This is a genomic window from Streptomyces mashuensis (genome assembly GCF_014654785.1).
GTDB classification, from domain to species: Bacteria; Actinomycetota; Actinomycetes; order Streptomycetales; family Streptomycetaceae; genus Streptomyces; species Streptomyces mashuensis.
The window spans coordinates 273684-331354 of record NZ_BNBD01000005.1 but is presented as its reverse complement, the minus strand read 5'-3'; the positions used below and the strand labels follow the sequence as shown (position 1 = coordinate 331354).

General features: G+C 72.2%; 47 protein-coding genes (2 of these 47 cut by a window edge). 12 read left to right on the top strand and 35 right to left on the bottom strand.

What is annotated here, in order from left to right; genetic code table 11:
* The 3 genes from IE305_RS15740 to IE305_RS15730 all read right to left on the bottom strand — a co-directional run.
* On the bottom strand, window positions 1-589 hold the 5' portion of the coding sequence (locus IE305_RS15740) for a helix-turn-helix domain-containing protein (protein ID WP_190130184.1). 206 nt of this gene lie to the left of the window's left edge; only the first 589 of its 795 coding nucleotides appear in the window; it begins with the start codon at window positions 587-589; the stop codon falls past the left edge of the window.
* Window positions 590-972: 383 nt separating this feature from the next.
* Window positions 973-1395 (bottom strand): DUF3017 domain-containing protein, encoded by a 423-nt coding sequence (locus IE305_RS15735; protein ID WP_229891015.1) that lies wholly within the window; start codon window positions 1393-1395, stop codon window positions 973-975.
* Between the two features lie 52 nt (window positions 1396-1447).
* Window positions 1448-2317 carry a bifunctional methylenetetrahydrofolate dehydrogenase/methenyltetrahydrofolate cyclohydrolase gene (locus IE305_RS15730; protein ID WP_190130182.1) on the bottom strand — a complete coding sequence of 290 codons (870 nt, stop codon included), beginning with the start codon at window positions 2315-2317 and terminating at the stop codon, window positions 1448-1450.
* 225 nt (window positions 2318-2542) lie between these two features.
* Here IE305_RS15730 and IE305_RS15725 point away from each other — a divergent pair, with 225 nt between their 5' ends.
* On the top strand, window positions 2543-3124 hold the full coding sequence (locus IE305_RS15725; RefSeq protein ID WP_190130181.1) for a hypothetical protein: 582 nt from the start codon (window positions 2543-2545) through the stop codon (window positions 3122-3124).
* Window positions 3125-3212: 88 nt separating this feature from the next.
* Here the strand turns inward: IE305_RS15725 and purH are convergent, their stop codons facing one another.
* Together purH and purN are read right to left on the bottom strand one after the other, a co-directional pair.
* Window positions 3213-4799: a bifunctional phosphoribosylaminoimidazolecarboxamide formyltransferase/IMP cyclohydrolase gene (gene purH, locus IE305_RS15720; RefSeq protein WP_190130180.1), complete on the bottom strand. Its 1587-nt coding sequence runs from the start codon at window positions 4797-4799 to the stop codon at window positions 3213-3215.
* Window positions 4796-5425, bottom strand: a complete 630-nt coding sequence (gene purN, locus IE305_RS15715) for a phosphoribosylglycinamide formyltransferase (protein ID WP_190130179.1) — start codon at window positions 5423-5425, stop codon at window positions 4796-4798. Before purN ends, purH begins: the two co-directional genes overlap by 4 nt.
* A gap of 347 nt (window positions 5426-5772) precedes the next feature.
* Between purN and IE305_RS15710 the strand changes: the two genes are divergently transcribed.
* A complete protein-coding gene (locus IE305_RS15710) occupies window positions 5773-6477 on the top strand; it encodes a hypothetical protein (RefSeq protein WP_190130178.1) in 705 nt (234 codons plus the stop codon).
* A 55-nt stretch (window positions 6478-6532) separates the two neighbouring features.
* Here IE305_RS15710 and IE305_RS15705 read toward each other — a convergent pair whose 3' ends face one another.
* The 10 genes from IE305_RS15705 to IE305_RS33030 form a co-directional block, all read right to left on the bottom strand.
* Window positions 6533-8029: a glycosyltransferase family 4 protein gene (locus IE305_RS15705; protein ID WP_190130177.1), complete on the bottom strand. Its 1497-nt coding sequence runs from the start codon at window positions 8027-8029 to the stop codon at window positions 6533-6535.
* A 14-nt stretch (window positions 8030-8043) separates the two neighbouring features.
* On the bottom strand, window positions 8044-9198 hold the full coding sequence (locus tag IE305_RS15700) for a hypothetical protein (protein WP_190130176.1): 1155 nt from the start codon (window positions 9196-9198) through the stop codon (window positions 8044-8046).
* Window positions 9199-9268: 70 nt separating this feature from the next.
* Complete coding sequence (locus IE305_RS15695) at window positions 9269-9661, bottom strand: DUF4913 domain-containing protein (protein ID WP_190130175.1); 393 nt, start codon at window positions 9659-9661, stop codon at window positions 9269-9271.
* Complete coding sequence (locus IE305_RS15690; protein WP_444546163.1) at window positions 9658-11346, bottom strand: type IV secretory system conjugative DNA transfer family protein; 1689 nt, start codon at window positions 11344-11346, stop codon at window positions 9658-9660. The genes IE305_RS15695 and IE305_RS15690 overlap by 4 nt, the downstream gene beginning before the upstream one ends.
* A 68-nt stretch (window positions 11347-11414) precedes the next feature.
* Window positions 11415-12962: a putative type IV secretion/conjugal transfer ATPase gene (locus IE305_RS15685; protein ID WP_190130174.1), complete on the bottom strand. Its 1548-nt coding sequence runs from the start codon at window positions 12960-12962 to the stop codon at window positions 11415-11417.
* Window positions 12962-14482, bottom strand: a complete 1521-nt coding sequence (locus IE305_RS15680) for an SCO6880 family protein (RefSeq protein WP_190130173.1) — start codon at window positions 14480-14482, stop codon at window positions 12962-12964. Before IE305_RS15680 ends, IE305_RS15685 begins: the two co-directional genes overlap by 1 nt.
* 3 nt (window positions 14483-14485) lie before the next feature.
* On the bottom strand, window positions 14486-16378 hold the full coding sequence (locus IE305_RS15675; RefSeq protein ID WP_190130172.1) for a hypothetical protein: 1893 nt from the start codon (window positions 16376-16378) through the stop codon (window positions 14486-14488).
* A 37-nt stretch (window positions 16379-16415) separates the two neighbouring features.
* The gene (locus IE305_RS33035; RefSeq protein ID WP_229891011.1) at window positions 16416-17171 is read right to left on the bottom strand and encodes a hypothetical protein; all 756 of its coding nucleotides are present in this window, start codon (window positions 17169-17171) and stop codon (window positions 16416-16418) included.
* Window positions 17172-17176: 5 nt separating this feature from the next.
* A complete protein-coding gene (locus IE305_RS15665) occupies window positions 17177-17491 on the bottom strand; it encodes a hypothetical protein (protein WP_190130171.1) in 315 nt (104 codons plus the stop codon).
* Between the two features lie 31 nt (window positions 17492-17522).
* Window positions 17523-17804: a hypothetical protein gene (locus tag IE305_RS33030; RefSeq protein ID WP_229891009.1), complete on the bottom strand. Its 282-nt coding sequence runs from the start codon at window positions 17802-17804 to the stop codon at window positions 17523-17525.
* Window positions 17805-18803: 999 nt separating this feature from the next.
* On the opposite strand from IE305_RS33030, the gene IE305_RS33025 reads away from it, so the two are divergent.
* A complete protein-coding gene (locus IE305_RS33025; RefSeq protein WP_373311642.1) occupies window positions 18804-19796 on the top strand; it encodes a transglycosylase SLT domain-containing protein in 993 nt (330 codons plus the stop codon).
* A gap of 27 nt (window positions 19797-19823) precedes the next feature.
* Window positions 19824-20483, top strand: coding sequence for a hypothetical protein (locus tag IE305_RS15650; protein ID WP_190130170.1), 660 nt, complete (start codon window positions 19824-19826; stop codon window positions 20481-20483).
* A gap of 12 nt (window positions 20484-20495) precedes the next feature.
* Here IE305_RS15650 and IE305_RS15645 read toward each other — a convergent pair whose 3' ends face one another.
* The 6 genes from IE305_RS15645 to IE305_RS15620 all read right to left on the bottom strand — a co-directional run bounded on the left by IE305_RS15645 (window position 20496) and on the right by IE305_RS15620 (window position 29527).
* Window positions 20496-22388 (bottom strand): cell division protein PerM, encoded by a 1893-nt coding sequence (locus IE305_RS15645; protein ID WP_190130169.1) that lies wholly within the window; start codon window positions 22386-22388, stop codon window positions 20496-20498.
* Window positions 22389-22562: 174 nt separating this feature from the next.
* Entirely contained in the window at window positions 22563-23447 is an 885-nt protein-coding gene (gene sucD / locus IE305_RS15640; protein WP_190130168.1) for a succinate--CoA ligase subunit alpha, read from the bottom strand.
* 20 nt (window positions 23448-23467) lie between these two features.
* Window positions 23468-24643 carry an ADP-forming succinate--CoA ligase subunit beta gene (gene sucC, locus IE305_RS15635; RefSeq protein ID WP_190130167.1) on the bottom strand — a complete coding sequence of 392 codons (1176 nt, stop codon included), beginning with the start codon at window positions 24641-24643 and terminating at the stop codon, window positions 23468-23470.
* 260 nt (window positions 24644-24903) lie between these two features.
* On the bottom strand, window positions 24904-26079 hold the full coding sequence (locus IE305_RS15630; protein ID WP_190130166.1) for a VWA domain-containing protein: 1176 nt from the start codon (window positions 26077-26079) through the stop codon (window positions 24904-24906).
* Window positions 26076-28424: a DUF5682 family protein gene (locus IE305_RS15625; protein ID WP_229891007.1), complete on the bottom strand. Its 2349-nt coding sequence runs from the start codon at window positions 28422-28424 to the stop codon at window positions 26076-26078. The genes IE305_RS15630 and IE305_RS15625 overlap by 4 nt, the downstream gene beginning before the upstream one ends.
* The gene (locus IE305_RS15620) at window positions 28421-29527 is read right to left on the bottom strand and encodes an ATP-binding protein (protein ID WP_229891006.1); all 1107 of its coding nucleotides are present in this window, start codon (window positions 29525-29527) and stop codon (window positions 28421-28423) included. The genes IE305_RS15625 and IE305_RS15620 overlap by 4 nt, the downstream gene beginning before the upstream one ends.
* A gap of 145 nt (window positions 29528-29672) precedes the next feature.
* Between IE305_RS15620 and IE305_RS15615 the strand changes: the two genes are divergently transcribed.
* Together IE305_RS15615 and IE305_RS15610 are read left to right on the top strand one after the other, a co-directional pair.
* Window positions 29673-31097, top strand: coding sequence for an SWIM zinc finger family protein (locus tag IE305_RS15615; protein WP_190130165.1), 1425 nt, complete (start codon window positions 29673-29675; stop codon window positions 31095-31097).
* A gap of 70 nt (window positions 31098-31167) precedes the next feature.
* Entirely contained in the window at window positions 31168-32880 is a 1713-nt protein-coding gene (locus IE305_RS15610; RefSeq protein WP_373311641.1) for a DUF5691 domain-containing protein, read from the top strand.
* Here IE305_RS15610 and icmB read toward each other — a convergent pair.
* The gene (icmB, locus tag IE305_RS15605) at window positions 32846-33259 is read right to left on the bottom strand and encodes a coenzyme B12-dependent isobutyryl CoA mutase small subunit (protein ID WP_190130164.1); all 414 of its coding nucleotides are present in this window, start codon (window positions 33257-33259) and stop codon (window positions 32846-32848) included. The two genes, IE305_RS15610 and icmB, sit on opposite strands and share 35 nt — an antisense overlap.
* A 372-nt stretch (window positions 33260-33631) precedes the next feature.
* Between icmB and IE305_RS15600 the strand changes: the two genes are divergently transcribed.
* Together IE305_RS15600 and IE305_RS15595 are read left to right on the top strand one after the other, a co-directional pair.
* Window positions 33632-34546: an esterase/lipase family protein gene (locus IE305_RS15600; RefSeq protein WP_190130163.1), complete on the top strand. Its 915-nt coding sequence runs from the start codon at window positions 33632-33634 to the stop codon at window positions 34544-34546.
* A 226-nt stretch (window positions 34547-34772) separates the two neighbouring features.
* Entirely contained in the window at window positions 34773-36536 is a 1764-nt protein-coding gene (locus IE305_RS15595) for a M23 family metallopeptidase (RefSeq protein WP_190130162.1), read from the top strand.
* Window positions 36537-36589: 53 nt separating this feature from the next.
* On the opposite strand, the gene pcrA is transcribed toward IE305_RS15595, so the two are convergent.
* Both pcrA and IE305_RS15585 read right to left on the bottom strand, forming a co-directional pair.
* A complete protein-coding gene (pcrA, locus tag IE305_RS15590) occupies window positions 36590-39088 on the bottom strand; it encodes a DNA helicase PcrA (RefSeq protein WP_190130161.1) in 2499 nt (832 codons plus the stop codon).
* Between the two features lie 104 nt (window positions 39089-39192).
* Window positions 39193-39546, bottom strand: coding sequence for a hypothetical protein (locus tag IE305_RS15585; RefSeq protein ID WP_190130160.1), 354 nt, complete (start codon window positions 39544-39546; stop codon window positions 39193-39195).
* A gap of 312 nt (window positions 39547-39858) precedes the next feature.
* Between IE305_RS15585 and IE305_RS15580 the strand changes: the two genes are divergently transcribed.
* A complete protein-coding gene (locus tag IE305_RS15580) occupies window positions 39859-40962 on the top strand; it encodes a C40 family peptidase (protein ID WP_190130159.1) in 1104 nt (367 codons plus the stop codon).
* Between the two features lie 28 nt (window positions 40963-40990).
* On the opposite strand, the gene IE305_RS15575 is transcribed toward IE305_RS15580, so the two are convergent.
* The 4 genes from IE305_RS15575 to IE305_RS15560 form a co-directional block, all read right to left on the bottom strand.
* Window positions 40991-42112 carry an alpha/beta hydrolase gene (locus tag IE305_RS15575; protein WP_190130158.1) on the bottom strand — a complete coding sequence of 374 codons (1122 nt, stop codon included), beginning with the start codon at window positions 42110-42112 and terminating at the stop codon, window positions 40991-40993.
* Window positions 42113-42214: 102 nt separating this feature from the next.
* On the bottom strand, window positions 42215-42904 hold the full coding sequence (locus IE305_RS15570) for a LuxR C-terminal-related transcriptional regulator (RefSeq protein ID WP_190130337.1): 690 nt from the start codon (window positions 42902-42904) through the stop codon (window positions 42215-42217).
* 11 nt (window positions 42905-42915) lie between these two features.
* Window positions 42916-44181 carry an ATP-binding protein gene (locus tag IE305_RS15565; RefSeq protein ID WP_190130157.1) on the bottom strand — a complete coding sequence of 422 codons (1266 nt, stop codon included), beginning with the start codon at window positions 44179-44181 and terminating at the stop codon, window positions 42916-42918.
* A 134-nt stretch (window positions 44182-44315) separates the two neighbouring features.
* The gene (locus IE305_RS15560; protein WP_190130156.1) at window positions 44316-46010 is read right to left on the bottom strand and encodes a serine/threonine-protein kinase; all 1695 of its coding nucleotides are present in this window, start codon (window positions 46008-46010) and stop codon (window positions 44316-44318) included.
* A 146-nt stretch (window positions 46011-46156) separates the two neighbouring features.
* On the opposite strand from IE305_RS15560, the gene IE305_RS15555 reads away from it, so the two are divergent.
* Together IE305_RS15555 and IE305_RS15550 are read left to right on the top strand one after the other, a co-directional pair.
* Window positions 46157-47512 (top strand): PspC domain-containing protein, encoded by a 1356-nt coding sequence (locus IE305_RS15555; protein ID WP_190130155.1) that lies wholly within the window; start codon window positions 46157-46159, stop codon window positions 47510-47512.
* Window positions 47499-47738, top strand: coding sequence for a hypothetical protein (locus IE305_RS15550; protein WP_190130154.1), 240 nt, complete (start codon window positions 47499-47501; stop codon window positions 47736-47738). The genes IE305_RS15555 and IE305_RS15550 overlap by 14 nt, the downstream gene beginning before the upstream one ends.
* Here the strand turns inward: IE305_RS15550 and IE305_RS15545 are convergent.
* From IE305_RS15545 to guaA, 4 genes are all read right to left on the bottom strand, one after another.
* A complete protein-coding gene (locus tag IE305_RS15545; RefSeq protein ID WP_190130153.1) occupies window positions 47731-48756 on the bottom strand; it encodes a L,D-transpeptidase in 1026 nt (341 codons plus the stop codon). The two genes, IE305_RS15550 and IE305_RS15545, sit on opposite strands and share 8 nt — an antisense overlap.
* A 199-nt stretch (window positions 48757-48955) precedes the next feature.
* Entirely contained in the window at window positions 48956-49735 is a 780-nt protein-coding gene (locus tag IE305_RS15540) for a class II aldolase/adducin family protein (RefSeq protein WP_190130152.1), read from the bottom strand.
* Between the two features lie 98 nt (window positions 49736-49833).
* A complete protein-coding gene (locus IE305_RS15535) occupies window positions 49834-50418 on the bottom strand; it encodes a Uma2 family endonuclease (RefSeq protein WP_190130151.1) in 585 nt (194 codons plus the stop codon).
* Window positions 50419-50548: 130 nt separating this feature from the next.
* A complete protein-coding gene (guaA, locus tag IE305_RS15530) occupies window positions 50549-52153 on the bottom strand; it encodes a glutamine-hydrolyzing GMP synthase (RefSeq protein WP_190130150.1) in 1605 nt (534 codons plus the stop codon).
* A 317-nt stretch (window positions 52154-52470) separates the two neighbouring features.
* Here guaA and IE305_RS15525 point away from each other — a divergent pair, with 317 nt between their 5' ends.
* Entirely contained in the window at window positions 52471-52791 is a 321-nt protein-coding gene (locus IE305_RS15525) for a chorismate mutase (RefSeq protein ID WP_190130149.1), read from the top strand.
* A 632-nt stretch (window positions 52792-53423) separates the two neighbouring features.
* On the opposite strand, the gene IE305_RS15520 is transcribed toward IE305_RS15525, so the two are convergent.
* The 3 genes from IE305_RS15520 to IE305_RS15510 form a co-directional block, all read right to left on the bottom strand.
* Window positions 53424-55244, bottom strand: a complete 1821-nt coding sequence (locus tag IE305_RS15520; RefSeq protein WP_373311640.1) for a GMC oxidoreductase — start codon at window positions 55242-55244, stop codon at window positions 53424-53426.
* Between the two features lie 12 nt (window positions 55245-55256).
* The gene (locus IE305_RS15515) at window positions 55257-56876 is read right to left on the bottom strand and encodes a succinic semialdehyde dehydrogenase (RefSeq protein ID WP_190130147.1); all 1620 of its coding nucleotides are present in this window, start codon (window positions 56874-56876) and stop codon (window positions 55257-55259) included.
* Between the two features lie 69 nt (window positions 56877-56945).
* Window positions 56946-57671, bottom strand: the 3' portion of a protein-coding gene (locus tag IE305_RS15510) for a GntR family transcriptional regulator (RefSeq protein ID WP_190130146.1). Its footprint extends 72 nt past the window's final position; 726 of the gene's 798 nt are visible here — the last part of the coding sequence; its start codon lies off the right edge, out of view — the gene reads right to left on this strand; its stop codon occupies window positions 56946-56948.

Genomic DNA, 57671 nt, shown 5'->3' with positions numbered 1-57671 from the left:
GGGTCGGGCTGTACCCGGCGCGCAGTTCGCCGTTCTCCCGCCGTACGTCGCACGGCCGGGACCGGCCCTGGACGAACACGAACAGCGACGGCGAGGCACTCGCGCCCGCCCCCGCCTCCGCGCCGTCCGCCTTCGGCCCGTCGTCCCGCCACGGTCGCGCGATCAGCAGCCCCACCGCCAGGGCCACGACGAGCACCGCGGCCGCCACGCCGGCGAGCAGGCCGGTACGACGCCGCGGCGGGGCCGGGGATGGGCCTGCCGGGGGCGGGCCGGCCGGACCCGGCAGGCCCGCCAACCCCGCCGTTCCCGCTTCCGTACGGCTCGACGACCATGCCTCCTCGGCCAGTTCGTGCAGCACCAGCAGGCGCGTGGCGTCCGTCCCGCACACCCGTGCGATCTCCTCGACCGCGTCGCGCGACGGCAGTTGCCGGCCGTTGAGATAGCGCTCCCAGGAGGAGGCGCTGTAGGAGGTCTTCGCCGCGAGCGAGGCCAGGCTCAGCCCGCTGCGATCCTTCAGCCTGCGTAACTGGACGACGAGTTGAGCGACCCGCGGATCGAGCGTCGCGGGCAGTTCCTTCCAACGCGGCATGTTCCACCCCATACGCGTCACAGAGTCCCCCGAGGCGAGAAGCCTCCTCTGCCGCACATCATGGCGAGGCACGCGGTACGGGTTCCCACCCCCGCAACCGGTTCCGGCGACTTCCGGCCAGCCCGCACGCCGTCCCACCGTCCCACGACGGCGTCTCCGGGCCCGGCGTCCACGCAGGTCGGACCGTGGGACGTCCCACGACGGCCGCATTCCGCCCGATCCTCTGGAAGCCGAGGATGTGGCGCATCAGAGTCATTACCGCAGGACGGGGCGGCGCGGTCCACCCCGCACCGCCCCGTCCCACCGGCGGTCCGCCCTCTTTCGGGGGAGAGGACGGACCGCCGGACCCGGCCCGTCCCGGGCACCTCCCCTACGGGCCCGCCCTAGCGGACCGTGAAGTGCAGCACCTCGTCGAGGAAGGGAATCTTCAGCCACGGGTGCGGCTGGGCCATCAGCGCCAGCAGCACGATGGCCAGGCCGAGGCCGCCGTACGTGAAGAGGTCGGTGAAGCGCGACCGCACCGCCAGCATGCCCACCGACGGCAGCGCCCAGCGGAGCGCGGCACCGCCGATCAGCGCCAGGCCGACCACGAGCGTGCCGACGCGGAACGCGTCGAACGCCACGATCAGCAGCCCCAGCCCGGTGGTCCCGAGCACGGCCAGCAGCGGCCACTGCCGCGCCGGCGCGGGCGCGTCCCCGGGGGCGGCCCGGCCGCCGCCCTCCGGCCGCGCGGTGTCCCGCGTCAGCTTCGGCGGCCGGCGCGAGAACTTCCCCATCGGGGACTTCCCCATGGGGGACTTCCCCATCGGGGACCTACCCGTAGGGGACTTCCGCGCCGGGGACCCGCCCGCGGAGGCTTCAGCCTGCATCGGCCACTCCCGCGGCACGTTCCGCGGCCTCCACCACGTTCGCCAGCAGCAGGGCCCGCGTCATCGGGCCGACGCCGCCCGGGTTCGGGGAGATCCAGCCCGCCACCTCGCGCACGCCCGGGTGCACATCGCCGACGATCTTGCCGTTCTCGTCCCGGCTGACGCCCACGTCCAGCACGGCCGCGCCCGGCTTCACGTCCTCCGGCTTGATCAGGTGCGGCACGCCCGCGGCGGCCACGACGATGTCGGCCCGGCGCAGGTGCGCCGCCAGGTCGCGGGTGCCCGTGTGGCACTGCGTCACCGTGGCGTTCTCCGACCGCCGCGTCAGCAGCAGCGGCATCGGGCGGCCGATCGTCACGCCCCGGCCGACCACCACGACCTCGGCGCCGTTGATCTCCACGCCGTGCCGGCGCAGCAGCGTGATGATGCCGTTGGGGGTGCACGGCAGCGGCGCGGGCTCGTTGAGCACCAGGCGGCCCAGGTTCGTCGGGTGCAGGCCGTCCGCGTCCTTGGCCGGGTCCATCAGCCCCAGGACGCGGTTCTCGTCGATGCCGCGGGGCAGCGGCAGCTGGACGATGTAGCCGGTGCAGGACGGGTCCTCGTTGAGCTCGCGGACGACCGCCTCGATCTCCTCCTGGGTGGCGGTGGCGGGCAGCTCGCGCTGGATCGAGGCGATGCCGACCTCGGCGCAGTCGCGGTGCTTGCCCGCGACGTACTTCTGGCTGCCCGGGTCCTCGCCGACCAGGATGGTGCCCAGGCCGGGCGTGACGCCCCGCTCCTTGAGGGCCGCCACCCGGGCGGAGAGTTCGGACTTGATCGCGGCCGCGGTGGCCTTGCCATCGAGAATCTGGGCGGTCATGTTTTCCATCCTCCCGGATCGGGTGGTTCCCGTTCCAATCAGCGCCGTCGTCGCGACGTCACTGCCCTACGCCATTGGGTATCAGCTGGACAAAATTCGAATGTCAAATAACGATGATCCGCGTGCCGCGGGCGGAGACGGGGGAACTACCGCTGACACGCATCATCCGCCTCCAGGTGCCCGCGTCGTCCCCGCACGACGTTTCGACGGAGGAATGACCGAGCGATGAGCTTCGGAGACCAGAACAACCCCTACGGCGCGCCCCAGGGCGGCGCCCCGGGCTACGCCCAGCAGCCCTACGGGGCGTACCCGCAGGCCGCCCCGGGCGGCTACCCCGCGGCCCCCTACGCGCCGATGACGATGCCCGGCATCACCAAGGCGGCCCGCACGCTGCTGTACGTCGTGGCGGCGATCCACGTGCTCATCGGCGGCTTCTGCATGTGGGGCCTCGCGAAGTTCACGGAGGCCACCGACAAGGTCGAGCCCGGCAAGGTCGTGACCGACGCCAACGGCAACGAGGTGAATGTCGACAAGTTCATCGACGCCGGCAAGGGCGGCCTGGCCTTCTTCGCCACCCTCGCCATCGTCTTCGCGCTGCTCGGCATCCTGCTCGCCGTCCGTTACGGCAAGGGCGGCAACGGCGTGCGCGTCGGAACGATCGTCTACGCCTCGTTCGCGATCATCAGCGGTCTGATCACCGTGGTTCTTCTCGGCCTCGGCCTCCTGACCCTGATCATGGCCATTCTGATCATCGTCTTCGCGGCGAAGCAGGCGTCGGCCCAGTGGTTCCGCCGTCCCCGCCACTGAAGTGACGCGCACATAGCAGTTCACAGTGTGGCCCGGAGGCCCCGCCCCCACCAGGGGGCGGGGCCTCCGTCGTTGCTCCGGCCGTGCATCAGTGGAAGAAGTGCCGCGTGCCCGTGAAGTACATCGTCACGCCCGCCGCCTTCGCGGCCTCCACCACCAGCTCGTCCCGCACGGAACCGCCCGGCTGCACCACGGCCTTGACGCCCGCGGCGGTCAGCACCTCGAGCCCGTCCGGGAAGGGGAAGAACGCGTCGGACGCCGCGTACGAACCGCGGGCGCGCTCCTCGCCGGCGCGCTGCACGGCCAGCCGCGCCGAGTCCACCCGGTTGACCTGGCCCATGCCGACGCCGACCGTGGCCCCGTCCTTGGCCAGCAGGATCGCGTTGGACTTCACCGCGCGGCAGGCGCGCCACGCGAAGGCCAGCTCGGCCAGTTCCCCGGCCGCCAGCGGCTCACCCGTCGCGAGCGTCCAGTGCGCCGGGTCGTCGCCCTCGGCCTGCAGCCGGTCGCGGACCTGCAGCAGCATGCCGCCCTCGACCGGCCGGGACTCCAGCTGCTGCGCGGGCGCGTCGGGGCAGCGCAGCACGCGGATGTTCTTCTTGCGCGACAGCACCTCGACCGCGCCGGCCTCGTAGTACGGCGCCACGATGACCTCGGTGAAGATCTCCGCGACCTGCTCGGCCATCTCCAGCGTCACCGGCCGGTTGACGGCGATGACGCCGCCGAAGGCCGACAGGGGGTCGCAAGCGTGCGCCTTGCGGTGCGCCTCGCCGACGTCCGCGCCGACCGCGATGCCGCAGGGGTTGGCGTGCTTGATGATCGCGACGCAGGGCTCGTCGTGGTCGTACGCCGCCCGGCGCGCGGCCTCGGTGTCGACGTAGTTGTTGTACGACATCTCCTTGCCGTGCAGCTGCTCGGCGTTGGCGAGCCCGCCGGCGGTGCCGTCGGTGTAGAGGGCGGCGGGCTGGTGCGGGTTCTCGCCGTAACGCAGCACGTTCGCGCGCTGGAACGTCGCGCCGGTGAAGGCGGGGAAGGCGCGGAAGGCTTCTTCCTCGTCGGCGGCGTAGTCGCTCGCGAACCAGTTGGCCACCGCCACGTCGTACGCCGCCGTGTGCTGGAACGCCTCGGCCGCCAGGCGCTTGCGCGCCGCCAGCTCGAAGCCGCCGTCCGCGACGGCCTTCAGCACGTCGTCGTAGCGGGCCGGGTTGACCACGACCGCGACGGAGGGGTGGTTCTTGGCGGCGGCGCGGACCATCGAGGGGCCGCCGATGTCGATCTGCTCGACGCACTCGTCGGGCGCCGCGCCCGAGGCCACGGTCTCCCGGAACGGGTAGAGGTTGACGACGACGAGCTCGAAGGGGCGCACCCCCAGCTCGTCGAGCTGGGCGCGGTGGCTGTCCAGGCGCTGGTCGGCGAGGATGCCGGCGTGGACGCGGGGGTGGAGCGTCTTGACCCGGCCGTCGAGGCACTCGGGGAAGCCGGTGAGCTCCTCGACGCGGGTGACGGGGACGCCCGCCTCGGCGATCCGGGCGGCGGTCGAGCCCGTGGAGACCAGCTCCACGCCCTCCGCGTGCAGGCCGCGGGCCAGCTCCTCCAGCCCGGTCTTGTCGTAGACGCTGACCAGCGCCCGGCGGACGGGTCGCTTCGTACCTTCGGCGGTACCTTCGGCGGTCACGGGATCCTCACCTTTCGTCCCTCTATGCGGTAACCGTTGCGGGCCAGGCGACCCACGACCTCGACGAGCAGGGCTCGCTCGGTCTCCTTGATGCGTTCGTGCAGGGCGGACTCGTCGTCCTCGTCCCGGACCTCGACCACGCCCTGGGCGATGACCGGGCCCGTGTCGACACCCTCGTCGACGAAGTGGACCGTGCACCCGGTCACCTTCACGCCGTACGCGAGCGCGTCGCGCACCGCGTGGGCGCCGGGGAAGCTGGGGAGCAGCGCGGGGTGCGTGTTGACGACGCGGCCGCCGAACCGGGACAGGAACTCCTTGCCCAGGATCTTCATGAAGCCCGCGGACACCACCAGGTCGGGCTCGTATGCGGCGGTGGCGTCGGCCAGGGCCCGGTCCCACGCGGCCCGCGTGGGGTGGTCCTGCACCCGGCAGACGAACGTGGGCAGCCCGGCGCGCTCGGCGCGCTCCAGGCCGGCGATGCCCTCGCGGTCGGCCCCGACGGCCACGACGCGGGCGCCGTAGCCCTCCGGGTCGGCGGCGACGGCGTCCAGCAGCGCCTGGAGGTTCGTGCCGGAGCCGGAGACGAGCGCGACGATGCGGGCGGGAGGGCGGGAGGGCGGCGCCACGGTGGGCCCTTTCTCGCGGGTGGTTCTCGTGGTCGGGGGCGCGGACGGCTCTGCAACGGATCGGTACGCGCATACGTCTTTGTATGGTCGTACGAAACGGCGAGCCCGCCGGATACGGGGGACTCTACGAAGCCGCCGGCCGCCAGCAACGATACCGGCACACCGGACCGCCCTCGCGGGACGGGGGCGGGGACGGGAGGTAGCGTCGGGACGGGAGCGGACGGCGACGCGGGAAACGGACCCGGCGCCGTAGGCTCGAAGCGCAGGACGTCACCGAGTTGTCACGTTCACCACATTCACCGCGTTCATCAAGTTCACCAAGTTCACCAGGGGAAGACTCACTCCACATGCCGGACCGACGCCGCCACGCGGCTCACCGCCCCCCGCTGCCGCTGCCCACCGCGCCCGCGCTGCGCGAGGAGCAGCGGGACAACCCGTTCGCGGCGCCGCCGGAGGACCGGCCCGACCAGCCGTGGCAGCCCCGGCGCCCGGCCGGGGACGGCGAGGAGGGCGGGAACGGCACCGACGGGCCCGGCGACCGGCCCGCGTGGGGCAGCCAGTGGAGCAACCGTCAGCCGGACCGGCAGGGCGACGGCTGGGGCGGCCCCGGCGGCCCGTCCGGCGGCCCCGGCGGCGGCATGCGCTGGGACCCGACCGACCCCGCCCAGCGGCGCGCCCGCTACGCCCTGCTCGCCGGCATGTGGGGCTTCTTCTTCGCGCTCTTCGGCATCCCGCAGGTGGCCCTGCTGCTCGGCGCCCTCTCCGTCTACTGGGGCGTCAGCTCCCTGCGCGCCAAGGCCAAGCCCCGCGACCCCGACACCCCGCTCCCGCCGCCCACCCCGGGCGGCCTCCGCCCCCAGACGACGGCGGCGGTCAGCGGCCTGGTCACGGGCGGCCTGGCCCTCGCGATCGTGGCGGCCACCTTCGCGTTCCACCTGGTCTACCGCGACTACTACACGTGCGTCGACGACGCCCTGACCCAGAAGTCCCAGGACGCCTGCGTGAAACACCTCCCGAAGCGCCTGCGGCCGCTGCTGGGGAACCAGGACTGAGGTGTCCGGTCGCCGGGGCACCCGAGGCACGGGGCTGCCCGGCGACCGGTGAGTCTTATCGCCCGGGGCCCCTCCCGGTGCCTGAGCGCGACTGCGGCAACTGGAACCGTTGTGCCGCCGGACCCGGCCGGGGCTCGGCAGGCCTAGGTCCTTGGGACTGCCCGTCGGGAGGTCTCACCCCCGGAGAGGTCAGTCGGGCGGCTCTGGCCATGGCACTGCGCGGTCCAGGAGCGGCTGCATTCTCAGGTTGCGACGTACCGCCACTGCGGACCAGCTGCCCGTGCGGCCCCTGGACTGTCGCCGACCTCCGCTCCTGCGCATGGCCTCCTTCTGTTTGCCGGGGTCGAGAAGTGGCCTGCATGGACGCCTCGACCAGGGCCTCGGCCGCGTGGTCCCACGAGTACGCCTTGAGCGCCTCCCGGAGCTGCTTGGCATTCTCTCGTCGCTGAGGAAGGTCGGCCTTCAGCTCACCGATGGCCTTGGCCCAGCTCATGAACCGGCGGTCCGGGTTCTTCGGCTCCGGGACGATGCACGGCTGCCCGATCTCGGGCGCGATCCTTCCCTTGTCGCCGAGAAACTGCGCGGCGCCGCTCTCCTGGTTCACAAGGACGGGCACGCCGTGACCTGCTGCTTCGGTGGCCACGAGGCCGAAGCCCTCGTGCTTGGACGGCATGATGACCGCATCGGCGTTGATGATGTCGTTCTTCAGCTCATTGTCGTCCTTGGTGAACGGCTTGATCGTGAAGTTTCCCTTGCCGGCAATCCGTTCGGCCGCTTTCAGTGATTTATCGAGCGTTTCGGGGTCGGCACCACGTACGGTGAGGTGGACGTCAACACCTCTGTCGTTCAGGAACTTCACGGCGCGCAACGCGTCGTCGACACCCTTCAGCGAATCGTCCGTCCGCCCCATGACGAGAAGGTTGAACCGTCCCGCGTGCGGGCCACGCTCCACCAGCTCCTCGATCTTCACGCCGGGAATGAGCTGGTGCGAGTCGGGTACGTGCTGCCCTGTCGACGACAATCGCTCGGCTTCCACGGTCAGCAGGGGGCCGACGCCGACGACCACATCCGCGCGGTCCATCACCTCACGCTCGATTCGGGAGTCCCGTGCAGCCTTGGCCTGAGCGTGCGCCGGGTCATGGGCGTACTTGACCTCGGCAAGCCGTTCCGGGCTGGTGTGCAGGAAGTGCGCGACCTTCGCATCCGGGTACCAGCGTTCCCGCAGCTCGGCGGCGGCTGGCCCGGAGAACCGGGAGTGGCCGACGATCAAGTCGAAGGGACGCTCCTGCGGATCGGGGAGACCGTGAGCGCGGGGATCGATCGTGGACTGGAACTGTATCCACGCGCGGCCCTCCGCGCCCTCCGGTACCGGGGGAGTCGAGACCATCCGCGCACCCTGGTGGGGCTGCGTGTCGGGGTCGGCGGTGAAGAGCGTCACGTCGTGATCTTTGGCAAGTGCCTCGGTGATGTGCTGGTTGAACACCGGAATGCCACCGCCGCCCATGCCGCTGATGTTGGAAACGACGAGAATGCGGTACCGCTTGTCTGTCATGTGGCGCCCTCCCCTCAGAATCCGGAGTGGGCGCGCAGCTCACGGCCGATTCCCCAGATGAGGAACTGGCCAAGCTCGTAGGCGCTGTAGTGGATGAGCCCCGAGTGGCGCCCCGGCGTCAGGCGCGCCGCAAATTCGTCGAGGATCTCCGCGAACACCAGAGCGCGGGTGGCCGAGATCACCACGTTCTCGGCCTCACCCCGGTCGGGGTAGTACTGCCGCTGGTACTCCTTTGGTGTCCAGGGTGTGGCTCCCTTGGCATTCAGCTCACGCCAGTCGGCGGCTTCTTCCTCGAAGGGCACCGGCACCGCCTCGTCCCCGGGACCGGACACGAGCCCCACGACCCCGTGCCGCGCCGGGTCGATCTGCTCGTACTCCTCGCGCCACGCCGGCGCCGGCTGGCCGGCCAGCATCTGCCGGATGTCAGCTGCCGCCACGGCCGTCTTCAGATGGACAGTGAAGTCCAGCGAACCCATCAGCGACTCCGGTGAGGGCATCGGTTCCGCCGCGTGCCAGGCAGCGCGGCGCAGCGTCTCGAACCGCTCCGGGAGATCGGGCAGCTCCGACACCCGGCGGGAGACGGGAGAGATCCAGGGAGAGCCCCCCGGGTACGGTGTGGGTGTGGTGACGCCCAGCGGAGCCCGCAGAGCGTCCGCGGCCTCGTGCGCCACAGCGCCGAGGTCCGCAGCACCCGGGCCGATGGTGACCTCGGGCCGTCCCGGAGCCAGCCGGTGGAACAGCTCAGGAAAGATGCCGATCATTCCGAAGTACGGTGCTGAAGGGATCACCACACAGGACCCGGGCTCCATGTAGTAGTCCCAGTAGGGCTTCCCACGCTCCACGAGGTACCCCGGGTCGGCGTCGAGCCGCTGTTTCCAGTCCCGCACCGCTTCGTCGAAGGTGAGCGGGCGGTCCACGCCGCCAGGGGCGCGCCGCGAGATCAGATGCCGCGCCGGGTCGGACGCCTCACCGGGCTGCGGCGCGCCGAGCGCGGCCTCGGCGTCGAGCAGCACCTGCTCCAGGTGCTGCCATGCCTTCCGCCACGCAGCAGGCCATTCCGACTCTTCGTCCTCGTCCCGCCAGTGGGGCCCCATCTGAGCCCACATCATCCGGGCCGCCGCGGAGTACAGACGGTCGTACGCGTCCATCAGTTCGGACTTTTCACTCATGTATCGCCTCTCATGTCGTGCCGGGCGCAGCCGTGCACCCGGTCCGTTCGCTACTGGCGATGGCGTGCCGTCACGCCGGGTACGGCTCCGCCACCGGTACGTCCTTCGCTCGGTGGCCCCCCGCCCGGCACCCGGCGAACGGCCCGTCCGGGTCCCTCAGCGTCTGCATCACGGGGGTCAGGAAGTCGCGGTGCCACATCGCCGGACCGGTCGGTCCTCCATTCGTCCCCGTGAGCTCCTGCCAGGCGAGCCACAACCCATGGAGCTGTGCCACAGCCTCGAGGTGCTCCCACCACTGCGGGCACCACGGTGCTCGCGAAGTGACCTCTCTGCCGTACACGGGAAGCAGCAGTTCACTCACCCAGTACGCCAGCCCTTCCATCGCCGCCCGCTGGTCCTCGCCCTCGAGGTAGAGGATGAAGGGCGCTCCGGCCTGTCCGGCGTCAGTGCCCGGTTCGTTCATGTACGTGTCGCCCCCTCCGCGGCCCGCCCCGTGATTGCTTTGACTTCCGCCTGTGCCGCCGCCTGGATGTGGCCGGCCCCCGGCTCCTGGTACCAGGGCCTCAACCGGATCAGTGCCGGCTTTACACCGGTTGCGAGGAGAAGCGCGGTCCCCTTGGGCAACGCCCGGATGCGATCGGCGGGCATGATGCGCTGAAGGCGGTACGAAGTCGAACGCGTCCGGGTGGAGCCGCTCTTCGAGTAGCTAACGGTGCTCACGTCGTGTTCGCCGACGAGCCGTGAGATCTTCTCGATGAAGTCGGCGTCGTCGAGACCGGCGCCGAGCAGCTTGATGGTGGCGGCGCCCCACAGGGCGTCCATACCGGCCTCTCCCCACACCCGGCTGCCCTGCCGGTAGCTCTGAAGCAGCGTCACGACGTTGATGCCGCGGGACCCGAAGTGGGAGTAGAGGTCGGGCAGGTCGGAGATGCGGCAGACGTTCGCGGCCTCGTCGAGCACAGCCGTCATGGGTGGTTCAAGACGCCCGCCCATGCGCTCGGCGGCCACGACGCCGGCACGCAGCGCCGAGTCGGCCACTGCGGCGATCACTCCTGCGGCAGAGCCGCCACCGTCCTTCGACAGCAGGTAGAGGGTGTCCCGGCTCAGTGCGTGGGTGTCCGGCTGGAACTGTGGCACCCGGGGGTCGGGGGTCACCCAGGCGGCAATCTTCGGATCGAGGAGGCAGGCCACGCACTGCCGTGCCGTCTCGTAGATGCCGTCGCGCGTTTCCACCGCGCCCCTGATCGTGCCCTGCAATTGTTCGGCGAGTGCCTCCATGCCCGCATCCCGAAGCAGGTCCACGGGGGTGCGGTCCGCCGGGTCCGCCAGCCAGGAGAGGACGTCCCGGACTTGACGCCCCCCGCGATTCGCCGCGTGGAAGAGGGCGGTGAGGGTGTTCTGCGCGGCCGAGATCCAGAAATCCCTCTTGGACGCGTCGTCGTTGACCGCTCCGATGAAGTGACCGGCCAGCCGGCGGGCACCCTCTACGGTCGCCGCATCGGCAAGCATGTCCCACCACATCTCACGTGGAGAGTGTGCAATGCCCTGAGGGTCGAAGGTCCACACCGTGCCCACCTTCGCCCGCTCGGCCTTGGTCACGGTGTAGACATCGGCCTTGTTGGAGGTGAGCAGCACCGACCCGCGCGCCCGCAGGACGCGCGGCACGGCGATGCCCGTGGACTTGCCCGCCCGGGGAGCCATCAGGTCCAGCTCGACGTCCTCGAAGGAGGATCTCAGCTCTGGGCCCTTGGGCTCGAGGTTGCCCAGGAGGTTACCTGTGTCGTCGGGGTCCAGGTGTTTGACCCCAGCTAGCACCGGCCGCAACTGCCGGGCACGCTCCGCCGCCCCCTTGGGCAGCAGTCCGGCCAGTTCCCGCGGTCCGGCCAGGCCCGTCGGCCTCTTGCCGCGGCGCCCGAAGAGCCACAGGACCGCTACGCCCGTGCCGGCAAGGAGCAGGAGTGTGAGTACCCAGAACAACCAGGTCGGCGGGGCGGGTACGTAGGCCGACCCGGGACCCCGGACCACGGTCATGACGGCTGTCGTCGCCGGGTCGTCGTACACCCACTTCGGCCACCCCCGCCCGGACAGCACCCCCGCGAGCGGAGCTGTCAGCAGCGTGCAGGCCACAGCGGCCGCGCCGACGAGCACCAGAACCGGTACCAGGAGCGAGTCGTCACCCGAGCCGACGCCGCCCGGCTTGTTGGCAGTCCCCAAGGTCAGACCACCATCCGCTCGTCCGTCTCGAAAAGACGTTTTTCGGTGTGGCTCAGCATGAGCTGCACCGCGTGGGAGCCGCCGCCGCGGCCGACCTTCCACAGCGCACGACCTCGCTGACCGGCGCCCCACGAGCCGATGAGGTCACATTCTGCGTCCGTGAGGCCGATGGCTTCGCGCGTGAGGTTGAGCGGCTTCGTGTCCTGGGCCAGCTGGATCCGGGTCTCGCACGAGGCGATGAGGTCCTTGGCGATCGCCACGGCCTCCGAACCAGCGGCGCCGACCGCCTCGAAGTCCGAGAGGCGGTGGGTGGCCAGCAACTGGATGGTGCCGGTGGCGCGGGAGAGGCGAAGGTCCGCGTCGACCTTGCGGACCATGGCCGCACCACCGCTGCGCATCTGGCGCCAGAGTTCGTCGCGTACGACGATCCAGGGGCGTCCGCCGGGGCGGTCGATGGCCGACTGCGCCCAGGAGGAGACGCAGGTGAGCACCATGGCGACGGTCTCGTCGCCGTAGTGCTGGAGGGCGGAGATGTCGACGGACTGGATCGGGGCGTCCCAGTCGAGGCCGATGCTCGTCTGCTCGTCGAACAGGCCACCAAGGTGGCCAGTGATCATTCCGCCGAGCGCGGAGCGGAGGGAAGCCATCTGCTCGCGTGCGGTCTGTACATCGTCCCCCCGCACGCGCAGTTCCCGCGCCATGGCGTCGGTCGGATCCTTGAGCCGCTGGTACACGAGCGGCAGGGTGGGCACCGACAGGACGGTCTGCCCGTGGAGTTCACCCGTGACCTCGCGCAGCGCAATGTCCAGGCACTCCTCCTCCTGCGGGCGCAGGAACCGCTTCAGCTGGAGCTCCAGCAGCGCCTGCAGCAGGGTGAGGCGGCGGCGGTGGATCTCCTTCAGGCGGGACTGCAGTTCGGTGCCACTGACCTTGTCCAGGTCGTAGCCGAGCGGACCGGCGTCCAGCGGGTTGAGCCGGCCGGGCAGGCCGGGGCCCAGCCGGACCGGCTCGACGCCCAGGTGCTGGCACAGGGCCTGGTACTCGCCCTTGACATCGCCGGCGATCAGCGTGCGGTGGCCCAGTGCCATCAGCCGGAAGCAGAGGGCCTTGATGTGGGCGGACTTCCCCGAGCCGGGAATGCCGGTGACCATCACGTTCGGGTTGGTGGCCAGCCCCTCCTTCACCCAGGCTGCCGGATGCGCGGAGAATGCCTGCATCGTCAGCGTGTTCCACCCGATGTAGACGCCGATCGGCGGCAGGCTCGCCGCGTGCAGGAAGGGGTAGATGCCGCTGGCACGGTCGGTGTCGGCCCGGAACACCTCGGCTTTGGCCATCGAGGCCGCGCGGCCCGCGAACGGGTGGGTCCACCCCTTCTTCGGGGCGACCCGCATCGCGGTCTCCGGGTCCTCCAGCAAGCGCGAGCGCCGCATCTCCCGCGCGCTGAGTTGCTGCGGAGGCGCAGGGGACTCGGCGGTGGCATTGATCAGCTCGGTCAGTGGCGCGGCCTTGAGGCGGGTGTCGTCGTCCGCACGACGGGTGAACAGGCCCATCAGATACCGATCCTTCGGTCCGGCAGCCCCTGGCCCAAAGGCAGGGCCGCGACAGCGAACGCCGAATCCTGAGCTCCCCATACGCGCCGCAGCTCCAGCCCGGCGTCCGAGGCATCGGCCTGAAGCTCCGCGCAGGCCGTCTCCAACTGGTCCAGGTCTGTGACGGTGACGGCAAGCATCGCCGTCAGCCGCACGACGCCGTGGCCCGAGGCTCGCGCCATGTCCTGGGCTCGCGCCGTCATGGCTTCCAGGCGCTCGTCCTCCGACTCCGCCCGGCCTGTCTTGGCACGGAATCTGCGCGCGGTGTCCCGCTTGGTCTTCTCCCTTGCCAATTCCTGGCGGGCCTTGGCCGGGCCGACCGGCTCGTAGACCAGGCTCATCGAACGGCGGGCGTTGGCACGAGGCCGCAGCAGCGGCTGCAGGAACGTCGCGTACACCTCGCTCTTGGGGAAGCCACGGACCTGGTAGCTCACCGTCCATGCCCCGTCGTGCCGGTACAGACCCCAGCCGCTCTCTGCGGCCGCCGGCCCGGCCAGCGCCGGGTCCACCCCGCGCGGCGTGCCCGTCCACTCCGGGTTCTCCGCCGACGTGTTCCGCGACGACAGCATCAGCTGCGCCTCCGGGTCGTAGGCGGTACGGATGGCCTGGGCCACCCCTCGGGGAGTGAGCCACTCCAGGACCTGCAGGCCCGCGCTGGACAGCGAGCTGTGCATGGCCTGCACCTCGCGCACCAGAACGGCAGCCGCACCGATCTGCCCACCGCCGGCACCCTTGATGGCCAGGCGGGCCCGCGAGGAGGACAAGGTCACTGCCAGGTATGTCTCGCGCACGGTCGCGGTCGGTCCGGCACCAGCCATGAGCTCCTCGAGCGCCTGTACTGCCTGGGCCGGGGCTTCGGGAGACAGGTGGCGCTCGGTCCACCCCCGCAGCGCCGCGCCGTCATCGGGCAACGAGCGCTGGTGGACACTGACGCGCGTGATCGCGCCGCCCTCCTTGCACAGCGACCGCAGGTAGGCCGCCCACGCCTTCACGCGCGCGTTCTGCTTGTCGGTGTCCACCAGCGCCAGGCCGGGGAAGGACACCCGGCAGATCGCGGTGTACGTGCCGTCGACCGGGTTGTGCATGACGCCCAAGGTCCCGCCCAGCCCGTCGGGGGCCTCCAGCAGATGCAGACGTGCCAGCACCCCGGGCAGGTCCATGGGCTGCTGCCCGTCCTTGGTGCGCGGGGCGAACACCCCGGAGAAGAAGATGTTCCGTTTGGTGGCCACGGCGATCTGGTGCCTTACTGCGAGAGCGATCCATTCGTCCGCGCTGAGGCCCAGCACCCGCCCGTAGGCAAGGAGGAGCAGCAGCGCGGCGAGGGGAAGACAGACGAATGCGGCGCCCCAGCTGTGCATGTAGACGGGGGTCAGGGCAATGATCGAGGCAGCGGCCACCAGGCAGAAGCCGAGCCCGGAGAGGTTGCCGATGAAGCCCGAGCGCTCCGACTGCCAACCACTGTAGAGATTCGGTGCGGACACCGGTCAGCTCCCTTCCGAGTTCGGCGCGGGCGGTAGCTGCGCCAGTTTCGTGGGCACCGGATCCCCCAGTGGGGGCTCAGTGGCCCCGGTGGCTATGGCCGATGGGCGCTGGGTCTCCTGCGTCGGTGACTGCGCGGGGACCGGTGGGGGCTCGGACTCCCTCGCCTGTGACGGAGCGGCGTCGGTTGTCGGGGCAGCTGTCTGTGCGTCGAGCCGACGGGGGACGATTACCTGGCTTGCGCCCTGGGCGCCTTGATCCAGGCCTGCATGCGCGGCGGTGTTGGCCCCGGCGGTCTCGAGCATGTTCTTACCGGCGGCCGCGACCTGGAACCCCATGCCCACGCTGCCCTTGAGCTGCGACCCGAAGCTGCCGGAGCCGCGCATCTTGGACGCCAACGCATCCGCGCTCTTGGACCAGAAGCTGCCGGACGCACCGCCGTTGCCGACGGTTGCCGCATTGTCGTCCTCCACGGCCTGCGTGTAGCCGCTGCCGTCGCCCACGGTGCCGGGCCCGGCAAGGGAAGGCTGGTTACCGCCGAACGCCGAGGAGACGCTTCCCCCGATCACCCCCATCAGTCCCGCGGCAGCCGCGTTACCAGAGCCGTTGCTGGTAAACGTCATGAATTTCGCCAGCACGGGCCAGGCGAACGCCGCCAGAATGAAGATGAGCAGGCCGGCGAGAACGTTGTAGATACCGTCGCCCTTGGCCATCGCGCTGAAGCCGATGCTGAAGCAGATTACGATCACCGGCTTCATCAGTACGAGCGCGATCAACGCGTTGCGGGTCTTCGGCCACCACTCACGTGTGGCATCCGCCATCTGACCGGCCAGTACCAGCGGCATAACGGTCACCAGGACCATGATTCCGGCTTGGCGCATCAGCATCTCGATCCACAAGGCGCCGATGGCGACGATGCACAGCACGCCGATGACGATGGTCACGCCCACTGCCTGCGCCAGAACGCCCGTGCCACCGACCAATGCGGCGCCGGTGGCCGTAGCCCCGCCCGCGCCCACCAGGCCGGCAAAGAGCTTCCCCAACTGGACCTGCATGGCCTTGGTGGCGTCGCCGTCGCCACTTCCGCCACCGTCGAACGTGTAATTGACCAACGCCGTGCTGAGCGTGTCCGACCAGTTCAACGCTGTCTGGGTCGCGGTGATGTAGACGGATATCACCAAAGCCCACTTCGCCAGCCCCGTGACCGCAGTCACCAACGGGCCGCCCTGCTGGGAGACTGCCAACTTTCCGAACTGGATCAGCAGCAAGAATGCGGCAACCAGCGCCGAAAGGGCCCACATGATGCCCGCAATCGGCCCGATCCCGGTCTTCTTCAAGTCGATCGTGGAGAAGCTGTTGAACGCCTTCGCAAACTCCTTGAGCAGCCATACCACTGATTCGCCGATTGCTGCAGCGGCAGCCTTCAAGGCATCCGAGGCAAGCTTGGATATCTTGCCGGCGATCCAATTGCCCACTTCTGCCGGAAGCGACCCTTGGTCCGTGGCCTTCCTCTGGCACTCCTGAAAAGGCTCACCCTTCTTCACGCATTCGGTGAGGCGTTTTTTCACCTCCTCGTAGCCGGGCTGCTTCGAATCAGCCTTCTCCTCCCAGCGCTTCAGCTCATTTTCGTTGATTTTCTGCTGATCTTCGGGTTTTTTCGAGTCCTCGTATTCACAAATTCCCGTTCCTGCCGGAAAGTCCTGGCAGTCGTCCGGACGGCGACAAGGCCCCTTCTCGCCACTGTTGACCTGTTGGGAATAGTTGCAATACTCGCCGGTCTTTTTATTGATACCGATTATGTCGCCATAAGCCTGTGCTTCCGCGAATTCTTTCGGGTACGGCGCCGGGGGCTTGGCGCCAGCCATGGCCGGCGGTGCCGCAATCACCAGAAAGGCCATGAGGGCGCAGGCAAGGGTGCTCGCCCAGGCCAGCGCTCTACTCAACGACAACCCTCCGCCACTGGTCCTGCCATGCATAGGGGCTATTGATGTCATACGTGACTGGGCCGCGCACCAAGTTCTTGTACTGAGGTTCCTCTGTCAGCTTCCAGTCGCCGTCCTGCCACTTGTAAATGGCGTAGGTCGTCTCATCCCTCAAGGGCTCATTGTCGGCTGGCTTGTCGGGCGTCGTTGCGTATCGGTCAAATGACATCCAGACTTCAACGACGTCCTCCTCGTCATCCAGGGCACGTATTCGTGCCGCCTTGACCTGTGTAATGATCGACAATCCCCCGGGGGTGTCGCCCGACGGCGGCAAGCCTGCCCTTTCGCGCATTTTCCGAACTTCTGAAACTCGGCGGTCGACGGTGTCTTGCGAGTCGCGCGAGACAATCACGCTCAGCTGTTTTCTGGCGAAAGAATCGCTGAGAATGTCCAACTCTTGCTGATGTCGTACTGCGGCTGACAGAGCCCCCCCGGCGCCACGCGTGAAGCCGACACTGACGCCGTCCTTCATCGACTGCCCCTTCCTCACCAGCCACGGCCTCGCCGTGCCAGGCGTGAAGGTCTTCCCTGGTGATGGAGAGTTCGTCGGTGCACTCTTCGTGGGGTTCGCGACTGTTGGCACCGCCTTCCTACCCCCCGTGAGGTAGGTGAGCGCAAAGACCACGCCACCTACTACGAGCGCCGCAACTGTCGCACCGATGACCAGGAGTCGAAGACGTGCCCTGCGTGCCTTGCGGTCGAAGTCCATCGGGGTCACCCGGCCTTGGCCATGTTGTAGAAGGCGAGGACCAGGCCGGCGGTGACGCCGATGCCGAGGCCGGAGATGAGGGACCAGACGATGGCCTGCTTGCCGCGGGCAGCGAGGCCGCCGCGCTCGGTGTTGTGTCCGATGGCCACGGCGCCCCAGCCGCACAGGCCGCCGAGGACGGCCAGGAAGAGGCCGATGCCGGCGGCCCAGCCGAGGATCTGGCCCGTGGGTGTCTTGAGGGCGCTGGGGAGTTCCGGCTTGAAGTCGGGCAGGGGGCCGTCGGCGAGGACGGTCATTGCAGTGTGCATCATCTGGCTCATCTGGCCACCCTTCAGGTGGTAGGTGATGGATTCAGAGAACGTGCGCGGCAGCGGGCACGGCGGCCGGCGGCAGCGGCTCGCCCCACGTCGCATGCGCTGCCGCGAGCACCGCCCGGACGAGTTCGGAGGCGGCTGCGAGCGTGCGTGGCTTGAGGCGACCGGGCTGCGCCATGCCGGTGCTGCGGATCTGGGGGTCGTAGGGCACGCCGATCACCGCACCGACCCGTGCCTGAAGCATCGTTTCTGCGGCACGCACTTGCGCAGGCCATCGGCCATCGCCCGTGGCGACGAGGGCCACGACGGTGCGTTGCAAGGGGAGTCCCTCCGCAATTGCTGCCTGTACGGCTGACTGCAACGCGAGAACACCGGCCCCCGACGCCGCAGCGCACAGCACCGGGACGGTAAAAGGCAGTGAGCACCAGGCCGCACTGAGGCCAGTACGTCCCTGCGCCCGGGCAGCAACGAGGTCGTGGGCTACCGGGTGACTGGTGTCCGCCACAACCGCCTGCCAAGCACCAGCTGCAGCGAGTTGATACCAGGCAGCCGGCTCCTGGGGCAACGGCAGCGGGGCGTCGGACCACTCCTGGTGGTCGGTGAGGACGTGCCAGATCCCCCCCTCGGCGGTGTGACACCGGGACGCTGCAGCCAGCACCTGACGCCGCGTCATCAGTTGGTCCGCCGGCAGCGAGGCCAGCCCGCCCCCCGATTCAGTTGGCCACGCGGGCCACGGCGAGGCGAGGCGAGGACCGGTATCCAGAGCCACTGCCGAGCAGATTGATGCCAGCGAACTCGTCAACAGCGCCACGACGGTGGATCGGCCACTACCCCCCGTAGCGGCCATGACCGGTACTACGACTCTCGCGTGCGTGGGCAACTGCATGGCTGGTTGCGGCGCCTTGGCCACCCTTCCCCCGAATTTTCAACTGCATTGGACAGCCCTACCCCCAGCTGCCCGTCGTGGGATAAGTCTAAGGTCAGGTCATGACAGCGCAGAGCCGGATGGATTTGTCGACTAAGAGTCAGACACGCCTCATCCCCACTCGACGAAGTGATGAACCTCTGTCCGCATTGGGGCGACTATTCACCAAATCGCCCGCTTGTGGATCACATCACGACGCTCGTTGATGCCACGTCATCCCCTTTTGCCTGGTGTGACAATGTCACCGCCGATGTTGGCGGCCGCGCTCGCTCGACTCCACGTCTGAAGGACTTGCGTCGACTGCTGGAGCGCGCCGCGGCCATCGGCGCCCAGGACAAGGGGGGATGAGTGGGCGCCAAACGGGGACTGCTGCTTGCAGCTGGAATAGTGCTCTTGGGGCCGATCGCCCTGGCACTCGCACTCATCCTGCTCATTGCATCACTCGGCGACAGTGGTGGCTTCAATGCCAGTGCTGCTGGCGGCGGTCTCAAGGTAGGAAAGGGTGGTGTTCCCGCTCAGTACGCCGGACTCGTCCAGGCAGCCGCCGACAGCTGCAAGGAGGGACTGCCGGCGTCCATTCTGGCGGCTCAGCTGTCGGCCGAGTCGGGGTTCGACCCCACGGCATCGTCGAGAGCCAACGCAAAGGGAATTGCGCAGTTCATCGACAGCACGTGGGCGACGGAAGGCGTCGACGGCAACGGCGATGGCAAGAAGGACGTCTGGGATCCGGCGGATGCCATCCCTGCCCAGGGAAAGATGATGTGCGACCTGCTGAGGCAGTTCAAGAAGCATCCCGATTACAACGGCTCCCCCATCGAGCTGGCGCTCGCCGCATACAACGCCGGACCGTACGCGGTCGAACGCGTCAAGGGCATCCCCCAGAACGGCGAGACCCCCGGGTACGTCGCCGACATCATCAGGGAATCGAAAAACTTCGCGGCGGCCGACGGCGGAGGCGGATCCTTCACCGATGGCCAGCAGAGCTGGAAGCTCAACAACCCGAGAAGCGTCGATGAGGCCATCGCCTGGGCCAAGGCCCACGCCGGCGATGGATCCTCCAGCGGCTGGTACAACCGTTGTCTCGCCTTCACGGCGATCGTCTACGGCTGGAACGTCTCCGGCGTGCAGTACGCCATCGACCATTACGGCGTGGTGCCCAAGGAAATGCAGCACACCGACCGCAACCCTCCCCCCGGTGCCCTCATGTACTGGGACACGGGCAGTCGCGCCGGACACATCGCCATCTACCTCGGCCAAGGAAAGATCGTTTCCAATGACATCCTGCGCCAGGGGTACATCGACGTCGTGGATGCCGACGCGATCGAGAAGAAGTGGGGAGCCAAGTACGTAGGCTGGACGCCGCCCTACTTCCCCAATGCCGGATGAAACGTTTCTTCTGAACTGGAAAGCGCTATGCGACTCCCCGTGCAGCACGACGACGACCCCATGCTCCCGTGGGGTACCGTCACCGCGGATTTCTGGGCGACCACCCACCAACAGGACGACACAACGGACCAGTCTGCGCCCCCCGTACCGTCGGAACCGGCTGTCCGGGAGCCCGTCGCTGACGGCGGCGCCGACGAGTCGGTGCCACCACCCCCGCAGCCCTACCAGCAGAGAATCGCTGCGGTCACGGCTGCCTTCAGCACAGCTCAGGACTCGGAGGCACTCGCGGCAGCCGAGGCCGAGGCCCAACTCCTTGACCAGGAGATCACCGCGCAGTACGGGCCGGCGCACCCGTACACGATCAACATCCGGGAGCTGCGGGGCTGGCTGGCCCACGTCAAGGGGCAACATGGCGTGGCAACTCGTTGGTACCTGCATACGGCAGGCTTGCAAGGGTCTGCGCTGGGGCCCCGTCACAGAATGACCCGCGAGTCGGCCCACCGCGCCGCCCACACCTGGAACAGCATCACCGACTACGAGGAAGCCCTCGGCCTGAGCTCCGAACTGCTGGACGTACTGGCGGCCAGCAGCGGCGAGGGCAGTGCGGCGTTCCGCTCTGTCCTCGCTCGCGTGAGGAAACTGCGGGCAGGACGGCCGAAGGAACCCACCCGCAGAACGGTGTCCTGACCGCGGTGCGGCTCACTGCGCAGCCGGGTCAATCGCCTGGGGCGGCTGTTCCTGCGGTTCGAACGCCGGGACCAGGTCGCCCGAGGCGTTCTTCAGCGCTGCCCAGCGGGCCTCGCGGGAGGCCGGGTCGTGCCATTCCTGGGGCGCCGCCTCCGGGGTGGGCGGCGGGGTGGCGCGGTCGCGGCGCGGTTTCTTCCACCAGGGGCGGCGTTCGCGGGCAGGGCCGGGCCCCGGGCTCGCGGGGGCCGGGGCCTGGTGGGGCGAGAGCGACGGCTCGGACCTCGCCGCTGGCGGGGGGTCCGCCAGTTCCGGCGGCTCCGGGGACGGGGACACCGGCGGGCGGCGGTCCGCGTCCTGGCGGGGCCTCAGCGGGAGCGTCTCCGGCTCGTACGTGACCGTTTCCGCCGCCTCCGGCACCGGCGCGCCCGGCACGCGGAACCCGAACCATTCGGCGAGAGAGCGCCACCAGGAGCGCCGCTCAGGCGCCACGGCAGGCCCGGCAGATACAGGCGCCACCGGGCGCGGGGCCGGTTCCTCCACCGCGAGGCCCAGCGTGTGGCCGACCCGGCGCCAGCCCCTCAGCCGTTCCGTACGCTCCCGCATGACCTCACCCTCCCGCGCCCGCAGCACCGTGCCGCGCCGCCACCGCACGACGAGCGCCCCCGGCACGCCCACCGCCGCCGCGCAGGCCGCGACCGTCGCACCCATGCGCCAGCCGCACGGGCCGAACGCGGCGAGCGTCGACCGGCCCACCGGGCCGCCCGACGCGTAGCCCAGCGCCATCGTCAGCACGCCGCACAGCACCGCGCCCAGCACGGCCGTCGCGGCCGTCTCGCACCGTCCCGGCAGGTCGTCGTCGCGCCGTACCGCCGCCCTGGCCAGTGCCGCTCCGGTGGCGGCCGTGACCGCCGCGGCGGCGGCCAGGCCGGCCGGGCCCGCCGGGCCGGGCGCGGGCAGCGCCGCCAGCAGCGGGAAGTCGGGCAGCCGGGGCCGGGGCGGCGCGGCCACCGCGAGCGGGGCGACGACGCTGCCGGCGCCTACCGTGAAGCCGGTGCCGAGCCCGTACGCCGCGGCCCACACGACGGCGTTGGGCAGCAGCGCGGCACACAGCACCGCCACGGACACCCGCCCCGACCAGACCGGCGACAGCTGGGCGAACGCCTCGCGCGCCAGCCCGGCGTGCAGGCCCAGCGCGGCGGCCAGCAGAAGCGTTCCGCCGATGAGCAGCGTGACGGTGGCGGCGATACCGGCGCGGACCACCCCGGCCAGGTGGTCGTGCGTGAACCAGCGGCGCACCGCGGCGGGCACCACCCGGCGCACGGCGGGCGGCGCGGGCCATCCGGGGCGCCCTGCCGCCGTCCACACGCCCGCCCCGATGAACACCGCCGCGCACAGCGGGACGAAGAGCAGCGCGCTCAGCGGCGCGACGCGCACGGGGCCGTACGACGCGTAGAGCACGGCGGCCGCAGCCACCAGCAGGTAGCCGCCCAGCATGGCGGCGAAGGCGGTGCGCGGGGGTGGTCCGGGGGCCTCGGGCGGCCAGTCCTCGGGCGGGTCGAGGGCGTGCCGCGCGGCCCGGTAGAGCAGCGTGCAGGGCACGACGGTGCAGGCCAGCGGCGTGAGGCCGACGGGGACGGTGCCGCTGCCGAGCTCGGTGCCGCGGACCAGGTCGGCGCCGTGCGCCAGCAGCCAGACGTCGGCGGCGACGCGCAGCGCTCCGCCGGGGCCGCTGTCCGGGTACGGCGAGATGATCCACAGGGCCAGCACGGCCATGGAGAAGACGCCGAGCCCGAGGCCGGCGGCGAGCACGCCGCCGAGGAACACCGTGCTCGCCGCCGACCCGCCGGCCGGCGCGGGGCGGTGGGGCGACGACGGCGGGGTGCCGTGCTCGGCGTACAGGCTCACGGGGGCCATGCTGCCAAGAACGCACCGTTGGTGCCTGTAGCTGGCATTTGACCGTCGTGTCGCTTTCGCCCGGGAAGAGCAGACGGCCCCCGGACGGGCAGCGGTACGGCGGCGGGCCCGCACCCCCTCGCAGGGGTGCGGGCCCGCCGGGAACCTCGCGGAACCGGTCTACGGTCAGCCGGCGAGCGCGGCGCGCGCCAGGCGGGCCGTCTCGGACGGGGTCTTGCCGACCTTCACGCCCGCGGCCTCCAGGGCCTCCTTCTTGGCCTGCGCGGTGCCGGACGAACCGGACACGATCGCGCCGGCGTGGCCCATCGTCTTGCCCTCGGGGGCGGTGAAGCCGGCCACGTAGCCGACGACCGGCTTGGTGACGTGCTCCTTGATGAAGTCGGCCGCACGCTCCTCGGCGTCGCCACCGATCTCACCGATCATGACGATCAGGTCGGTCTCGGGGTCCTCCTGGAACGCCTTGAGGGCGTCGATGTGGGTGGTGCCGATGATCGGGTCACCGCCGATGCCCACGCAGGAGCTGAAGCCGATGTCGCGCAGCTCGTACATCATCTGGTAGGTCAGGGTGCCGGACTTCGACACCAGACCGATGCGGCCGGGCTTGGTGATGTCGGCCGGGATGATGCCGGCGTTCGACTGGCCGGGGCTGATCAGACCCGGGCAGTTGGGGCCGATGATGCGGGTCTTGTTGCCCTTGGCCTGGGCGAGCGCCCAGAACGAGGCGGTGTCGTGGACCGCGACGCCCTCGGTGATCACGACGGCCAGCGGGATCTCGGCCTCGATGGCCTCGACGACGGCGGCCTTGGTGGCCTTCTCCGGCACGAAGATGACCGTCACGTCGGCGCCGGTCTTCTCCATGGCCTCCTTGACGGTGCCGAAGACCGGGATCTCCTTGCCGTCGAAGTCGACCGTCTGGCCGGCCTTGCGCGGGTTGGTGCCGCCGACGATGTTGGTGCCGGACGCGAGCATGCGCCGGGTGTGCTTCTGGCCCTCGGAGCCGGTCATGCCCTGGACGATGACCTTGGATTCCTTGGTGAGGAAGATAGCCATGGTGTGGTGTCCCTCGTCCCTTACTTCGCAGCCAGCTCGGCGGCCTTGTCGGCCGCGCCGTCCATGGTGTCCACCTGCTGCACCAGCGGGTGGTTGGCGTCGGTCAGGATCTTGCGACCCAGCTCGGCGTTGTTGCCGTCGAGGCGCACGACCAGCGGCTTGGTGACCTCTTCGCCCTTGGACTCCAGCAGCGCCAGGGCCTGGACGATGCCGTTGGCGACCGCGTCGCACGCGGTGATGCCGCCGAAGACGTTGACGAAGACGGACTTGACGTCCGGGTCGCCGAGGATGATCTCGAGACCGTTGGCCATGACCTCGGCGGAGGCGCCGCCACCGATGTCGAGGAAGTTGGCGGGCTTGACGCCACCGTGGTTCTCACCGGCGTAGGCGACGACGTCGAGGGTCGACATGACCAGACCCGCGCCGTTGCCGATGATGCCGACCTGGCCGTCGAGCTTGACGTAGTTCAGGCCCTTGGCCTTGGCGGCCGCCTCGAGCGGGTTGGCGGCGGCCTTGTCCTCGAGCTCCTCGTGCGAGGGCTGGCGGAACTCGGCGTTGGCGTCCAGCGAGACCTTGCCGTCGAGCGCGATGACGCGGCCGTCGGCGACCTTCGCGAGCGGGTTGACCTCGACGAGGAGGGCGTCCTCGGCGACGAAGGTCTTCCACAGGGTCACGAGGACCTCGGCGACCTGGTCCGCGACCTCGGCCGGGAACTGGGCCTTCTCGACGATCTCGCGGGCCTTCTCCGGGGTGACGCCCTCGTTGGCGTCGACCGGGACCTTGGCGAGCTTCTCGGGGGTCGTGGCCGCGACCTCCTCGATGTCCATGCCGCCGGCGACCGACGCCATGGCGAGGAAGGTGCGGTTCGTACGGTCGAGGAGGTACGAGACGTAGTACTCCTCGGCGATCTCCGGAGCGGTCTCCGCGATCATGACCTTGTGAACCGTGTGGCCCTTGATGTCCATGCCGAGGATGTCCGTCGCGCGGGCGACGGCCTCGTCCGGGGTGGCGGCCAGCTTCACGCCGCCGGCCTTGCCACGGCCGCCGACCTTCACCTGAGCCTTGACGACCGAACGGCCGCCCAGACGCTCAGTGGCCTCGCGCGCCGCCTCAGGCGTGTCGATGACTTCACCGGCCAGCACCGGTACACCGTGCTTGGCGAAGAGGTCCCTCGCCTGGTACTCGAACAGGTCCACGCGCGTCCGTCCCTTTTCTGGATATCGCGGTTCGTTGTCTGCGCGGGCGTGCCGCGGGGCAGCGTGAGGACGCGATCTATTACGAGGGCGGCACACGTTCACCGTTGACGCGGCATGTCCGTCTCGCAGGTTATCCCCGTGGAAGGGAGCTCCCTAAATCGCAGGTCACACTCGGGCCGTGATTACGCTCACAGATCGCGACGGCACCCGCACGCATACGGGTATACCGTCCGGCGCGCACGGCCGCAGCCCGGCACCCGTCACACGGGCCCCTCGGGTATCGGCAGCGGGCGCTTCTCCAGGGCTGCCGCCATGACCTCCGGGAAGAGGTCCGGGGTGCAGGCGAAGGCCGGCACGCCCAGTGCGGCCAGGGCCGCCGCGTGCTCGTGGTCGTACGCCGGGGCGCCCTCGTCGGACAGCGCGAGCAGCGACACGAACTGCACCCCGGACGCCTTCATGGCCGCGACCCGCTTCAGCATCCCGTCGCGGATGCCGCCCTCGTAGAGATCACTGATGAGGACGACGACGGTGTCCGCCGGCCGGGTGATGCGCGCCTGGCAGTACGCCAGGGCGCGGTTGATGTCCGTGCCGCCGCCCAGCTGGGTGCCGAAGAGGACGTCGACCGGGTCGGGCAGGTGGTCGGTGAGGTCCACGACGGAGGTGTCGAAGACGACGAGCCGGGTGCGCAGCGACCGCAGGGAGGCCAGGACGGCACCGAAGACGGACGCGTGGACGACGGAGGCGGCCATCGACCCGGACTGGTCGATGCAGAGGATCACGTCCTTGGTCACCGCCCGCGCGGCGCGCCCGTGACCGACGAGCCGCTCGGGGACGACCGTGCCGTGCTCGGGGAGGTAGTGCCGGAGGTTCGCACGGATCGTGCGGTTCCAGTCGATGTCGTGGTGGCGGGGGCGGGAGGTCCGCGCGGACCGGTCCAGCGCGCCGGTGAGGGTGGCGCGGGTGCGCTGGGACAGCCGCTTCTCCAGGTCCTCCACGACCTTGCGGACCACGGCACGGGCGGTCTCCCGGGTGGCCTCGGGCATGGCCCGGTTGAGGGAGAGCAGCGTTCCGACGAGGTGGACGTCCGCCTCGACGGCCTCCAGGAGCTCCGGCTCCAGCAGCAGCTGGGACAGCCCGAGCCGGTCGACGGCGTCGCGCTGCATCACCTGAACGACGGACGCGGGGAAGTACGTACGGATGTCCCCCAGCCAGCGGGCGACGCGCGGCGCGGAGCCGCCGAGGCCGCCGCGGCGCGCACCGTCGCCGCTCTCGTGGCCGTAAAGGGAATCGAGGACGCGGTCCATGGCGGCGTCCCGGCCGCCCAGGGTGCCGAGCGCGCCGCCGCCCTCGGCCCCGAGGACGAGCCGCCAGCGGCGGAGCCGCTCGGCAGCGGGGTCGGCGGGTTCGGCGGCGTCGGCGATCGTCGCCTCGGTCATGGCTGTGTCCCCCTGTTCGTCGTGGCGCTTGCCGCCGTGGCGGGTGTGGCCGTTGCGACCGGGCCGAGCAGCAGGCGCAGGGTGGGCAGGACGGCGTCCGCCCGCTCCTCGTCGAGGACCGCGCCGAAGCCGGCCGCGTCCCCCTCCGGCGCCGGCGCGCCGCTGCCGCACCGGACCTGCTCCCCGAGCGTGCGGCGCACGCCCGCCTCGAAGGCGGCGAACGTACGGCGCAGCAGCGGCAGGACGTCCGTGAAGGCGCCGGCGGGCACGGACGTCAGCCAGGCGTCGACGAGACCGAGGAGCCGCGCGTCGTGGACGAGCACCGTGCCGCCGGCGCCGCCCCCGAGGAACCCGTCGATCCATGCGGCCCCCTCGGCCGGCGGCGTGCCGGGCGACAGGGCGAGCCCCATGAACCGGGCGACGCGCTCGTCGTCGAGTTCGCCGTCGTCGAGCAGCAGCCGGACGGCACGCCCTCGTATCGCGCCGGGCAGCCCGTCCCGGGACGCAAGGGTGCGGAGGACCCCGGACCAGCGGCGGCGGAGGGCGGCGCCGGAGCCCGCCGTGTCCGTGGCCTCCATGACCTCCGCCAGCAGCCCCACCGACCCGTGCACGCCGTCCAGGTGGCCGCGCATCGTTGCCGCCGCGTCCGGGGCGAGGCCGGTGCAGGCGGCGGGCAGGCCGACGACGATGCGTTCGGCCAGGCCGCCGGCGACGCCGGCCAGGGCGGTGGCGTCCGTGCCGCGTACGTCGCCGTAGCGCACGGAGCGGACCAGGGCGGGCAGGGCCTGGCAGAGGTGGGCGACGTCGGTGTCGAGCGCGGCCCGGTCGGCGAGGACGCGCAGGACGGTGGGCAGGGCGGCGGAGAGGCCCGCGAGCAGGCACTGCTCGGCCAGCGCGGTGACGTCGGACAGGGCCGCCCCCGCGACGGCCCCGGCCTCCGCCCGCGCGGTCGCGGCGCCCTCCACGGTCGTGCCCCACACGGCCGCCTCGGCGAGCCGTACGGACAGCTCCGGCTCCCAGCACAGCCGCCACGTCTCGCGGAACGTGCCGAGCCCGCCGCGCGGGACGACGGGCTCGCCCCATCCGACGCCCAGGATCCGCAGGCGGTGCAGCAGCCGGCTGCGGGCCGCGTCGGTGTCCTTGCGCAGGTCGAACTCGCGGTCCCGCCGGCCCGCCTCCGGCTTCAGGCGCAGGCTGCGCTGGAGCCGGTCCAGGTCCCGCCGGAGCGGCGACGCGGGCGCGCCCTCGGGCACCTCGCCGAGCTCGTCGCCGACGACCAGCCGGTCGTGGACGAGGGCCAGCGGCACGTCGGAGCCGTCGCACAGCACGGCGCGGGCGGCGTCCGTGGTCTCGGCGAGCCCGGCCAGCGGCCGGCCGCGCAGGGCGGCGAGGGTCTCCGCGAGCCGGACGGCCTCGATGACGTGGGCGGACGAGACGGGGTGCCCCTCGTCCCGCAGCAGCCGGGCCACCTTGGTCAGCCAGCGCTCGACCGGCCGGTCGGCGGCCTCGAAGAGGTGGCCGTACCAGCCGGGCGAGGCGATGCCGGCGCCGTAGCCGCTGTGCCGGGACAGCCGGCGGTGGGTCCACGGCACCCAGCTCAGCTCCGCCTTCACCTTGGGCAGGCCCTTGAGCAGCTGCCGGTCGGCGGTGACGGTCCGTACGGCGGTGAGGGCGGGCACGTGCCACGCGCCGCAGACGACGGCGATCCCGTCGCCGTACGCCCGCCGGGCGTCGCGGATCCTCAGCCGCATGTGGGCCTCGCGCACGGCGTCCCGTGCGTCCTCGCCCTCACCTCCGAAAGCGTCGCGGAGTTCGCGCATGGCGTCGGCGACGGCGCGGAAGGGCGCGAGCACGTCGCCGTCCGGCGGGCCGCCGCGGCGGTGCTCGACGGCGTCCTCCCACCAGGTCTCCGGGTCGTCGTACCCGCCGGCGGCGGCGAGGGCGGCCAGCGGGTCGAGCCGGACGGCCGGGGCAGCCGCAGCGTCTGCGTCCGGTTCGGGGGCGGGCGACGCCAGCGTGTGGGCCGCCGGCAGGTCGATGAAGCGGAACGGGACGTCGTGCGCGAGGGCCCAGCGCAGGGCCGTCCACTCCGGCGAGAACGCCGCGAACGGCCAGAACACCGCCCGTCCCGGGTCGTCCACGGCGTGGGCGAGCAGCGCGACGGGCGGCCGCATGTCCTCGTCGGCGGCCAGGTGCACCAAGGCGTCGGCCTCGGGCGGGCCCTCGACGAGCACGGCGGCCGGACGGGCCCGGTCGAGCGCCGCCCGGACCGCCCGCGCCGAGCCGGGCCCGTGGTGGCGCACGCCCAGCAGCAGCGGGGCGTCCGGGGCGGCGGTCGGGGTCATGCCGCCGCCTCCCGGCACGCGCGGTAGAAGTCCTGCCAGTCCTCGCGCTCCCGCACGACCGTCTCCAGGTACTCCTGCCAGACGACGCGGTCGGCGGCCGGGTCGCGGACGACCGCGCCCAGGACGCCGGCGGCCACGTCGCCCGCCCGCAGCACGCCGTCGCCGAAGTGCGCGGCCAGCGCCAGGCCGCCCGTGACGACGGAGATGGCCTCGGCCGTGGACAGCGTGCCGGACGGCGACTTGAGCTTCGTCCGGCCGTCGGCGGTGACGCCGGCCCGCAGCTCGCGGAAGACCGTCACCACGCGGCGGATCTCGTCGATGCCGTCGGGCGCGGCCGGCAGGTCGAGGGAGCGGCCGAGCTGGTCGACGCGGCGCGCCACGATGTCCACCTCGTCGTCGGCCGTGGCGGGCAGGGGCAGCACGACCGTGTTGAAGCGGCGGCGGAGCGCGCTGGACAGGTCGTTGACGCCGCGGTCGCGGTCGTTGGCGGTGGCGACGAGGTTGAACCCGCGGACGGCCTGCACCTCCTCCCCCAGCTCGGGGACGGGCAGGGTCTTCTCCGACAGGATGGTGATCAGTGAGTCCTGGACGTCCGCGGGGATGCGCGTCAGCTCCTCGACGCGGACCGTCATGCCCTGTTCCATGGCGCGCATGACGGGGCTGGGCACGAGCGCCTCGCGGCTGGGCCCGTGGGCGAGGAGCCGGGCGTAGTCCCAGCCGTACCGCACGGCCTCCTCGGCGGTGCCGGCGGTGCCCTGGACGAGCAGCGTGGAGTCGCCGCTGACGGCGGCGGCCAGGTGCTCGGAGACCCAGGTCTTGGCCGTGCCGGGCACGCCCAGCAGGAGCAGGGCGCGGTCGGTGGCGAGGGTCGTGACGGCCACCTCCACGACGCGTCGCGGCCCCACGTACTTGGGCGTGATCACCGTGCCGTCGGGCAGGGTGCCGCCGAGCAGGTACGTGGCCACGGCCCAGGGCGAGAGGCGCCAGCGCGCGGGCCGCGGCCGGTCGTCGGCGGCGGCGAGCGCGGCGAGTTCGCCGGCGAAGGCGTCCTCGGCGTGCGGCCGCAGGACCTGTTGCACTCTGTTCTCCGGCTGTCCGGGCATGGTCACAACTCCCCCTCGTCGTGCGGTCCGGAGGTGCTCCGGGGTATGCCGGAAACCCTGCACCACGGCACTGACAATCGGCCGTCTGCGCAGGTCGGCCGCGGGCCGGGGCCGATTGTCAGTGGCGGCTCGTACCGTCGGGGACATGAATGCGCAGGGGGAACGCCTGACGGTCGAACAGGTGCTGGCGCTGGCGCCCGACGCGGCGTCGCGTGCGGCGGGGACACGGCTGGCCCTGCCCGGCCCGTGGTCGGGCACGGGTGCGTGCAGTACGGGTACGGGCGGGCGCGTGCTGTGGGGGGAGTGCAAGGGCAGCGGCGGCCGGCCGTACCGCACGGTGGTCGCCCTGGCGCACGCGGACGGGCCCGCGTACCAGTGCAGTTGCCCGAGCCGGAAGTTCCCGTGCAAGCACGCGCTGGGCCTGCTGCTGCTGCTGTGGGCGGAGGGCGGGGACGCCGTACCGGAGGGAGCCGGCCCGCCGGAGTGGGCCGCCTCCTGGCTGGACCGTCGCCGGCAGCGCGCCGACGAGGCAGCGTCCGGCAGGGCGGTCGACGCGACCGGCGGCCCGGCCGACCCGGCAGCGGCACGCCGCCGCGCCGAGCGCCGGGCGGCGCGAATGACCTCGGGTGCCACGGAGTTGGAGCAGCGCCTGACGGACCTGATGCGCGGCGGCCTGGCGGGCGTACGCGACGCGGGGTACGGGCAATGGGACGAGACGGCCGCCCGCATGGTCGACGCCCAGGCCCCGGGACTGGCGGCACGGGTGAGGGACGTGGCGTCGGTCGCGGGGGCCGGCGGGGGCGACTGGGCGGCGCGGCTGCTGGAGGAGTGCGCGCTGCTGCACGCCCTGAACCAGGGGTTCCTGCGCGTCGGCGAGCTGCCGGAACCCCTTGCGGCCACGGTGCGTTCACGGGTGGGCCTGACGTCCGACGCGGCGGCCGTCCTGGCCGCCGGACCGCTCGTGCGCGACCACTGGCTCGTCCTGGCGCAGCGGGACTCCGACGACGGCCGGCTCACGACCCGCCGCATATGGCTGTACGGCCGCGGAACGGGCCGCATGGCGCTGCTGCTGTCGTACGGGGCGGCCGGGCGCGCACCCGAACTCTGCCTGCCGGTGGGCATGTCCGTCGACGCCGACCTGGCCTTCCCTCCGGCGGCACGCCCACTGCGCGCCGTACTGGGCACCCGCCATGCGGCGCCCGTCGCGTGCCCCGAGCCGCCGCCGGGCGGTGACACGGCCGCGGCGCTGCGCGCGTACGGCGAGGCGGTGCGGGACGACCCGTGGCTGGAGGCGTGGCCCGTGGTGCTCGCGGAGGTGACGCCCGTACCGGGCGAGGGCGAGCTCGGCTGGCAACTGGCCGACGCGTCCGGCGGATCGGCGCTCCCGGTCGACCCCCGCGGCAGCGGTGACAGCCTGGGCCTGTGGCGCCTGGCCTCCCTGTCGGGCGGTGCACCCCTGCGGGTCTTCGGCGAATGCGGCCACGCGGGCTTCACACCCCTGGCGGCCTGGGCACCGGCGCAGCTGCCGACGCTGGTGCAGACACCGCTGCCGACGCCGGTGCCGCTGTGAGCCCGCGGCCGGGCGTTCAGCGCCCCGCCCCCACGACCAGGAGCATCCGGAGCACCCCCGGGAGACTCGTATGCCTCGTATGACCAGCACCACCGTCACCCATACGGCCGCCGCATCGTCCGCCTCCTGGGCCGGACTCGTGGCCGCCGCCCTGCTCGGCACCGACCGCCGTACGCCGCCCGTCACCCCGCGCCCCGGCCAGGACGTGGCCGGGGCGCTGCTGGACGCCGCCGCCGTGCGGACCGTACGGCGACGGGCCGGGCTGCTGCCCGTGGCCGCGCGTACGGTGCCCGGACCCGCCCCCGAGGACGTACGGCCGCCACTGCCCGAGGCGGCCCGGCGGCGGCTGGAGCAGCTGCTCGCCGGCCGGGCCGCCCCTGGCGGGCGCCGCGGCAGCACCCCCGACCTCACCGAGCTGCTGCCCCAGTGGCTGGCCGCCGCCAACCGCCATGGCTACCGTGCCCCGGCGGACCTGCTGCCCGCACTGCTGGAGGCGGCCCGGGCCCGCAGCGACCTCCGGCAGGAGGCGCTGGCCCTGGCCGGCCCCCGCGCCCTGTGGCTGGCCCGGCTCAACCCGCAGTGGAAGTACGCGCTCCGCGAGGGAGCCGGCGTGGGCGTGGCCGACCCGCGGCAGGCGCAGCGGGTGTGGCGCGAGGGGCTGTTCGCCGAGCGGGCCGCCGCCCTGGCGGCCCTGCGCCGTACCGATGCCGCCGCGGCACGTGAGCTGCTGGCCTCCACCTGGGCCGAGGAGCGGGCGGAGGACCGGACGATGTTCCTCGACGCGCTGGGCGAGGGGCTGTCCCTGGCCGACGAGCCGTTCCTGGAACAGGCGCTGGGCGACCGCGCCCGCAACGTCCGGGCGACGGCCGCCGCCCTGCTGTCCGCGCTGCCGGGCTCCGCCCTGTCCGCGCGCATGGCCGAGCGTGCCCGTGCCTGCCTGGCCCCCGGCCGCGCCGGTGACGGCACGGTCGCCCGCATCCTGGTCGAGGCGCCGCACGAGTGCGACGCCGGGATGGAGCGCGACGGGGTGGAACCCACCCCGCCGCCGGGCCGCGGCGAGCGGTCGTGGTGGCTGGGCCGGCTCGTGGAGGCCGCGCCACTGTCCCTCTGGCCGGCACGCCTGGGTGTGGCCGGCGCGGAGGAGGCCGTCGCCCTGCCGGTGGCCGACGGCTGGCGGGCCGACCTGCACGCCGCGTGGGCCGGCGCCGCCGTACGGCAGCACGATGCCGCGTGGGCGCGGGCGCTGCTGGGCCCCGCCGACGAACCGCCCCTGCCCGAAGGGGCGCCGGGGCTGGACCCGGCGCGGCTCCTCGCGGTGCTGCCGCCCGGGGAACGGGCGGAGTGGGTCGCGGAGTTCGTCGCGGCCCACGGCCTGTCGCAGGCGTTCCGGCTGCTGGGGGTGTGCGCGGTGCCGTGGGCCGAGCCGCTGGGCCGGGCGGTGGTGGACGCGCTGGACTCCGCCCGGGACGCCGGCGGCTACCCGTGGAGCTTCAGCGGGGTGATGGGCCTGGCCGAGCGCTGCCTCGATCCGGACGCGGCCGGCCGGCTGGAGGTGCTCACCACCCTGCCCGCCGGGCCGGACGAGACGGAGGTGACGGCCGGTGCCGCGGGCTACTGGGCCGAGGCGTTCGGACGTCTCGTGGGCACGCTGCGGCTGCGCGCCACGATGCGTACGGAACTGCAACCGGCGGCACAGCAACCAGCGGCACGGCAACCGGCGGCGGGACCGGCCGGGCCCCTCGGGGCTGCTACGCCCCCGCGGGCTGGCGGATGTTCGCCCTGACCCACTCCACGATGGCCGTCGTCGTCGCGCCCGGGGTGAAGATCTCGGCCACCCCGAGCTCCTTGAGCGGCGGAATGTCCGCCTCCGGGATGATGCCGCCGCCGAAGACCTTGATGTCCGCCGCGTCGCGCTCCCGCAGCAGCTCTATCACCCGGGCGAACAGCGTGTTGTGCGCGCCGGAGAGGATGGACAGGCCGATCGCGTCGGCGTCCTCCTGAATGGCGGTGTCCACGATCTGCTCCGGCGTCTGGTGCAGCCCGGTGTAGATGACCTCCATGCCGGCGTCGCGCAGCGCCCGCGCAATGACCTTGGCGCCCCGGTCGTGGCCGTCGAGCCCCGGCTTGGCCACCACCACACGGATCGGACCGGTCACTCCCATCACTGCCTCCATGTACGACTGCCCGCGGGTACAGGTCTTCCCACGGGGCCGGGGATGTGAACGAACGTTATCGCCAGCATCCCGCAACCGGCAGTTTCACGGCGGATACCGAGGGGGAAATCACACGTGGGGACATCACGTTCACGACGCACCGCTCCCGCGGGCACCCACGCCCACCGGCACACCGCCCGCCGCGGCCCGCCGCCGCAGGTCCAGGAGCGGCCGTCAGGGGAGCCAGGACGAGGCCCGCCGCACCACTGCTGCCGTCAGCCGCCCGGCACAGGGGCCGCGCCGGGCCGCGTACGGCTACCCACGACGGGCACACGGGGGACAGGGCCGCTCCCCGTCTGCCGTTCGGGAGGTCGGTCGGCCATGGGCACCATGCCCTTGCTCAGTACGCTCTTACGCACGTGTGCTCTTGTGCGCCCACCGGCCGCGCTGCTGCGGTCCACGGTGCTCGAGCTGGCGATCCTCGCCGCCCATCTGCTGATCTATCCGACCGGCGTCGCCCAGGAACGCCGGCCGCCCCGGGTACCGCTCGCCCCGCCCCTCGCCGCACCACCCCGCGCCACGCCGTCCCGTACCGCGCCGGCCGCCGCCGTCACGGTCTCGGGCCCGCCCGCGGAGCCCGTCGGCGCGCCGCACGATGCGGCACACCCGCCCGTGCTGCTGCTGCACGGCTTCATCGACAACCGTTCGGTCTTCGTCTTCCTGCGCCGCTCCCTGCGCCGGAACGGCTGGCAGGAGGTCTGGTCGCTCAACTACTCGCCCCTGACGTGCGACCTGCGTGCCGCCGCCGCCCTGCTCGCGCGGCACGTGGAGGAGATCTGCGCCTCCACCGGCCACCAGCGCGTCGACATGGTCGGGCACAGCCTGGGCGGGCTGGTCGCCCGCTATTACGTCCAGCGCATGGGCGGCGACGCGCGCGTACGCACCCTGGTCACGCTCGGCACCCCGCACGGCGGGACCCGTGTGGCGCCACCCGCCTCCCTGCACCCCCTGGTGCGCCAGATGCGTCCCGATTCCGACGTCATTGCCGAACTCGCCGAACCCGCACCGCATTGTGCGACGCAATTCATCGCGTTCTGGAGTGATCTGGATCAGATCATGGTGCCGGTGCAGACCGCACGCATCGACCATCCCGACCTCGACGCGCGCAATGTCCGCGTCAGCGGCGTGGGACATCTCGCCCTGCCGGTGCACAGCACGGTGGCGATGGGCATCCGGCAGGCGCTGACCGTGGACGACGCCACGGCGGGCGCGGCAGGGGCCGCCTCGGTCGCCTGACCGCCACGCCCGGGGCGACCCGCCCGTACGCCGCGGTACACCCTTACGCGCACCGATGTCGAACGAATATCGAACGTCGAGGCGACCCATGACGGTTCAGTCCGCCAAAAGGCGGCTAAATGCCCGCCCTGTTACCCCGTGAAACGTGATGAAGATTGTCGTTGCCGCGTACCGCCGGGTACAGTCGCCGCTAATTCTCCTCCGCCAAGGCGAAATGGAAGTGGTGGTGAACGACCGTCACCCGTCGGCGGGCCAGGCTCCGTCCGTCCCCGCTCCCGAAGCCGCGTCGTCGTACGACCCGCACGGCCACATGGGTCACCACACCTCCGGCGCCGGCTGGGGCCACCAGCCCGACGGCACCTGGGGCGACAACACCGGGCAGACCGGGCAGTGGGGCGTCACCGGCCACACCCAGACCTGGGACTTCAGCGGTTACGACCTCGGCGCGCAGGACCACCACGCCACCGGCGCCTGGGACCTCGGGCAGCAGGCCTCCGGCCAGTGGGACGCCCACGGCTGGGACACCACCGGCTCCTGGCAGCAGCAGACCGGCCCGGCCACCGGCACGTACGGCACGGGCTACGACACCGGCGCGTACGCCACCGGCCCCTACGACACGGGGGCGCACCACACAGGCGCGCACCACAACGGCGCACACCACACCGGGGCGTACGACGCTTCCCCGTACGGCGGCGGTTCCGCCTCCGGCGACTGGGGCGCGCTCGCGGACGGCGGTACCGGCTCCGGCACGTACGCCGGCGGGGGTCACGACACGGGCGCGTACGCCGCCACCGCGTGGAACGTGCCCGCGGCCGGCCCGGCGGACACCTCCGGGCAGTGGGACCTGAGTGCCCAGCAGACGCAGACCTGGGACGCGTCCGCGTACGCCCACCTTGAGCACCAGCACCAGCACCAGCACCAGCACCAGCACCAGGTGCCCCACCAGCCCCAGGCCCCGCACTCCCCCACCCTCATGGTCGACGTCTCCGGCATCGACCTGACCGCCCCGGCACCGTCGATCCCCGCGCAGGCCACCTCCGGCAGCGCGGCCGTCGCCAACGCCGAGACCCGCGCGATGTCGGTCGTCGACTTCACCGGACCGGACGGCGAACCCGCGTTCGGCCTGCACTCCGAGGCGTCCGAGGCGGAGGACACCGAGCACGAGCACGCCGGCCACGCCGAGGACGGCGAACCCGCTGCCGCACCGGGCCGCGGCGCCCGCGGTACCTCGCGCGCCGGCCGGCGCAAGGGCGGCGCACCCGCCCGTACGGGCTACCGCCCGCGCCGCAAGGCGCTGCTCACCGTCGCCGTGCCCTCCGTGGCCGTCATGGGCGTGGCCGGCGTCGCCGCCGCGTCGGTGATGACCGGCGGCGAGAAGGAGGCCCCCAAGCCCACGGCCGCCTCCGCCCCCGACACCACCGTGAAGACCGCGGCCGCCAACAGCCAGCTCGACACCCAGCTGGCCGGCCTGAGCCGCGGCGCCGACGACTTCGCCACCCGCGCCAACCGCACCCAGGAACGCCTCGACCTCAAGGCGCGCCAGGAGGAGGAGCGCCGGCGCCAGGCCGAGGAGGCCGAGCGCAAGGAGCGCGAGCGGCCCAAGTTCTCGCTCCCCGTCGGCCAGCACGGGCTGAGCGCCTACTACGGGCAGGCCGGCATCAACTGGATGTCGGTGCACACCGGCATCGACTTCCCCGTCTCGTACGGCACCCCGGTCATGGCCGCCACCGACGGCACGGTCCGCACGCAGTACAACGTGGCCTACGGCAACATGGCCATAGTGACGTCGCCCGACGGCACCGAGACCTGGTACTGCCACCTCAGCAGCTACAAGCTCCGCTCCGGCAAGGTCAAGGCCGGCGACGTCATCGCCTACTCCGGCAACTCCGGCAACTCCACCGGCCCGCACCTCCACTTCGAGGTGCGGCCCGGCGGCTCGGCCGTCGACCCGCTGCCCTGGCTGCGCGGCCACGGCCTCGACCCGACCTGACGGGCGCGGGGCCCCGCGGCTCGCGCGGCCCCGCGGCTCGCGCGGCCCCGCGGCTAGAGCTTCTCGACCGGCGCGTACCGGAGCAGCAGCCGCTTGGGCTTCTCGTCGCCGAAGTCGATCGTGGCCTCGGCGTTGTCCCCGCTGCCCTTCACCGCGAGAACGGTGCCCAGGCCGAACGAGTCGTGCGTGACCCGGTCGCCGATGGACAGCGCCACCACCGGCCGCTCCGTGGCCCGGCGCGTCGCGAAACCGGACGGCCCCGCCTTCGTACGCGACGACGAGAAGCCCGAGGTCAGCCCGGAGCCGTAACCCGATCCCGAGCCGGAACCGGAACCCGAGCCGGCGCCCAGCGACGTGGCCGACGGCTTGGCCGGGCCCGTGCGGCGCCAGTCCACGTACTGCCCCGGGATCTCCTCCAGGAACCGCGACGGCGGGTTGTAGGAGGGCTGGCCCCAGGCGCTGCGCATGACCGAGCGGGTCAGGTACAGCCGCTCGCGGGCGCGGGTGATGCCCACGTACGCCAGGCGGCGCTCCTCCTCCAGCTCCTTGGTCTGGCCGAGCGCCCGCATGTGCGGGAACACGCCGTCCTCCATGCCGGTGAGGAAGACGACCGGGAACTCCAGGCCCTTGGCCGTGTGCAGGGTCATCAGCGTGATGACGCCGGTGCCCTCGCCGTCCTCGTCGGGGATCTGGTCGGAGTCGGCGACGAGGGCGACCTTCTCCAGGAACTCGGGCAGCGTGCCCGGCCCCTCCACGCCCTCGGCGGTGCGCTCCTGCTCGAACTCCAGGGCGACGGCGGCGAGCTCCTGGAGGTTCTCCACGCGCGTCTCGTCCTGCGGGTCGGTCGACGCCTGGAGCTCGGCCAGGTAACCCGACTGCTCCAGGACCGCCTCCAGGACGGTGGCGGGGCCGGCGCCGGACTCCACGACCGTGCGCAACTCCTCCAGCAGGGCGTTGAACCGCTTGACCGCGTTGACCGAGCGGGCGGCCATGCCGTACGCCTCGTCGACGCGCCGCAGCGCCTGCGCGAAGCTGATCTTCTCGCGCAGCGCCAGCGCCTCGATCATGGCCTCGGCGCGCTCGCCGATGCCGCGCTTGGGCACGTTGAGGATGCGGCGCAGCGGCACGGAGTCCTCGGGGTTGGCGAGCACCCGCAGGTAGGCCAGGACGTCGCGGACCTCCTTGCGCTCGTAGAAGCGCACGCCGCCGACGACCTTGTAGGGCAGGCCGACGCGGATGAAGATCTCTTCGAAGACGCGGGACTGGGCGTTGGTGCGGTAGAAGACGGCGACGTCGCCCGCCTTGGCCTTGCCGTCGTCGGTCAGCCGGTCGATCTCGTCGGCGACGAACTGGGCCTCGTCGTGCTCGGAGTCGGCGACGTAGCCGGTGATGGCCGCGCCCTGGCCGGCGTTGGTCCACAGGTTCTTCGGGCGGCGGTTCTCGTTCCGCTCGATGACGGCGTTGGCGGCGTTGAGGATCGTCTGCGTGGAGCGGTAGTTCTGCTCCAGCAGGATGGTGGTGGCGTCCGGGTAGTCCTCCTCGAACTGGAGGATGTTGCGGATGGTGGCGCCGCGGAACGCGTAGATCGACTGGTCGGCGTCGCCCACGACGCACAGCTCGGCCGGGCCCTCGTCGCCCGTGGTGCCGGGCGTGCCCACGAGCTCGCGGACGAGCGTGTACTGGGCGTGGTTGGTGTCCTGGTACTCGTCGACCAGGACGTGCCGGAAGCGGCGGCGGTAGTGCTCGGCCACGTCCGGGAACGCCTGGAGCAGGTGGACCGTGGTCATGATGAGGTCGTCGAAGTCGAGGGCGTTGGCCTCGCGCAGCCGCGACTGGTACATCGCGTACGCCTCGGCGAGCGTCTTCTCGAAGCCGTCGGCGGCCTGCGCGGCGAAGCTCTCCTCGTCGATGAGCTCGTTCTTGAGGTTGGAGATCTTCGCGCTGAAGGACTTCGGCGGGAACTTCTTCGGGTCGAGGTCCAGGTCGCGGCAGACCAGCGCCATCAGGCGCTTGGAGTCGGCCGCGTCGTAGATCGAGAAGGACGACGTGAAGCCGAGCTTCTTGCTCTCGCGGCGCAGGATCCGCACGCAGGCGCTGTGGAAGGTCATCACCCACATGGAGTTCGCGCGCGGCCCGACGAGCTGCTCGACGCGCTCCTTCATCTCGCCGGCGGCCTTGTTGGTGAAGGTGATCGCCAGGATCTGGCCGGGGTGGACGCCGCGCGCGCCCAGCAGGTGGGCGATGCGGTGGGTGAGCACGCGGGTCTTGCCGGAGCCGGCGCCGGCGACGATCAGCAGCGGGGAGCCGCTGTGCACGACGGCCTCGCGCTGCTGGTCGTTCATGCCCTCCAGGAGGGCGGCCGGGTCGACGACGGGGCGGGCGGCGCCGTCGCGGTAGTACGCCTCGCGGGGGACGGGCACGTCGAACGCCCCGCCGAACAGGTCGTCCGGCAGGGGCTCGGGCTCCGCTTCCTCCGGCGGCGGGGGCTCCTCGCCGTGCGGGTCCGGAGCGGCGAGGTTCGCCAGGAAGCTGTCGTCAAAGAGGCTGCTCATCGCCTCCCGAGTCTAGGCGGCCCCACTGACAGCGGGCGGGGCATCGGGGGATCAGTGACGACGAGCACAGCGGGGGCGGGCCGGGAGCGGCCCGCGCGGGGCTGTCAGACCCAGAGGACGGCGATGAAGACGTTGGTCGCCGTGAGGGCGCCCACCGTGCCGAAGAGCGGCGCGGCCACCTTCTCCTCGTCGCGCTTGACGTAGACGAGGCCCAGGATGACGATCAGCAGCGCGAGCTTGATGCCGATCTTGATGTTGTTGAGCGTGTCGCCCTGCGACTGGTGGACGCCGACCAGCGCCACCCCGGTGACCAGCATGGTCAGGGCGCCGTGCAGCATCCCCGGGCTCATGCGTGCCTCGCCCTTGCCCATGGCCTTCATCTGGGAGAGGAAGCCGCCGAGGAGGGCGGCGATGCCGATGATGTGCAGGCCGACGAGGGCGTGAATCAGTACGTCCATGAGGCCCGACCCTAGCGGGGCGGCACTGCGGCCCTTTCACCCGTCCCGTCACCGCCCATATCACCCGTACCGGCCGGGACCGAAGAGGATCAAGACTTCGGTCAGCTGCCGCCGGATCTCCCCAGCTGACGGGGTTCAAGTGACCACGAACGGTCGCCGACCGGCTGATTGGGGGCAATACCGGTCAAGACCGTTTCCGTGTGACCACGAGGTTTAGCGTCCTCCTCCAGACGGCGGCGGCCCGCCCCTCCCCCCTCGCGCGGGCCGCCGCCGGCATCCCCCCAGCTGGACCGGAAGGAAGTGACGGCCGCCGTGGCGTCGCACCGCAAGCCCAAGCACCACCCTCTCGCCGGCCACACCGCCCGCACGGCGGCAACCCTCGCCCTGGCCGGCGTCGCCACCGCCACCGTCCTCGACGGCACCGCACACGCCGCACCCGCCCCCACGCCCGCGCAGGTCAGGGCGGAGGTCGCCGACTACTACCGGCAGGCCGAGGTGGCCACCCAGAAGTACGACGGCGCCAAGGAGAAGGCCGACCGGGCCCGCGCCGAGGTCGGCCGGCTCCAGGACGAGGCCGCGCGGAAGACCGAGCGGCTCAATGCCGCCCGCAACGCCCTCGGCTCCTTCGCCACCGCCCAGTACCGCGCCGGCGGCGTGCCCACCGGCGTCCGCCTGCTCCTCTCCCACTCCCCCGAGCGCTTCCTGGAGGGCGCCGCGCTCGCCGACCGCGCCGGTGCCGAACAAGCGGGCGCCGTCGCCCGCGTCCAGCACGAACTCCGCGAGGTCCGGCAGGTCCGGGCCACCGCCGGCACCCGCCTCGCCGAGCTGCGGCGCGAGGAGGCCGCCCTCGCCGCGCACAAGCGCACCATCGAGAGCAAGCTGGACCGGGCCCGCCGGCTGCTGAGCGAACTCCCCGCCGGGCAGCGCACGGCCGTCGAGGCGGCGAACGGCGCCACGGACGCGGCGACGGGCGCCGCGGCCACCGCCGCGGACGGCGCCGCAGACGGCGCGAAGGCCGCGGCCGGCTCGGCCGCCGCGGGCGTCCACGACGCCGTACAGGCCGCCTCGGGCCGCGCCGCACGGGCGGTGGCCTACGCGTACGGGGCCCTCGGCAAGCCCTACGTCTGGGGGGCGACCGGCCCGTCGTCGTTCGACTGCTCCGGGCTCACCCAGGCGGCCTGGCAGGCGGCCGGCGTGTCCCTGCCCCGCACCACGTACACGCAGATCACCGCGGGCCGGCGCATCGCCCGCGACCGGCTGGCCCCCGGTGACCTGGTGTTCTTCTACCCGGGCGTGAGCCACGTCGGCCTGTACATCGGCGACGGGAAGATGATCCACGCACCGCACCCGGGCGCGCCGGTGCGGATCGCCCCGGTCGACGAGATGCCCTTCGCGGGGGCGACCCGGCCGGCGTAGCACGAGCCCGCGATCCCGGGATCCTGCCTCAGCTCTTGTGGCCGATCTGGCGGGTCAGCCAGCGGAAGACGTCGGGCACCTGCTGCTTCCACACGGCGGTGCCGTGCCCGCCGGCGCCCGCGGGGATGAGGCTGACCTGCACGGTGGTGGGCGGCTTCGCCGCCTGCTTGAGGGCCTGGCCGCCCTGGTAGCCGTCGTTCTCGGCGCCCGAGACGAACAGGGCGACGCGGGGCGGCGTGGCCGCCCGCTCCAGGATCTTCAGCGGGTTGTTGGCGTCCCGCAGCTCCGGCGTCCGCGCCGTGAGGGAGGACGGCTCACCGGCGGGGTCGTTGTACCCGGACAGGCTCACGCCGGCGCGGTAGCGGTCGGGGTGGGCGACGGCGAGTCTGGCGGCGCAGTGGGCCCCGGCCGAGTAGCCGGCGACGGCCCAGCCGTCGGGCCGCTCGTCGACGCGGAAGGTGTCGGTCACCATCTTGCGGACGTCGACGCTGAGCCAGGTGTCGGCGTTGACCTTGCCGGGAACGTTGGCGCAGCCGGTGTCGGTGTCGCCGAGGAGGGTGGTGCGCGGGGCGACGATGACGAACGGTGCCACCTCGCCCTTCTCCATCAGCGGCTTGAGCTGCGTATTGACGTTGAGGGTGCCGAACCAGGCCTTCGCCGAGCCGGGGAAGCCGGGCAGCACCTCGACCACGGGGAACTTCCGGTCCTTGTAGGCGGGGTCGTCGTACTGCGGCGGCAGCCACACGTACACCTCGCCCTCGACGCCGGATATGCGGCCCTTCAGCCGGGTCTCCTGCACGCCCGGCCCCATGCGCTTGTCGGAGGCCGGGGAGAACTTCTGCACGACCTTGGGCTCGCTGTCGGGGGACTTGCCGCCCGTGCCGTCGGGGCCGAGGTCGGCGGCGGCCTTGACGTGGCTGCCCGTGCCGAGCAGATCGCCCCAGGTGTCGAAGAGGCCGTTGGCGTTGTTGACGATCACGAAGACCAGGGATATCGCCGTGGCCTGCGCGAACAGCAGCATGGAGAACCGCGCCGCGTGCCGGACGGGGGCGGGGCCGCCTATCCGGGTCCACAGCGTCAACGGCAGCGCCAGCGCCACCACGACCAGGACGATCGTGGTGAGGAGGAAGGGGGTGCCCGTCAGACTCACGCCCGCTTAGAGGCGAAGTCGGACGGGAAGGTTCCACGCCGCTCCCCGGGGGCCCCTCCCCCGCCCCGCCCCACCCCCGCCCCTCCCCTCCCCCTGCCGTCGTCAGACCAGGCGGCGTGCCGTCGCCCAGCGGGTCAGCTCGTGCCGGTTGGACAGCTGGAGCTTGCGCAGCACCGCCGAGACGTGCGACTCCACCGTCTTCACCGAGATGAACAGCTGCTTGGCGATCTCCTTGTACGCGTAGCCGCGGGCGATCAGCCGCAGCACCTCGCGCTCGCGCTGCGTCAGCCGGTCGAGGTCCTCGTCCACGGGCGGCGCGTCCGTCGACGCGAACGCGTCCAGCACGAAGCCCGCCAGCCGCGGCGAGAAGACCGCGTCGCCGTCCCGCACCCGGAAGATCGCGTCGACCAGGTCGGAGCCGGTGATCGTCTTGGTGACGTAGCCGCGCGCCCCGCCGCGGATGACCCCGATGACGTCCTCCGCGGCGTCCGAGACGGACAGCGCCAGGAACCGGACCGGCTCCTCCTGCGCCGCCGACAGCGCGGCGCACCGGCGCAGCACCTCCACGCCACCGCCCCCGGGCAGGTGGACGTCGAGCAGCACGACCTCCGGGCGGGTCGCCGTGATCACGGTGACCGCCTGGTCGACGTCGGCGGCCTCCCCGACGACCTCCACGCCCGTGACGTCGGTCCGGCCGATCTCGGCCTGCACCCCCGCCCGGAACATCCGGTGGTCGTCGACCAGCACCACCCGCACCCGGCGCCCGCCGGCCGCCTCGCTCTCCCCGGTCAGCTCAGTCGTCATCACGCGTTCTCCGCCCTCTCCATCTCCAGCTCCACCACCGTTCCCCCGTCGGGAGCGGAGCGCAGCCTCGCCGTACCGCCGTTGCGCTGCATTCTGCCGATGATCGACTCCCGGACGCCCATGCGGTCCTCCGGCACCGCATCCAGGTCGAACCCGGGCCCGTGGTCGCGCACGGAGATGAAGACCGTACGCCCCTCGACCTCCGCGTACACCTGGACGGCGCCGCCCTCGCCACCGTACTTGGCCGCGTTGACCATGGCTTCACGCGCGGCCTGCAGCTGGGCGCCGAGGCCCTCGTCGAGGGGGCAGTCGCCCACCACGACCACCTCGATGGGGACGCCGTGGTGGTCCTCCACCTCCGCGGCCCCGGCCCGCACCGCGTCGGCCAGCGTGCTGGGCTGCTCCGCCTCGTCCTTCCCGCGCCCCTCCGGCTTGTACAGCCAGGCCCGCAGCTCCCGCTCCTGGGCCCGCGCCAGCCGGGCCACCTCGCGGGCGTCGTCGGCGTTGCGCTGGATCAGGGTGAGGGTGTGGAGGACGGAGTCGTGGACGTGGGCGGCGACCTCGGCCCGCTCCTGCGCCCGGATGCGCATGGTGCGCTCCGCGGAGAGGTCCTGGGCCATCCGCACCACCGAGGGCCCGGCCAGCAGTGCTATGCCGACCAGCACCGCCAGCGCGGCCTGGAGCACCGTGCCGAGGTGGGAGGCCGAACCGCTCAGGACCACGATGCCGGTGACGCCGAGGCCGACGAGCAGGACGCCGGCCGCGCCGCGGGCGAGCGGCAGCACACGGCGGCTGCGCCCGACCTCCATCCAGTGGGCCCGGCGGGCGTTGTCCGCCTGCCGCCACACCAGGGCCACGCCCGCCCCTATGAGGATGAGCGGCCAGATGTAGGCGTTGGCCCAGCCGAGCTGGAGCCGGTCGAGGAAGACCGTGAGGCCCACGACGATGGCGACGAGCGCGAAGACCTGGCCGCGGTCGGGCTTGCGGGCCAGGCCGCGCCGTCCGTCCGGGGTGCCGTCCGCCGCGACCGGCCGTGCCCCCACGCCGCCGACGCCGAGCGGCACGACGAACCAGAACACCGCGTAGAGCAGGGCGCCCAGGCCCTGCGCCATGAGCAGCGCGACGAACGCCATCCGTACCCAGGACACGGGTACGCCCAGGTGTCCGGCGAGGCCGCGCGCGACGCCGCCGAGCATCCGGCCCTCGGCGCTGCGGTAGAGCTTGCGCAGGGGTGGGCTGTCGGGAGGGTGGGGAGCCGTGGTCATGCACTGATCGTCACATGGCGGGTGAGGCCGGGACATCAGGGTCGTCCCTGACCCGACCCGGGGAAATGGCCCCGGGAGTCGGGGACATTCCCTGGGGACCCCGGGCGACCCGCCGGTGGACCGCTCCGGGCGGCTCAGTGGCCGTCGGGGCCCCGGCGGAAGCCGTCGCGGACCACGTCGAAGACGCGGCTGTACCGGCCCCACTCGGCGCTGGGCGCGGAGAGGTAAACGGCGTACTCCTTCTCTCCCTCGCGCCCGAAGCCGAGGTCGACGGCGCGGAACTCCCGGGCCCGGCCGCGGAAGGTGAATTCCCAGATCGCGGCCGGCTCGCCGCGGAACCTGGTGCCCTGCAGGCGTTTCTGGTCGTAGCCGGGCAGATCGCGTTCCTTGCGGGTCTCCAGGTCCTGGAAGTGCCGGACGGGGTCGCTGCCGGCGAAGTCGAGGACGTTGACCGTGATTCCCACCAGGCCGGTCTTGTCGACGTACGTGGCCTCGACGTCCTCCGTCTCCTTCTTTTCCTTCCGCGTCCAGCCGTCGGGGACGGGGAAGGAGACGCCGAGTCGTTTCTCCTCGACGAGGTGGTAGCCCTTGGGCGGGGCAGGTGGTGAGGGTGGGGCGGACGAGGCGTGCGGGGTCGGCGAGGCGTCCTGGTGGGGCGCGGCCTGGTCGTCCCGGCCGTCGTCGCCGAGCCCGGCGTACGCGCCCACGGCCAGCACGGCCGCGACGACGGCCACGGCCGTCCCCCACAACGCGGCCCTGCCACGCCGCCGGCCGCCGGGGGAATCCGCTGTTCCGTCAGTTCGCGCGGGGGCCGGGGCGGTGGTGGGGGTGGGGGTGGTCGGAGCCGGGCGCGGGTACGCCTCGACGGTCGGAGCGGTGGGTGCCGTGGGTACGGTCGGTACGGTCGGCGCCGTCGGCGTGACCGGCGGCGCAGCCGCAACATCCGCCTCCGCGCCGTCCGTCCCTGCCCCGGAACCCGTCCCCGCCGGGAGCAGGTCGAGGTGGGCCGTGTCCGGTTCCGCGGCCGGCTCGCGCAGGATCTGCTCGACGAGCTCGGCGGGCGGCCGTAGATAGGGGTCCTTGGCCAGCAGCGTCTCGACGAGCCGGGTCAGCGGCCCGGCATGGCGCGGCGGGACGACGGGGTCGACGGCGATCGCGTAGGCCGTCTCCACCGGGGTGTCCCGGCGGAACGGGGGCTGCCCCTCCACCGCTTGGTAGAGCGTCGCGCCCAGCGCCCACAGGTCGGAGGCCGGGCCGGGCTTGACGCCTTTGACGCGCTCGGGCGCGATGTAGTCGATCGAGCCGACCATCTCGCCGGTCTTGGTGAGGGTCGAGGTGCCCGTGGACCAGGCGATGCCGAAGTCGGTGAGGACGACGCGGCCGTCGTGGCCGAGGAGGACGTTGCCGGGCTTGACGTCCCGGTGCAGCACGCCGGCGGCGTGCGCCGCGCGCAGGGCCGCGATCATGCCGCGTCCGATGCGGGCGGCCTCGGCGGGCGTGACCGGGCCGCGCCGCAGCACGTCGGCGAGGGTGGTGGAGGGGACGTACTCCATCACGATGCACGGCTGGCCCTCGTCCTCCACCACGTCGTGGACGACCACGACGTTGGGGTGGTTGATGCGGGCCGCGCTGCGGGCCTCGCGCCGGGTGCGCTCGTAGAGGGTGGCGAGCTCGTCGTCCGCCAGGCCCGGCGAGACGTGCAGGCACTTGACCGCCACCTGACGGCCGAGCAGCTCGTCGTCGGCGCGCCACACGGTTCCCATGCCGCCCCGGCCGATCCGCTCGGCGAGGCGGTAGCGCCCGGCGATGAGCCGGCCCGTTCCCTGCACCGCACCACCGTGCACGCGCGCCCTCCGGTTACCCGTCGTCTGTTCGATGCGCCACCCTAAACCGGGACGATCTCAGGGGCGATCTCAGGGATGGACCAGGGTCGTCACGGATGCCGCACGCACGTTCCGCTTGACACCATGGGCGCATGACCGGAGCACCCACCGCCGAAACACCCACGAGGCCGACGCTGCGGCGCAGCCGTGAGCACAAGATGCTCGCGGGCGTCTGCGGCGGGCTCGGCCGCTGCTTCGACATGGACCCCGTCGTCTTCCGCGTCGTGCTGGGCGTGCTCGCGGCCACCGGCGGCCTGGGCCTGATCGCCTACGGCCTGGCGTGGCTGCTCGTCCCGCTGGAGGACGAGGAGGAGAACGAGGCGCGGCGCATGCTGTCGGGCCGGGTCGAGGGCCCGGCGCTGACGGCGGTGCTGTGCGCGCTGGTCGGCTGCGGGCTGTTCCTCTCCATGCTCAACAACAGCGGCGCCATGGCCTTCTCCCTCCTGCTGCTGCTCACCATCAGCGGCGCCGCGTACTGGTCGCAGTACCGTCGCCGGCCGGAGGCGGAGACGGAGGAGGAGCTGCCACCGCCGTCGGACCGGCTGGCGTGGATGTTCCGGCCGCACAAGACGCTGGACGCCCCGCCCGAGACGCAGGCGCCCCCGGCGCCGGGTTCGCCCTCGTGGTGGCGCGACCCGGTGGGGGACGCCGGGCCGGCGGGCCGGAAGGGGGTGGCGATGTTCAGCCCCGGCTATCTGTGGGGGCCGGAGGGGATTCCCTTCTCGTACGTGCCGGATCCGGCGCACGCGCCGGCCGCGGCGGCCGCCATGGCCAAGCGCCCGGTGCCCCGTCCCGCCCCGGTCGTGCGGGAGGACGGGCCGCAGCTGGGCGGGGCGTCGTTCTTCCTGGCCCTGGCCGCGTGCGGGCTGGGCACGGGGCTGACGTGGAATCAGCAGCCGGTGGGCACCTCGCTGGAGATAGGCCTGGCCTGCGCGCTGGGTGTGTTCGGGCTCGGCCTGGCGGTCAGTTCCCGCTACGGCCGCACCGGCGGGGGAACGGTCGTCGCGGCGGCGCTGACCGGCGTGCTGCTGGTGGGTGCCGCGGCGCTGCCCGCGTCGGTGACGGCCGAGTGGTCGCGGACCACATGGCGCCCGGCCACCCCTGCGCAGGCCGCCGTGCCGTACCGGCTGGGGTCCGGCGAGGGCCGGCTGGACCTGACGGGGGTGTCCTGGCAGGCCGGGGCGGCGCCCGTCGCGGTCCACGCCGAGGTGGGGGCCGGCCGGCTCACGGTGGTCGTCCCGCAGGACGTGTCCGCGCAGGTCGACATCAGGGTCGGTGTAGGGGACGTGCAGTTGCCGGGCGAGGCCCGGGACGAGATCGACGTGGCGCCCGCCCGGCACCGCCGGGTGACGCTCGCGCCGGCCGCCGGGCAGACCCCGCGCGGCACGCTGGAACTGAGTCTGAAGGCCGGGATCGGCCAGGTGGAGGTGGTCCGTGCGACGCCATGAGTTCGACCCCGGCAAGCTCCTGGTGGGCCTGGTCCTGCTGGCCGGGGGGCTGGCCTACTTCGGGCGGGCGGACGGCTGGTGGACGTTCCCGTTCTTCCTGGCGGTGCCGATCATGCTGGCCACCTTCTGTGTGGGCGGCGCGCTGTCGGCCCTGGCCTTCGCCGCGCGCCGCCGCCGGGCCCGGCGGGTGGAGGGGGGTGGGAGCGAGCAGGCGGCGGTCAGGTGAGCCGGACGCCCAGCGCGCTGCCGGCGAGCCACTCGTCCCAGCCGAGGTTCCAGTCGCCGTAGCCGTTGCCGAAGTGGTCCATGGGCTTGGGCCGGCCGGCGTTCTTCACCTCGACGACGTCGCCCTTGAGGCTCAGCCCGTAGAGCCACTTGGCGTCCTCGGTGGACATGCCGATGCAGCCGTGGCTGACGTTGTCCTTGCCGAACGCCTCGGCGTTGTCGGGGGCCGCGTGCACGTACTCGCCGCTGACCGTCTCGCGCATGCTGTAGTCGTACGAGCCGTAGAAGCCGTCGGGGTGGTTGCGGGGGATGCCGATGGAGAGCGAGTCCATGACGACCCGGCCCTCCTTGGCGAGGATGGTCTTGATGCCCTGGCGGGTGCCGAAGCCCTTCGACTCGTCGCCGCCGCTGACCGGGATGGTGCGCAGCGTCCTGCCGTTGCGGACCACGGTGAGCGTATGGGCCTTCAGGTCCACGGTGTTGACCATGGAGTCGCCGATGGTGAAGGACACCACGCGGTCCCGGTCGGCGGCGGTGCCGTCGGCGAGCTTCACACCGGCGAGCCGGGCGTCGAGGGTGACCTTGGTGCCGGCCGGCCAGTAGGTGCGGGGGCGGAAGTGGAGCCGGGTGTCGCCCTTGGACTCGTTCCAGTGCCAGGCGCCCGGCACCTTGGTGGAGGTGGTGACCTTCAGCCGGCCCTCGATGCCGGCGCGCAGCTCCGGGTCGATCTTCTGTCCCTTGAAGACGAGGGCGATGGGCTGGCCCACACCGACCGTCTCGCCGTGGGCGGGGGCCACCTCCGGGCGCACCACGCGCGCGGGCGCGGACAGCGTCGCCGCGGCGGGGGCCGGCTTCTCCGTGACGGGGCTCTCGGAGGGGGAGGCCGGCGCGGAGGCGGCGGGCCGGGCGGAGCGCGCGGGCCGTTCCCCCGCCTCGGCACCCCCGCCGCAGCCGGTGACGGCCAGGCCGGTCAGGGCCAGGGCGGCGGACAGCCCGGAGCAACGGGAGAGGCGGCGCATGGTTCTCCTACCGGAACGGCATCGGGGACGGGTGACGTCTGGGCATGACGGAGCCGAGGCGGTGAGGCCTCGGCTCCGGCTCATCCTAGGCGGCGCAAAGTTGCCGATATGCCCCTCCGGAGGACGAGTCACCCCCGGTCACCCCCGCCGATGGGCGGGGGTGCGGGATGCCGTGCGGGACGCTTCCGAAGGCGTCCGCTCAGTCCAGGAGGTCCGGCTCGCTGCGCACGATCTGCTGGTACAGCGGCTGGTAGTTGATCCACGCCGCGAGGTCGTTGCCCAGCTGGTCCCGGGTGTGGGCGGCGTGGCGCGGGTCGATGAGCACGGGCTTCCCGGCGGCCTTGGCCGTCAGCTGCACCTGGCAGGAACGTTCCATCGTGATGAACCACCACGCCGCCGCGTCCACCGAGTCCCCCACGGTCAGCAGCCCGTGGTTGCGCAGGATCACCGCCTTGTGCGGCCCGAGGGCCTCCGCTATGCGCCGTCCCTCCTCCTCGTCCACCACCACGCCGGTGTAGTCGTCGAAGAGGGCGTGGTCCTCGTAGAAGGCGCACACGTCCTGCGTGATCGGCTCCAGCAGCTCCCCCAGGGCGGCCTGCGCCCGGCCGTAGGTGGAGTGGCTGTGCGCGGCGGCCACCACGTCGGGGCGGGCCCGGTGGATCTGCGAGTGGATCGCGAAGGCCGCCTGGTTGACGTGGTGGCGGCCCTCGACGACCTGCCCCTGGTGATTGACCAGCAGCAGATCGCTCACGGTGATGTGCTTGAACGACATCCCGAACGGGTTGACCCAGAAGCAGTCGGTGAACTCCGGGTCGCGCGCGGTGATGTGCCCCGCGACGCCCTCCTCGAAGCCGAACCGCCCGAAGAGCCGCAGCGCCGCGGCGAGCCGCTCCTTCCGGTACCGCCGCTCCTCCGCGACGGACTCGTGCTTCGGCGGCAGCGCAAACTGCAGCTGCTCCGTGGGGACGGGCTCAGGCATGGGGGCCTCCTCCGACGGCGGAACGGCGTTCCGTGACTACGAACGGAAGCTACCGCCGGGTACGGGAGGAGACCAGAGATGTTCGGCGGCGTGGCCGCTTACAGCTCGTCGATCCCGGTGAGGTCGATGTCGACGCCGAACGGGACGGTGAGCTTGAGCTGGTCGGAGTACGTCCCGGTGGGAACGTAGCAGTGAGCCTCCGCGTCGAGCTCGAAGACGTGGACGACCGGCATCTCGTCGGTGCCGGACATGTCGACCCGCCAGAAGTGCGGGATGCCCGCGGCGGCGTACTTGTGCGGCTTCGTGTCGAGGTCGCGGGACTCGGAGTCCGGGGACACGACTTCGACGGCCAGCATTACGTCCCTGGCCTGGAACGATGTCTGCTTCCGGCCCCGCACGGCAGCGGCACGTACGACAGAGACGTCGGGCTCCGGACAGTTCCGCTTGTCGATCACCACGGTCATCTCCCGCCGCACCCTCAGCTCGGGCGGCGCGGTACGACGGAGACCGTTCACCAGCAGGTCGATCACGACGCTGTGGAAATCACGTTGCGGACTCACGAAAACCAGGCTCCCGTCGATCAACTCCGTGTGCGGCGGGAGGTCGGGCAGCGTCAGCAGGTCGTCCACGGTGTACCCGTCCTGCGGCGGCACCGGCCAGGCGTGCGCGGGCTCAGCGGTCATGGTTCCTCCCATGGACGGGATCCTCGGCCGTAGGGCCAGCGTACCCACGGCAAACGCCGATGCCGCCGCTCAAACGCATGAACGACGGCATCGGCGTTGACCTGACGACCCTACGAACGGGTCCGTGGGATCACTCCCACTCGATCGTCCCCGGCGGCTTGCTGGTGACGTCCAGCACGACGCGGTTGACGTCCCGCACCTCGTTGGTGATGCGGGTGGAGATGCGGGCCAGCACCTCGTACGGCATGCGGGTCCAGTCGGCCGTCATGGCGTCCTCGGAGGACACCGGGCGCAGCACGATGGGGTGGCCGTAGGTGCGGCCGTCGCCCTGGACACCGACGGAGCGGACGTCGGCGAGCAGCACGACCGGGCACTGCCAGATCTCGCGGTCGAGACCGGCGGCGGTCAGCTCCTCGCGGGCGATGGCGTCGGCCTCGCGCAGCAGGTCCAGGCGCTCCTTGGTGACCTCGCCGACGATGCGGATGCCGAGGCCGGGGCCGGGGAAGGGCTGGCGCTGGACGATCTCGTCCGGCAGGCCCAGCTCCTTGCCGACCATGCGCACCTCGTCCTTGAAGAGCTGGCGCAGCGGCTCGATGAGCTTGAACTCCAGGTCCTCGGGGAGGCCGCCCACGTTGTGGTGGGACTTGATGTTGGCGGTGCCGGTGCCGCCGCCGGACTCGACGACGTCCGGGTAGAGGGTGCCCTGGACGAGGAACTCGACGGGCTCCTCGCCGTGCTCGCCCGCCTCGGCGACGATCTCGGCCTGGGCCTGCTCGAAGACCCGGATGAACTCGCGACCGATGATCTTCCGCTTCTCCTCGGGGTCGGAGACCCCGGCGAGCGCGTCGAGGAAGCGCTGCTGCGCGTCGACGACCTTCAGCTGGACGCCGGTGGCGGCGACGAAGTCCTTCTCGACCTGCTCGGTCTCGCCCTTGCGCATCAGGCCGTGGTCGACGTAGACGCAGGTCAGCTGCGAGCCGATGGCCTTCTGCACGAGCGCGGCGGCCACGGCGGAGTCCACGCCGCCGGACAGGCCGCAGATGGCGCGCTTGGTGCCCACCTGCTCGCGGATCGCGGCGATCTGCTCCTCGATCACGTTGCCCGTGGTCCACGTGGGCTCGATGCCCGCGCCGCGGTAGAGGAAGTGCTCCAGGACCTGCTGGCCGTGCGTGGAGTGCATCACCTCGGGGTGGTACTGCACGCCGTAGAGCTTCTTCGCGTCGTTCTCGAAGGCGGCGACCGGCACCAGGTCGGTGGAGGCGGTGACGACGAAGCCCTCGGGCGCGGCCGAGCAGGCGTCGCCGTGCGACATCCACACCGGCTGCTCGACGGGCGTGCCCTCGAACAGGGTGGAGCCGGGCCTGCTGACGGTGAGCGGCGTACGGCCGTACTCGCGCGCGCCGGTGTTGTCGACCGTGCCGCCCAGGGTCGTGGCCATCAGCTGGAAGCCGTAGCACATGCCGAAGACGGGGACGCCGGCCTCGAAGAGACCGAGGGCGTCGTCCAGTCGCGGGGCGCCCTCCTCGTACACCGACGACGGACCGCCGGAGAGGATGATCGCCTTGGGGTTCTTGGCCAGCATCTCCGCCACGGGCATCGTGCTGGGCACGACCTCGCTGTAGACCCGCGCCTCGCGGACGCGACGGGCGATGAGCTGGGCGTACTGCGCGCCGAAGTCGACAACGAGGACCGGTTCCGCGGTGTTGTCGTGGGCGGCGGGGGGTGCTGCTGGCACGGGAGCGGCCTTCCGGCGGTGGACGAGAGGGGGTCTGTATTTGTCGATTCTACCGGGACGCACATGGCTCCTTTCGTCTCACCATCCGAAACCGGGGCCACCCCCTCCGCCCGGTCGGGCATACTGGGGCCATGCAGAAGCAGCCGACCTTCGTCTTTACCTATGGCACCGGGCCCGTCCGGCGCCATGGTCGTGCTGCTGCGTGAGCGAGTAAGCCAGCGACTTCCCAGGCGCCCCGGGCCGACAAGGCCCGGGGCGCCTGGCGTTTTCCGGATCTTGCCGCTCCGGGGGCCGCGCCCCTTTTTGGAGAAACCCACATGAGCAACACCACCGCCCCCAGCACCGCCGCCCCCGCCGTCTCCGCCGCGCAGGACACCGGCGCCCGCACCGCCGAGGCCGCCGACGTGATCACGGGCGCCCGGGAACGGATCGACGCGCTCGACGCCCGGATCATCGGTCTCGTGCAGGAACGCATGGCCGTCTCCGAGGTGATCCAGCGCGAGCGCCTCGCGTCCGGCGGCCGGCGCGTGCACCTCTCCCGCGAGATGGAGATCATCGAGCACTACAGCCGTCAGCTCGGCCGCCCCGGCACCGTCCTCGCCATGACGCTGCTGGAGCTGAGCCGCGGCCGCGTATGAGGAACACCGGGTGTGAGGAACGCCGCGTGTGAGGCAGGCGACGGGCCGCCGTCAGCGCCGTGCGTCACCCAAGGCCCGGGCACTCACCCGTACGGTCGCGTGACCGCGCCGCGGCCGCCTTCGTTGAACCGGTGACCGCGCCAGCCAGGAGCGGCCCCGATGAAATCCACGCGTGGCTTCCGTCCCTGTTCCATCTGGGCGCCCGGCAACGACAGGGCGGATCCGCCGGAGTGTGTGACGTGCGAGCACGCGCGTCGTGGGACCTCACTGCGGCGGCGCGGCGACCGGTCAGCAGGGGACAGCAGCCCGGCCGCCACCCAAGGGGCGGTCGGTTCCAGGGACGCCTGGAACCGACCGTATCCGGTCGAAACGGTTGCGCCCGGTGCGGCTCATCCCGCACGATGCACAGGGAACGCACAGGGGAGCCGCAACTCCCCGGCACAGCACCGCCATTGGTCGGACCACCGCCACCGGCCGCCACCGCTCCACCCTTCGAGCCCGCGGCGCTTCCCCCGGCGCCGCTCCGCGGCACCGACAAGCCCTGACCCCTCGGTGCCGGCAGTCAAGGGCCCCGAGGCCGCCCGCAAGCCCCCGCGGAGCCGGCCCGGGGCCCTTCGCCGTACGCGCGCCGGCTACGCCGTCGTCCCCCCGGCCTCGGGCGGCACCACCGGCACCACCGGCACGGGCAGCAGCGGCAGCACCCGCAGCGCCCCGAAGGCGCCCTCCGGCACCGCCGGCCGCCGCGGCGCGACCGGTGCCGTGCGGACGTACGCGGCCCCCGGCGCCGGACGCGGGTCCGGCTCGCCCTCGTTGGGCCACAGCGCCATGGCCCGTTCCGCCTGCGCCGTGATCGTCAGCGCGGGGTTGACGCCGAGGTTCGCCGAGACCGCAGAGCCGTCGACGACCGAGATCCCCGGGTGTCCGTACAGCCGCAGGTACGGGTCCACGACGCCCCGCGACGCGTCCGCGCCGATGGCGCAGCCGCCGATGAAGTGCGCCGTGAGCGGCGTGCCGATCAGCTCCCCCACGTTGCTGCCGGGGAACCCGTTGATCTCCTCCGCGATCAGCGCCGCCGCCTCGGCCGCCGCCGGGATCTGGTCGGGGTTGGGCGCCCCGTGTCCCTGCCGGGCGGTGAGCAGGCCCTTGCCGGGGCCGCGCGGGCGCCGGTAGGTCGTCAGCGAGTTGTCGAGCGACTGCATGACCAGCCCGATGATCGTGCGCTCCGACCAGTGGTGGTTCGACAGCGAGCGCGCGGTCTGCACCGGGTGGCGCGCACAGCGCGCCGCGAACGCCAGCGCACGCGACGCCCGCGCGCCCACCACCGGCACCTGCACGACCGACAGCAGCCCCATGGCGTTCGACCCCTTGCCGTAGCGCACCGGCTCGACGTGGGTGTTCGCGTCGGGGTGGAACGACGACGTGATCGCCACACCCCGCGTGAAGTCGGGCCGGCGGCCGTGCGCGGCACGATAGCGCCGGTCGGTGGTCTGCGCGCCCACCAGAGCCTCGGAGTTCGTACGGGTCAGCGCGCCCAGCCGGTCCGACACGCGGGGCAGCAGGCCCGTGTCCCGCATGCGGTGCAGCAGCGTCTGCGTACCGTACGTGCCGGCGGCCAGCACCACGCGCCGCGCGCGGAACACCCGCCGCTCCCCCGCCGCGCGCCGGCGGCGCCCGGTGGGGACGGTGACGACGCGGTAGCCGCCGCCGGAGTGCTCGGTGACGGCCACGACCGTGGTCATGGGGTGGACGACGGCACCGGCGCGCTCTGCCAGGTACAGGTAGTTCTCGTTGAGGGTGTTCTTCGCGCCGTGCCGGCAGCCGGTCATGCACTCGCCGCACTCGGTGCAGGCCCGGCGCGCCGGCCCGGCACCGCCGAAGTACGGGTCGGGCGCCTCCTCGCCGGGCCGCGCCCGCACCGTGCCGTCACCGTCCCGCCCGTCGCCGAAGAAGACCCCGACCGGCGTCGGGCGGAAGGTGTCACCGGCCCCCATCCGCTCCGCCGCCGCCTTCAGGTGCACGTCGGACGGCGTGGTCGTCGGGTTGATCCGCACCCCGAGCATGCGGCGCGCCTGGTCGTAGTACGGCCGCAGCTCCTCCTCCCAGTCGGTGACACCGGCCCACTGCGGGTCCTCGAAGAACGCCTTGGGCGGCACGTAAAGGGTGTTGGCGTAGTTGAGCGAACCGCCGCCGACGCCCGCGCCCGCCAGCACCATGACCTTGCCCAGCAGGTGGATGCGCTGGATCCCGTACAGGCCGAGGGCGGGCGCCCACAGGTAGTCGCGCAGCGCCCAGGAGGTGCGGGGCAGGGACGCGCGGGCGAACCGGCGGCCGGCCTCCAGCACGCCCACGCGGTAGCCCTTCTCCGTCAGGCGCAGGGCGGCCACGGAGCCGCCGAAACCGGAACCGACGACGAGGACGTCGTAGTCGTACGCTGCCACGCTGCCTCCACCCACAGGTCGGGTACCTCAGCTCAGCCGCAGGGCCTTGAGCGCCCGCAGCCCGGTCGTCATGAGCCGTGCGTACTGCTCGTCGTCCATCCCGAACGCCGGCGCCAGCGGCATCAGCCGCTGGCGGGCGATGGTCTGCGCCTCCGTGTACTTCAGCAGCCCCTCGGCGCCGTGCCGCCGGCCCAGGCCCGAGTCGCCCATGCCGCCCATGGGCGCACGGGCACTGCCGTAGCCGGCGGCGTACGCCTCGTTGACGTTGACGGTGCCGGCGCGCAGCCGGGCGGCGACGGCGCGGCCGCGGCGGCCGTTCGCCGTCCAGACGCTGGCGTTGAGGCCGAAGGGGGTGGCGTTGGCGCGGCGCACGGCCTCCTCCTCGGTGTCGTAGCGGTAGACCGACACCACGGGGCCAAACGTTTCCTCGGTGCAGACGGCCATGGGCTGCTCGACGCCCTCCAGGATCGTCGGCTCGTAGAAGAGCGGCCCGATGTCCGGCCGCGGCCGGCCGCCCGCCAGCACGGTGGCGCCCTTGGCCACGGCCTCGTCGACGTGCCGGGTGACGGTGTCGAGCTGCCGCTGCGAGACGAGGGAGCCCATGTCGGCGCCGTAGGCGAGCGCGGTGCCCAGGCGCAGCGCCTTCGTGCGGGCGGTGAAGAGGCGCAGGAACTCGTCTGCGACGGACGCGTGCACGTACAGCCGCTCGATGGAGATGCACAGCTGGCCGGCGGAGGAGAAGCAGCCGCGCACGGCGCCCGCGGCGGCCTTGTCGAGGTCGGCGTCGGGCAGCACCAGCATGGCGTTCTTGCCGCCGAGTTCGAGGGTGCAGCCGATGAGGCGGGCGGCGGCGCCCTGCGCCACCTCGCGGCCCACGTGCGTGGAGCCGGTGAACGCCACGTAGTCGGCGTGCGCCACGAGGGCGGGGCCGATCACCGGGCCGTCCCCGATCACGACCTGCCACGCGTCGGCCGGCAGCCCCGCCTCGACGAGGAGGTCACGGGCCCACAGGGCGGTGAGCGCGGTCTGCGTGTCGGGCTTCATGACGACGGCGTTGCCGGCGGCGAAGGCGGGCAGGGCGTCGCCGACGGACAGCTCCAGGGGGTAGTTCCAGGGCGCTATCTGGCCGACGACACCGCGCGGCTGCCGCAGCTCGGTGACCTTGGTGAGGACGGGCAGCACGCCGAGGTGCGCCCTGGGCCGCAGCCGGGCGGACGCGGTCCGCCCGTAGTGCCGGGCGGCGACGGCGACGGCCTGCACCTCTTCGTGGGCGTGCAGCCGCGCCTTGCCGGTCTCCAGCTGTATCAGGTCGAGTATCTCGCGCTGCCGGTCGAGCAGGAGGTCGTGGAAGCGCAGCAGTACGGCGGCCCGCCGCCGTACGGGCACGGCGGCCCACTCCCGCTGCGCCTCACGCGCGCGGACGAACGCGGCCTCGACGTCCGCGGGCGTGGACTCGGGCAGGGTGGCCAGCACGTCCCCGGTGAAGGGCGCCCGACTGCACACCGTCCCGCCCCCGGACCTCACCACCCCCCGCCCCAGCCGCGCCACCAGCCCCTCGGTGACCACATCGGCGGCTCCCCGCGTCCCTCTGGGGGCAACGGGGTTGCCATCGGTGACTGTTCCACTGTCCTGCGGCAGCTCGGTCATGCGGGTGAGCGTATGACGAGCGGGGACGGTTTGGGTACCCGTCGGTAAGGCAGCGCGATCGGCCGCGGCTCAGGCTTCGCCGGTCGCCGTGTCCGGCTCGAACTCGTACTGCATTTCGTAGAGATGGCCCGCCTTGGCCATGACGGTCACCTCGATCGGTCGGTCACCGTCGCCGTACACGACGCGCAGAGTGCGCAGCACCGGGAGGTTGGTGGGCAGCCGGAGAGCGTTGTACTGCTCCTGCGTGGGGATGCGTGCCGACACCCTGTCCACGCTCTTTCGCGGCGGGAACCCGAGATCGGCCAGCAGCCGGGGTGTACCGCCCTTGATCTTCCGTCGCTCCGTGGCAGCCGTGCCGCGAACGATCTCCAAGGGGTAGTAGGACTTGACCAGCTCAACCGGCTCGCCGTCCAGGGTGAGCACTTGGGCCCGCAGCAAAGCGGTGGCGCCGGGCGCCAGCGCCAGGGCCGCGGCGACGTCCGCGGGAGGGACGGCCTCGGTGACGTCCAGCAGTTCGCTGCGCGCCCGGGCACCGTCCTTCGCCGCCTCGGTGAGCCAACGGTACGGCTCGCCGTCCGGGGCGGGAGCCATGTAGGCGGCGGGCCGCATGGTGCGCTGCCGATGCTCGCGCACGGTGACGGCTGCACCGGGGCGACCGACCACGAGACGCTCGTCCTTGAGGAGCTGGAGAGCCTTCTGAACAGTGGCGCTCGAGGCGTCGAACCGCTCCTTGAGCTGTGCCGTCGACGGCAGGTTGGCGCCCGGCGGCAGGTCGCCGGTCATGATTTCGTCGCG

Excerpts from the sequence above, each read along its gene's own strand:
- IE305_RS15675 (WP_190130172.1), bottom strand. The coding sequence starts at position 16,378 with ATGGCCTTTCTGGTGATTGCGGCACCGCCGGCCATGGCTGGCGCCAAG.
- IE305_RS15610 (WP_373311641.1), top strand. The coding sequence starts at position 31,168 with ATGCCTCGTATGACCAGCACCACCGTCACCCATACGGCCGCCGCATCG.
- IE305_RS15625 (WP_229891007.1), bottom strand. The coding sequence starts at position 28,424 with ATGACCCCGACCGCCGCCCCGGACGCCCCGCTGCTGCTGGGCGTGCGC.
- IE305_RS15700 (WP_190130176.1), bottom strand. The coding sequence starts at position 9,198 with ATGAGTGAAAAGTCCGAACTGATGGACGCGTACGACCGTCTGTACTCC.
- IE305_RS15555 (WP_190130155.1), top strand. The coding sequence starts at position 46,157 with ATGACCGGAGCACCCACCGCCGAAACACCCACGAGGCCGACGCTGCGG.
- IE305_RS15695 (WP_190130175.1), bottom strand. The coding sequence starts at position 9,661 with ATGAACGAACCGGGCACTGACGCCGGACAGGCCGGAGCGCCCTTCATC.
- IE305_RS15535 (WP_190130151.1), bottom strand. The coding sequence starts at position 50,418 with ATGACCGCTGAGCCCGCGCACGCCTGGCCGGTGCCGCCGCAGGACGGG.
- icmB (WP_190130164.1), bottom strand. The coding sequence starts at position 33,259 with ATGGGAGTGACCGGTCCGATCCGTGTGGTGGTGGCCAAGCCGGGGCTC.
- IE305_RS15650 (WP_190130170.1), top strand. The coding sequence starts at position 19,824 with ATGCGACTCCCCGTGCAGCACGACGACGACCCCATGCTCCCGTGGGGT.
- IE305_RS15540 (WP_190130152.1), bottom strand. The coding sequence starts at position 49,735 with ATGCCTGAGCCCGTCCCCACGGAGCAGCTGCAGTTTGCGCTGCCGCCG.
- IE305_RS15525 (WP_190130149.1), top strand. The coding sequence starts at position 52,471 with ATGAGCAACACCACCGCCCCCAGCACCGCCGCCCCCGCCGTCTCCGCC.
- sucD (WP_190130168.1), bottom strand. The coding sequence starts at position 23,447 with ATGGCTATCTTCCTCACCAAGGAATCCAAGGTCATCGTCCAGGGCATG.
- IE305_RS15630 (WP_190130166.1), bottom strand. The coding sequence starts at position 26,079 with ATGACCGAGGCGACGATCGCCGACGCCGCCGAACCCGCCGACCCCGCT.
- IE305_RS15705 (WP_190130177.1), bottom strand. The coding sequence starts at position 8,029 with ATGACAGACAAGCGGTACCGCATTCTCGTCGTTTCCAACATCAGCGGC.
- IE305_RS15710 (WP_190130178.1), top strand. The coding sequence starts at position 5,773 with ATGCCGGACCGACGCCGCCACGCGGCTCACCGCCCCCCGCTGCCGCTG.
- IE305_RS15735 (WP_229891015.1), bottom strand. The coding sequence starts at position 1,395 with ATGGGGAAGTCCCCCATGGGGAAGTCCCCGATGGGGAAGTTCTCGCGC.
- IE305_RS15725 (WP_190130181.1), top strand. The coding sequence starts at position 2,543 with ATGAGCTTCGGAGACCAGAACAACCCCTACGGCGCGCCCCAGGGCGGC.
- IE305_RS15585 (WP_190130160.1), bottom strand. The coding sequence starts at position 39,546 with ATGGACGTACTGATTCACGCCCTCGTCGGCCTGCACATCATCGGCATC.
- IE305_RS33035 (WP_229891011.1), bottom strand. The coding sequence starts at position 17,171 with ATGGACTTCGACCGCAAGGCACGCAGGGCACGTCTTCGACTCCTGGTC.
- IE305_RS15615 (WP_190130165.1), top strand. The coding sequence starts at position 29,673 with ATGAATGCGCAGGGGGAACGCCTGACGGTCGAACAGGTGCTGGCGCTG.
- IE305_RS15565 (WP_190130157.1), bottom strand. The coding sequence starts at position 44,181 with ATGACCACGGCTCCCCACCCTCCCGACAGCCCACCCCTGCGCAAGCTC.
- IE305_RS15600 (WP_190130163.1), top strand. The coding sequence starts at position 33,632 with ATGGGCACCATGCCCTTGCTCAGTACGCTCTTACGCACGTGTGCTCTT.
- IE305_RS15665 (WP_190130171.1), bottom strand. The coding sequence starts at position 17,491 with ATGAGCCAGATGATGCACACTGCAATGACCGTCCTCGCCGACGGCCCC.
- IE305_RS15545 (WP_190130153.1), bottom strand. The coding sequence starts at position 48,756 with ATGCGCCGCCTCTCCCGTTGCTCCGGGCTGTCCGCCGCCCTGGCCCTG.
- IE305_RS15730 (WP_190130182.1), bottom strand. The coding sequence starts at position 2,317 with ATGACCGCCCAGATTCTCGATGGCAAGGCCACCGCGGCCGCGATCAAG.
- IE305_RS15515 (WP_190130147.1), bottom strand. The coding sequence starts at position 56,876 with ATGACCGAGCTGCCGCAGGACAGTGGAACAGTCACCGATGGCAACCCC.
- pcrA (WP_190130161.1), bottom strand. The coding sequence starts at position 39,088 with ATGAGCAGCCTCTTTGACGACAGCTTCCTGGCGAACCTCGCCGCTCCG.
- IE305_RS15620 (WP_229891006.1), bottom strand. The coding sequence starts at position 29,527 with ATGCCCGGACAGCCGGAGAACAGAGTGCAACAGGTCCTGCGGCCGCAC.
- IE305_RS15685 (WP_190130174.1), bottom strand. The coding sequence starts at position 12,962 with ATGGGCCTGTTCACCCGTCGTGCGGACGACGACACCCGCCTCAAGGCC.